This window comes from Corynebacterium sp. BF-R-2 (assembly GCF_024586525.1).
In the GTDB taxonomy this organism is placed as follows: Bacteria; Actinomycetota; Actinomycetes; order Mycobacteriales; family Mycobacteriaceae; genus Corynebacterium; species Corynebacterium singulare.
The window spans coordinates 57,672-113,170 of the sequence record NZ_JAMFTP010000006.1; the positions used below are offsets into that span (position 1 = coordinate 57,672).

At 61.6% G+C, this 55,499-nt stretch carries 58 protein-coding genes (2 of these 58 cut by a window edge); 36 read left to right on the forward strand and 22 right to left on the reverse strand.

Annotated elements, in window-relative coordinates:
- The 13 genes in view from dacB to M5J09_RS05340 are tightly spaced (at most 48 nt apart) and all read left to right on the forward strand, a layout consistent with a single transcriptional unit that may run on beyond the window.
- A protein-coding gene (gene dacB, locus M5J09_RS05280) for a D-alanyl-D-alanine carboxypeptidase/D-alanyl-D-alanine-endopeptidase (RefSeq protein ID WP_257157212.1) crosses the window boundary here: on the forward strand, nt 1–618 show its 3' portion. It extends 669 nt beyond the left edge of the window; the window shows 618 of its 1,287 coding nt (coding positions 670–1,287); its start codon lies off the left edge, out of view; it ends in the stop codon at nt 616–618.
- Complete coding sequence (gene tilS / locus M5J09_RS05285; protein ID WP_257157213.1) at nt 608–1,591, forward strand: tRNA lysidine(34) synthetase TilS; 984 nt, start codon at nt 608–610, stop codon at nt 1,589–1,591. Before dacB ends, tilS begins: the two co-directional genes overlap by 11 nt.
- Complete coding sequence (gene hpt / locus M5J09_RS05290) at nt 1,575–2,162, forward strand: hypoxanthine phosphoribosyltransferase (protein WP_042532369.1); 588 nt, start codon at nt 1,575–1,577, stop codon at nt 2,160–2,162. Before tilS ends, hpt begins: the two co-directional genes overlap by 17 nt.
- 48 nt (nt 2,163–2,210) lie before the next feature.
- Nucleotides 2,211–4,781, forward strand: coding sequence for an ATP-dependent zinc metalloprotease FtsH (ftsH, locus tag M5J09_RS05295; RefSeq protein ID WP_257157214.1), 2,571 nt, complete (start codon nt 2,211–2,213; stop codon nt 4,779–4,781).
- A complete protein-coding gene (folE, locus tag M5J09_RS05300; RefSeq protein WP_042532365.1) occupies nt 4,771–5,361 on the forward strand; it encodes a GTP cyclohydrolase I FolE in 591 nt (196 codons plus the stop codon). The genes ftsH and folE overlap by 11 nt, the downstream gene beginning before the upstream one ends.
- A 6-nt stretch (nt 5,362–5,367) precedes the next feature.
- Nucleotides 5,368–6,297, forward strand: a complete 930-nt coding sequence (gene folP / locus M5J09_RS05305; protein ID WP_257157215.1) for a dihydropteroate synthase — start codon at nt 5,368–5,370, stop codon at nt 6,295–6,297.
- 2 nt (nt 6,298–6,299) lie between these two features.
- Nucleotides 6,300–6,671 carry a dihydroneopterin aldolase gene (gene folB, locus M5J09_RS05310; protein ID WP_257157216.1) on the forward strand — a complete coding sequence of 124 codons (372 nt, stop codon included), beginning with the start codon at nt 6,300–6,302 and terminating at the stop codon, nt 6,669–6,671.
- The gene (gene folK / locus M5J09_RS05315; RefSeq protein ID WP_257157217.1) at nt 6,671–7,141 is read left to right on the forward strand and encodes a 2-amino-4-hydroxy-6-hydroxymethyldihydropteridine diphosphokinase; all 471 of its coding nucleotides are present in this window, start codon (nt 6,671–6,673) and stop codon (nt 7,139–7,141) included. Before folB ends, folK begins: the two co-directional genes overlap by 1 nt.
- A gap of 3 nt (nt 7,142–7,144) precedes the next feature.
- On the forward strand, nt 7,145–7,618 hold the full coding sequence (locus tag M5J09_RS05320; RefSeq protein WP_257157218.1) for a DUF3180 domain-containing protein: 474 nt from the start codon (nt 7,145–7,147) through the stop codon (nt 7,616–7,618).
- A 5-nt stretch (nt 7,619–7,623) separates the two neighbouring features.
- Complete coding sequence (locus M5J09_RS05325; RefSeq protein ID WP_257157219.1) at nt 7,624–8,925, forward strand: DUF456 domain-containing protein; 1,302 nt, start codon at nt 7,624–7,626, stop codon at nt 8,923–8,925.
- Entirely contained in the window at nt 8,926–9,603 is a 678-nt protein-coding gene (locus M5J09_RS05330; protein WP_257157220.1) for a hypothetical protein, read from the forward strand.
- On the forward strand, nt 9,585–10,358 hold the full coding sequence (locus M5J09_RS05335; protein WP_257157221.1) for a pantoate--beta-alanine ligase: 774 nt from the start codon (nt 9,585–9,587) through the stop codon (nt 10,356–10,358). Before M5J09_RS05330 ends, M5J09_RS05335 begins: the two co-directional genes overlap by 19 nt.
- 40 nt (nt 10,359–10,398) lie before the next feature.
- Nucleotides 10,399–11,346: a 2-dehydropantoate 2-reductase gene (locus tag M5J09_RS05340; RefSeq protein ID WP_257157222.1), complete on the forward strand. Its 948-nt coding sequence runs from the start codon at nt 10,399–10,401 to the stop codon at nt 11,344–11,346.
- Nucleotides 11,347–11,360: 14 nt separating this feature from the next.
- Here M5J09_RS05340 and M5J09_RS05345 read toward each other — a convergent pair whose 3' ends face one another.
- The gene (locus M5J09_RS05345) at nt 11,361–13,463 is read right to left on the reverse strand and encodes a PhoX family phosphatase (RefSeq protein ID WP_257157223.1); all 2,103 of its coding nucleotides are present in this window, start codon (nt 13,461–13,463) and stop codon (nt 11,361–11,363) included.
- Between the two features lie 168 nt (nt 13,464–13,631).
- Between M5J09_RS05345 and lysS the strand changes: the two genes are divergently transcribed.
- Nucleotides 13,632–15,206: a lysine--tRNA ligase gene (lysS, locus tag M5J09_RS05350; protein ID WP_070537342.1), complete on the forward strand. Its 1,575-nt coding sequence runs from the start codon at nt 13,632–13,634 to the stop codon at nt 15,204–15,206.
- A gap of 251 nt (nt 15,207–15,457) precedes the next feature.
- On the forward strand, nt 15,458–16,393 hold the full coding sequence (locus M5J09_RS05355) for a hypothetical protein (RefSeq protein WP_257157224.1): 936 nt from the start codon (nt 15,458–15,460) through the stop codon (nt 16,391–16,393).
- Between the two features lie 4 nt (nt 16,394–16,397).
- On the opposite strand, the gene M5J09_RS05360 is transcribed toward M5J09_RS05355, so the two are convergent.
- Nucleotides 16,398–16,739 carry a hypothetical protein gene (locus M5J09_RS05360; protein WP_070537340.1) on the reverse strand — a complete coding sequence of 114 codons (342 nt, stop codon included), beginning with the start codon at nt 16,737–16,739 and terminating at the stop codon, nt 16,398–16,400.
- A gap of 203 nt (nt 16,740–16,942) precedes the next feature.
- Here M5J09_RS05360 and M5J09_RS05365 point away from each other — a divergent pair, with 203 nt between their 5' ends.
- Nucleotides 16,943–18,343 carry an MDR family MFS transporter gene (locus tag M5J09_RS05365; RefSeq protein WP_257157225.1) on the forward strand — a complete coding sequence of 467 codons (1,401 nt, stop codon included), beginning with the start codon at nt 16,943–16,945 and terminating at the stop codon, nt 18,341–18,343.
- A 23-nt stretch (nt 18,344–18,366) separates the two neighbouring features.
- Here M5J09_RS05365 and M5J09_RS05370 read toward each other — a convergent pair whose 3' ends face one another.
- The 4 genes from M5J09_RS05370 to M5J09_RS05385 all read right to left on the reverse strand — a co-directional run bounded on the left by M5J09_RS05370 (nt 18,367) and on the right by M5J09_RS05385 (nt 22,618).
- The gene (locus M5J09_RS05370; RefSeq protein WP_257157226.1) at nt 18,367–19,545 is read right to left on the reverse strand and encodes a serine/threonine protein kinase; all 1,179 of its coding nucleotides are present in this window, start codon (nt 19,543–19,545) and stop codon (nt 18,367–18,369) included.
- An 88-nt stretch (nt 19,546–19,633) separates the two neighbouring features.
- Complete coding sequence (locus tag M5J09_RS05375) at nt 19,634–21,154, reverse strand: serine/threonine-protein kinase (RefSeq protein ID WP_257157227.1); 1,521 nt, start codon at nt 21,152–21,154, stop codon at nt 19,634–19,636.
- A gap of 2 nt (nt 21,155–21,156) precedes the next feature.
- Nucleotides 21,157–21,816, reverse strand: coding sequence for a hypothetical protein (locus M5J09_RS05380; protein ID WP_144792247.1), 660 nt, complete (start codon nt 21,814–21,816; stop codon nt 21,157–21,159).
- A gap of 103 nt (nt 21,817–21,919) precedes the next feature.
- Nucleotides 21,920–22,618: a hypothetical protein gene (locus M5J09_RS05385; RefSeq protein WP_042532340.1), complete on the reverse strand. Its 699-nt coding sequence runs from the start codon at nt 22,616–22,618 to the stop codon at nt 21,920–21,922.
- Nucleotides 22,619–23,061: 443 nt separating this feature from the next.
- Between M5J09_RS05385 and M5J09_RS05390 the strand changes: the two genes are divergently transcribed.
- The gene (locus M5J09_RS05390; protein WP_257157228.1) at nt 23,062–25,824 is read left to right on the forward strand and encodes an ATP-dependent Clp protease ATP-binding subunit; all 2,763 of its coding nucleotides are present in this window, start codon (nt 23,062–23,064) and stop codon (nt 25,822–25,824) included.
- A gap of 137 nt (nt 25,825–25,961) precedes the next feature.
- Here the strand turns inward: M5J09_RS05390 and M5J09_RS05395 are convergent, their stop codons facing one another.
- The 3 genes from M5J09_RS05395 to M5J09_RS05405 all read right to left on the reverse strand — a co-directional run bounded on the left by M5J09_RS05395 (nt 25,962) and on the right by M5J09_RS05405 (nt 28,356).
- Entirely contained in the window at nt 25,962–26,852 is an 891-nt protein-coding gene (locus M5J09_RS05395; RefSeq protein ID WP_042532336.1) for a cation diffusion facilitator family transporter, read from the reverse strand.
- 80 nt (nt 26,853–26,932) lie between these two features.
- The gene (locus tag M5J09_RS05400; RefSeq protein ID WP_042532334.1) at nt 26,933–27,796 is read right to left on the reverse strand and encodes a hypothetical protein; all 864 of its coding nucleotides are present in this window, start codon (nt 27,794–27,796) and stop codon (nt 26,933–26,935) included.
- Complete coding sequence (locus tag M5J09_RS05405) at nt 27,796–28,356, reverse strand: hypothetical protein (RefSeq protein WP_042532332.1); 561 nt, start codon at nt 28,354–28,356, stop codon at nt 27,796–27,798. The genes M5J09_RS05400 and M5J09_RS05405 overlap by 1 nt, the downstream gene beginning before the upstream one ends.
- A gap of 133 nt (nt 28,357–28,489) precedes the next feature.
- Between M5J09_RS05405 and M5J09_RS05410 the strand changes: the two genes are divergently transcribed.
- Entirely contained in the window at nt 28,490–29,323 is an 834-nt protein-coding gene (locus M5J09_RS05410) for a DUF1266 domain-containing protein (RefSeq protein ID WP_042532330.1), read from the forward strand.
- A 123-nt stretch (nt 29,324–29,446) separates the two neighbouring features.
- On the opposite strand, the gene M5J09_RS05415 is transcribed toward M5J09_RS05410, so the two are convergent.
- On the reverse strand, nt 29,447–30,637 hold the full coding sequence (locus tag M5J09_RS05415) for a lipase family protein (RefSeq protein ID WP_236683975.1): 1,191 nt from the start codon (nt 30,635–30,637) through the stop codon (nt 29,447–29,449).
- Nucleotides 30,638–30,698: 61 nt separating this feature from the next.
- On the opposite strand from M5J09_RS05415, the gene M5J09_RS05420 reads away from it, so the two are divergent.
- Together M5J09_RS05420 and M5J09_RS05425 are read left to right on the forward strand one after the other, a co-directional pair.
- On the forward strand, nt 30,699–30,869 hold the full coding sequence (locus tag M5J09_RS05420; RefSeq protein ID WP_082013969.1) for a DUF4236 domain-containing protein: 171 nt from the start codon (nt 30,699–30,701) through the stop codon (nt 30,867–30,869).
- The gene (locus tag M5J09_RS05425; protein WP_257157229.1) at nt 30,869–32,194 is read left to right on the forward strand and encodes a threonine/serine exporter ThrE family protein; all 1,326 of its coding nucleotides are present in this window, start codon (nt 30,869–30,871) and stop codon (nt 32,192–32,194) included. The genes M5J09_RS05420 and M5J09_RS05425 overlap by 1 nt, the downstream gene beginning before the upstream one ends.
- Here the strand turns inward: M5J09_RS05425 and M5J09_RS05430 are convergent.
- Nucleotides 32,151–33,011, reverse strand: a complete 861-nt coding sequence (locus M5J09_RS05430; RefSeq protein ID WP_257157230.1) for an A/G-specific adenine glycosylase — start codon at nt 33,009–33,011, stop codon at nt 32,151–32,153. The genes M5J09_RS05425 and M5J09_RS05430 overlap by 44 nt on opposite strands.
- Nucleotides 33,012–33,052: 41 nt before the next feature.
- Here M5J09_RS05430 and M5J09_RS05435 point away from each other — a divergent pair, with 41 nt between their 5' ends.
- On the forward strand, nt 33,053–33,676 hold the full coding sequence (locus tag M5J09_RS05435) for a carbonic anhydrase (protein ID WP_257157231.1): 624 nt from the start codon (nt 33,053–33,055) through the stop codon (nt 33,674–33,676).
- A 90-nt stretch (nt 33,677–33,766) separates the two neighbouring features.
- Nucleotides 33,767–34,531 (forward strand): hypothetical protein, encoded by a 765-nt coding sequence (locus tag M5J09_RS05440; RefSeq protein ID WP_257157232.1) that lies wholly within the window; start codon nt 33,767–33,769, stop codon nt 34,529–34,531.
- 14 nt (nt 34,532–34,545) lie between these two features.
- Here the strand turns inward: M5J09_RS05440 and radA are convergent, their stop codons facing one another.
- Complete coding sequence (gene radA, locus M5J09_RS05445) at nt 34,546–35,919, reverse strand: DNA repair protein RadA (RefSeq protein ID WP_239181079.1); 1,374 nt, start codon at nt 35,917–35,919, stop codon at nt 34,546–34,548.
- A 213-nt stretch (nt 35,920–36,132) separates the two neighbouring features.
- Between radA and M5J09_RS05450 the strand changes: the two genes are divergently transcribed.
- Both M5J09_RS05450 and M5J09_RS05455 read left to right on the forward strand, forming a co-directional pair.
- Nucleotides 36,133–36,342, forward strand: coding sequence for a hypothetical protein (locus M5J09_RS05450; RefSeq protein WP_070537326.1), 210 nt, complete (start codon nt 36,133–36,135; stop codon nt 36,340–36,342).
- Between the two features lie 40 nt (nt 36,343–36,382).
- The gene (locus M5J09_RS05455) at nt 36,383–36,610 is read left to right on the forward strand and encodes a hypothetical protein (protein WP_070537325.1); all 228 of its coding nucleotides are present in this window, start codon (nt 36,383–36,385) and stop codon (nt 36,608–36,610) included.
- A 164-nt stretch (nt 36,611–36,774) separates the two neighbouring features.
- Here the strand turns inward: M5J09_RS05455 and M5J09_RS05460 are convergent, their stop codons facing one another.
- Nucleotides 36,775–37,350, reverse strand: coding sequence for a hypothetical protein (locus M5J09_RS05460; RefSeq protein WP_239181080.1), 576 nt, complete (start codon nt 37,348–37,350; stop codon nt 36,775–36,777).
- Between the two features lie 280 nt (nt 37,351–37,630).
- On the opposite strand from M5J09_RS05460, the gene M5J09_RS05465 reads away from it, so the two are divergent.
- The 11 genes from M5J09_RS05465 to M5J09_RS05515 all read left to right on the forward strand — a co-directional run bounded on the left by M5J09_RS05465 (nt 37,631) and on the right by M5J09_RS05515 (nt 46,231).
- Nucleotides 37,631–38,215: a CarD family transcriptional regulator gene (locus M5J09_RS05465; protein WP_070537323.1), complete on the forward strand. Its 585-nt coding sequence runs from the start codon at nt 37,631–37,633 to the stop codon at nt 38,213–38,215.
- Nucleotides 38,187–38,936 (forward strand): 2-C-methyl-D-erythritol 4-phosphate cytidylyltransferase, encoded by a 750-nt coding sequence (ispD, locus tag M5J09_RS05470; protein WP_239181081.1) that lies wholly within the window; start codon nt 38,187–38,189, stop codon nt 38,934–38,936. Before M5J09_RS05465 ends, ispD begins: the two co-directional genes overlap by 29 nt.
- Nucleotides 38,929–39,420 carry a 2-C-methyl-D-erythritol 2,4-cyclodiphosphate synthase gene (gene ispF, locus M5J09_RS05475; RefSeq protein ID WP_239181082.1) on the forward strand — a complete coding sequence of 164 codons (492 nt, stop codon included), beginning with the start codon at nt 38,929–38,931 and terminating at the stop codon, nt 39,418–39,420. Before ispD ends, ispF begins: the two co-directional genes overlap by 8 nt.
- 27 nt (nt 39,421–39,447) lie before the next feature.
- A complete protein-coding gene (locus M5J09_RS05480) occupies nt 39,448–39,648 on the forward strand; it encodes a hypothetical protein (protein WP_042532302.1) in 201 nt (66 codons plus the stop codon).
- Nucleotides 39,649–39,957 carry a hypothetical protein gene (locus tag M5J09_RS05485; RefSeq protein WP_257157233.1) on the forward strand — a complete coding sequence of 103 codons (309 nt, stop codon included), beginning with the start codon at nt 39,649–39,651 and terminating at the stop codon, nt 39,955–39,957.
- 33 nt (nt 39,958–39,990) lie between these two features.
- Nucleotides 39,991–41,397, forward strand: a complete 1,407-nt coding sequence (gene cysS / locus M5J09_RS05490) for a cysteine--tRNA ligase (RefSeq protein WP_257157234.1) — start codon at nt 39,991–39,993, stop codon at nt 41,395–41,397.
- A gap of 41 nt (nt 41,398–41,438) precedes the next feature.
- Complete coding sequence (gene rlmB / locus M5J09_RS05495; protein ID WP_257157235.1) at nt 41,439–42,386, forward strand: 23S rRNA (guanosine(2251)-2'-O)-methyltransferase RlmB; 948 nt, start codon at nt 41,439–41,441, stop codon at nt 42,384–42,386.
- A gap of 321 nt (nt 42,387–42,707) precedes the next feature.
- On the forward strand, nt 42,708–42,989 hold the full coding sequence (locus M5J09_RS05500; protein WP_186302166.1) for a lactococcin 972 family bacteriocin: 282 nt from the start codon (nt 42,708–42,710) through the stop codon (nt 42,987–42,989).
- 6 nt (nt 42,990–42,995) lie between these two features.
- Entirely contained in the window at nt 42,996–44,981 is a 1,986-nt protein-coding gene (locus M5J09_RS05505; RefSeq protein WP_257157236.1) for a hypothetical protein, read from the forward strand.
- Between the two features lie 3 nt (nt 44,982–44,984).
- A complete protein-coding gene (gene ccmA / locus M5J09_RS05510) occupies nt 44,985–45,611 on the forward strand; it encodes a heme ABC exporter ATP-binding protein CcmA (protein WP_042532294.1) in 627 nt (208 codons plus the stop codon).
- A 143-nt stretch (nt 45,612–45,754) separates the two neighbouring features.
- Complete coding sequence (locus tag M5J09_RS05515; protein WP_257157237.1) at nt 45,755–46,231, forward strand: hypothetical protein; 477 nt, start codon at nt 45,755–45,757, stop codon at nt 46,229–46,231.
- A 142-nt stretch (nt 46,232–46,373) separates the two neighbouring features.
- Here M5J09_RS05515 and M5J09_RS05520 read toward each other — a convergent pair whose 3' ends face one another.
- From M5J09_RS05520 to M5J09_RS05535, 4 genes are read right to left on the reverse strand one after another with little or no spacing between them, the layout of a single operon-like run.
- On the reverse strand, nt 46,374–47,174 hold the full coding sequence (locus tag M5J09_RS05520; RefSeq protein WP_257157238.1) for a PHB depolymerase family esterase: 801 nt from the start codon (nt 47,172–47,174) through the stop codon (nt 46,374–46,376).
- Nucleotides 47,175–47,185: 11 nt separating this feature from the next.
- Nucleotides 47,186–48,139 (reverse strand): metal ABC transporter permease, encoded by a 954-nt coding sequence (locus tag M5J09_RS05525; protein WP_257157239.1) that lies wholly within the window; start codon nt 48,137–48,139, stop codon nt 47,186–47,188.
- The gene (locus M5J09_RS05530) at nt 48,117–48,818 is read right to left on the reverse strand and encodes a metal ABC transporter ATP-binding protein (RefSeq protein WP_042532286.1); all 702 of its coding nucleotides are present in this window, start codon (nt 48,816–48,818) and stop codon (nt 48,117–48,119) included. Before M5J09_RS05530 ends, M5J09_RS05525 begins: the two co-directional genes overlap by 23 nt.
- Entirely contained in the window at nt 48,819–49,940 is a 1,122-nt protein-coding gene (locus M5J09_RS05535) for a metal ABC transporter solute-binding protein, Zn/Mn family (RefSeq protein ID WP_257157240.1), read from the reverse strand.
- A 73-nt stretch (nt 49,941–50,013) separates the two neighbouring features.
- Here M5J09_RS05535 and M5J09_RS05540 point away from each other — a divergent pair, with 73 nt between their 5' ends.
- On the forward strand, nt 50,014–51,138 hold the full coding sequence (locus M5J09_RS05540; RefSeq protein WP_144792278.1) for a LacI family DNA-binding transcriptional regulator: 1,125 nt from the start codon (nt 50,014–50,016) through the stop codon (nt 51,136–51,138).
- Here the strand turns inward: M5J09_RS05540 and otsB are convergent.
- The 5 genes in view from otsB to M5J09_RS05565 are tightly spaced (at most 50 nt apart) and all read right to left on the reverse strand, a layout consistent with a single transcriptional unit that may run on beyond the window.
- Complete coding sequence (gene otsB / locus M5J09_RS05545; protein WP_257157241.1) at nt 51,135–51,878, reverse strand: trehalose-phosphatase; 744 nt, start codon at nt 51,876–51,878, stop codon at nt 51,135–51,137. The genes M5J09_RS05540 and otsB overlap by 4 nt on opposite strands.
- 16 nt (nt 51,879–51,894) lie before the next feature.
- The gene (locus M5J09_RS05550) at nt 51,895–52,395 is read right to left on the reverse strand and encodes a hypothetical protein (RefSeq protein WP_042532278.1); all 501 of its coding nucleotides are present in this window, start codon (nt 52,393–52,395) and stop codon (nt 51,895–51,897) included.
- Nucleotides 52,395–53,807, reverse strand: coding sequence for a trehalose-6-phosphate synthase (locus M5J09_RS05555; RefSeq protein WP_257157242.1), 1,413 nt, complete (start codon nt 53,805–53,807; stop codon nt 52,395–52,397). The genes M5J09_RS05550 and M5J09_RS05555 overlap by 1 nt, the downstream gene beginning before the upstream one ends.
- Before the next feature lie 2 nt (nt 53,808–53,809).
- Complete coding sequence (locus M5J09_RS05560; RefSeq protein WP_257157243.1) at nt 53,810–54,169, reverse strand: hypothetical protein; 360 nt, start codon at nt 54,167–54,169, stop codon at nt 53,810–53,812.
- A 50-nt stretch (nt 54,170–54,219) separates the two neighbouring features.
- Nucleotides 54,220–55,499, reverse strand: the 3' portion of a protein-coding gene (locus M5J09_RS05565; protein WP_257157244.1) for a threonine/serine exporter family protein. Its footprint extends 397 nt past the window's final position; the window shows 1,280 of its 1,677 coding nt (coding positions 398–1,677); the start codon falls outside the window, past its right edge; its stop codon occupies nt 54,220–54,222.

Below are 55,499 nucleotides of genomic sequence, written 5' to 3' on the forward strand. Positions count from 1 at the left end.
GCCCTCGACGTCGCCCGTGCACTCGGCGCAAGATTGGGCACCGACAAAGCAGACATCGCGGCTGTTCCTGCCGGGGCGGAGGTCATCGCCAGCAGCGACTCTGAACCTTTAGCCCTGCGCGCCCAGCAAGCAATCAAGGATTCGGACAACGTGATGGCGGAAGCCATCGCCCGTGAACTCGCCAGCCACGAGCGTGCCGAAGCCAGCTTCGAGGGCGCGGCGAAAACCACGCTTGACGTGCTCGAACACAATGGCATTGACGTCAGTGGAGTTGTCCTGAAGGATGGTTCCGGCCTCTCGCGCGATAACCGCATCCCCGCCGGCGTGCTGGCTCACATTCTGGACAAGGCCGTAGCCGCCGAGGAGCTGCGCCCGCTGTTAGGCTACCTCCCGCTGGCGGGCGGCGAAGGAACCCTCTACCAGCGCTATCCCGAGTCACCTGCGCGCGGCTTCGTGCGTGCGAAGACCGGCACCCTGACCGAGACGTCTGCCCTCGCCGGCACGGCGCAAGGCCAGTCAGGCCACGTCTACGCTTTTGCTTTCCTCGTCAACGATGGTGAGGTCATGTCCGCTCGCCAAGCCCAAGACGCCCTCGCCGCCGCCCTCCATGACTTCTAACGACCCCTTCTGGCCCAGGCAGAGCCCCAACTTCTTGGCCTGCCGTGTCGCAGTCCGCTCTGTCGTGGGCGCGCGCCCACGACAGCTGGCCGTGGGGCTGTCGGGAGGGGCCGATTCTCTGGCGCTCACCGCAGCACTCGTTGCCGAAGGCCACGACGTCACCGCCCTCTGCGTTGACCACGGCCTGCAGGAGGGCTCAGCCGAGCAGGCGCGCCGGGCAGCCGACCAGGCCCAGGCCTGGGGAGCGGGGGCGGAGGTGATTCGGGTGGACGTCGACAAGCACGGCTCTGTTGAGGCCGCCGCCCGCACCGCGCGGTACCGTGCCTTCACGCCCTGGGGTGAGGTGGCGGTGGCGCACACGGCCGATGACCAGGCCGAAACGCTGCTCCTAGGGGCCCTGCGAGGGAAGGTGTCGGGCATGCTCGAGCGCGCCGAGGTGGAAGGCGCGCAGGTTCTGCGCCCGCTGCTGACCGTGCGTCGCGCCCACACCGAGGCCGCCTGCGCGGAGCTGGGCGTTGAGCCCTGGCAGGACCCGCACAACGTGGACCCCACCTTTCGCCGCGTGGCGCTGCGCCGAGACATTCTTCCGCGCCTGGCGGACATCGTCGGTGGTGACCCCATCCCGGCCCTGGCCCAGGCCGCCCAGGACGCCGCGCTTGACGATGCCTCCCTTCTCACCCCACCCACCAACTCCTGCGTCGAACTGGCCGCGATGCCGGAGCCTAAGCGCCGCCGAGCGATTGCCGCATGGCTGCGCGAGCAGGGCATAGAGGTCACCCGCGAGGCCATTCGCGGTGTCGATAACCTGTGCACGCAGTGGCATGGACAAGGCGGTGTTGCGGTGAGCGCCGCCGCCGGCCACGAGGGTAGGGGAGAAAAGGTGGGCACAAGGTTGGAAGTCTTTCGCGTTGGTGGCACACTGTCACTATTGCCTCGGTCATCAAAGGAGCGCTCACGTGCACGACAATCATGATTCAGCCGTCCCGGCTCACCCTTACGGAGAGGACATCGAGAACGTCCTCGTCGCCGAAGACTCCCTCCAGGAACGCATCCAGGAGATGGCGGATCGCGTCTCCGAAAAGTACAGCAACGCTGAGGATGACCTCATCCTCGTATGTGTGCTCAAAGGTGCGGTATTCTTCCTCACTGACTTCGCCCGCAAGCTGACTATCCCCTCCCAGCTGGAGTTTATGGCCGTGTCTTCCTACGGCAATTCGGCCTCGTCCTCCGGAGTGGTGCGGATCCTCAAGGACCTGGACCGCGACATTGAGGGGCGCGACGTGGTGATTGTGGAGGACATCATCGACTCCGGCCTGACTCTGTCTTGGCTCATCCGCAACCTGCGAGGCCGCCAGCCACGTTCTCTGGAAGTGGTGACGCTGCTGCGCAAGCCGGAGGTTGTGAAGGCAGAGCTCGATCTCTTTGATGTTGGCTTCGACATCCCCAACGAGTTCGTTGTGGGCTATGGTCTGGATTTTGCTGAGCGCTACCGCGACCTGCCTTATGTGGGCACGCTGCGTCCGGCGGTCTACAGCAACGATTAAGTCCTTTTTCTTGTCCGGCGTTCCAGCCGCAACTGTGCAAGGTAGTTAATGAAAAACAAGAACATCATCCGCTATGGCTCCATCGCGGGCCTCGTCCTCATCCTGCTGTACGCGTTCACGTTCTTTACTAATGACGCCCGCAGCTTCAAACAGGTGGACACCTCGGTGGCCATGACGCAGCTGACGGAGAAGAACGTCGAGGAAGCGCAGATTGACGACCGCGAGCAGCAGCTGCGCCTCAAGCTCAAGAAACCGGTGACGGTGGAAGAGCAGGAGGGCATCGAGGAGGTCATTGCCAAGTATCCGGCTCGCGCCTCCGAGCAGGTCTTCAACGCGGTGAAGGATTCCGGTGCGGAGAAGTACGAGACGAAGGTCACGCAGGATTCCTTCATCGGTTCGATGGTCAGCTTCCTGCTGCCGATGCTGCTGCTCTTCGCGCTGTTGTTCTGGATGATGTCCCGCATGCAGCAGGGCGCTGGCGGCATGTTCGGTATCGGCGGCTCCAAGGCCAAGGAGCTGACCAAGGATATGCCGACGAATACCTTCGCGGATGTCGCCGGCGCGGATGAGGCCGTGGACGAGCTGCAGGAAATCAAAGACTTCCTCGATGACCCAGAGCGCTATCACGCGCTTGGCGCCAAGATTCCGCGCGGTGTGCTGCTCTACGGCCCTCCGGGTACTGGTAAGACTTTGCTGGCTCGCGCCGTCGCGGGTGAGGCGGGCGTGCCTTTCTACTCCATCTCCGGTTCTGACTTCGTGGAGATGTTCGTTGGCGTGGGTGCCTCCCGCGTGCGTGACCTGTTCAAGCAGGCCAAGGAAAATAGCCCCTGCATCATTTTCGTCGATGAGATTGACGCCGTGGGCCGCCAGCGTGGCTCCGGCACAGGCGGTGGCCACGACGAGCGCGAGCAGACCCTGAACCAGCTGCTCGTGGAGATGGACGGTTTCGGTGACCGCGAGGGCGTTATCCTCATCGCTGCCACCAACCGCCCGGACATCCTGGACCCGGCGCTGCTGCGCCCAGGCCGCTTTGACCGCCAGATTCCGGTGACCAACCCGGACTTGGCCGGCCGCGAGCAGATCCTGCGCGTGCATGCGAAGGACAAGCCGCTGGCCAAGGAAGTGGATGTGGCGCAGCTGGCTAAGCGTACTGCTGGTATGTCCGGCGCGGATTTGGCTAACGTGCTCAATGAGGCTGCCCTGCTCACCGCGCGTATCGGCGGCAACGTCATTACCTATGATGCGCTGGAGGAGGCCACCGACCGCGTCGTGGGCGGTCCGCGCCGCCAGGGCAAGATCATCTCCGAGCATGAGAAGAAGGTCACCGCCTATCACGAGGGCGGCCACACCTTGGCCGCGTGGGCGCTCAAGGATATTGAGCGCGTGTACAAGGTCACCATCCTGGCCCGCGGCCGCACCGGTGGCCACGCCATGACCTCGCAGGAAGATGACAAGGGCATGTACACCCGCGATGAGCTGTTCTCCCGCCTCGTCTTCGCCATGGGCGGCCGCGCGGCCGAGGAGCTCGTCTTCGGCGCGCCGACCACCGGTGCCTCCTCCGATATCGAGCACGCAACCAAGATTGCGCGTTCTATGCTGACGGAGTACGGCTTCTCCCCGGACCTGGGCACCGTCAAGTACGGCCAGGAGCAAGGCGATCCGTTCAGCCACTTGGGTGGCGGCGGGTCCATCGATTACTCCGATGCCGTGGCCGCCAAGATTGATGAGCAGATGGCCTACCTCCTCGACAGTGCGCACCGTCAGGCCTATGACATCCTGGCCGCGAACCGCGACTATCTGGACACGTTGGCTGAGATGCTCCTGGAGAAGGAGACTCTGCGCCGTCCGGACCTCGAGGGCATTTTCGAGGGCATTGAGCCGCGCGAGGCCTTCGAGGTTTTCCCGAACGAGGATGAGCGCTTCCCGCGCCAGGCCGGCCGTGAGCCGGTGAAGACTCCGGTGGAGTTGGCCAAGGAGCGCGGTGAGGAGCTTCCGAAGCGCATGACGCTTCTCGACGCCTCCCGTGCCGCCCGCGAGCGCCGCCTCGCCGCCCAGGAGAACGGTCAGCCCGCACCAAACACCACCTCGGAGGAAATTGGTTTCAGCTTTGGCCAGCATGCGGGTGACCTGGTGGACCCAGAGAAGGGCAACACCTTCTTCGGCGACCCTGACAGCGCTGCTAGCTCCCACACTGCAACCGCCTCCGGCAGCGCAGCTCACCCTGAGACCGAGACTGTCACGGACCCAGCCGGCCGCGAGCAGGAGGTCCCTGAGGAGGAGCTCCGTGAGCAGCGCCGCGAGCACGCTAGGGGCTCCGGAAGCTCCCAGAGTGGCTTCAGCAACGACGAGACCCGTGTCATCCCGCGCGTGACGAAGGGCACCGAGTCGCGTCAGCCGCAGGCCGAGCCTGTGCGCCGCGGACGCCACGCCAAGCCCGAAGCCCAGGCAGGGCAGGCAGCCCAGGCAGGGCAGGCAGCCCAGGCAGGGCAGGCAGGCCAGGAAGCCCAGGCTGACAAAAACACAAGCGGCTGGGACGCTTCCGGTTGGGGAGCACCTGGCTGGGGCGAGCAGGAACACCGCAACAACCCGTACAAGGACGGTCGGAACAATGAGCGATAACATCCCAGCCACGCGCGACTTCGACCACGAGCGTGCCGAAGCGGCCGTGCGTGAACTGCTCATCGCCGTGGGCGAGGACCCTGACCGCGAGGGTCTGCGGGAGACCCCGGGCCGAGTGGCCCGCGCCTATGCTGAGGTCTTTGCAGGTCTGCACGAGGACCCCACAGAGGTTCTCCACAAGACCTTCGCGGAGGAGCACCAGGAGCTGGTTCTCGTGCGCGATATCCCTATTTACTCCACGTGCGAGCACCACCTCGTGCCCTTCTACGGCAAGGCACACATTGGTTATATCCCGGGCCCCGACGGCCACGTCACCGGCCTGTCCAAGCTGGCCCGCCTGGCGGACATGTACGCCAAGCGCCCGCAGGTCCAGGAGCGCCTCACCAGCCAGATCGCAGATGCCCTCGTGGAGGTGCTCCACGCCCAGTCCGTCATCGTGGTTATCGAGTGCGAGCACCTCTGCATGGCCATGCGCGGAATCCGCAAGCCGGGTGCGACCACGACGACGTCCGCGGTCCGCGGTGGATTCAAAAAGAACGCAGCCTCCCGCGCGGAGGTCATGAGCCTGATCAGGAGTTAACCCGCAATGGCAGTCAGTAACCTCACTGTCCCCGGCCGCACGGTGGTCATGGGAATCCTCAACGTCACGGAGGATTCCTTCTCTGACGGCGGGCGTTGGATCAACGTCGACGATGCCTTAAACCATGCTCACCACCTTGTGGCGTCGGGGGCGGACATGATCGATGTTGGTGGCGAGTCCACCCGCCCAGGCGCGGTGCGCGTGGCTGCTGAGGAGGAGGAGCGTCGCGTGGTTCCCGTCATCAAGGCGCTGCACGAGGAGGGGATTAAAACCTCGGTGGATACGATGCGGGCGTCGGTAGCCGCGGCGGCAGCCGAGGCCGGGGTGGACATGATCAATGATGTCTCCGGTGGCGCGGCTGACCCTGAGATGTACCACACCATGGCGGCCACGGGCCTGCCGGTCTGCCTCATGCACTGGCGCACCGTCCAGTTCGGCAGTGCAGCCGGCGTGGCCGACCATGGCGGGGATGTCGTGCGCGATGTCCATGAGTCCTTGGCCGCGCTTGCCGACGCCGCCCTCACCGCCGGCGTCAGCCACGACAACATCGTCGTCGACCCGGGGCTTGGTTTTGCCAAGTCTCCGCAGGATAACTGGGCGCTGCTCAAGGCCCTGCCAGAGTTCCTGCAGGGCGAGTTCCCGCTGCTCGTGGGCGCGTCCCGCAAGCGTTTCCTCGCCGCTATTAGGGAGGACCGCGGCGCTGAATCCAGCCCGCTCCTGGCAGACCCCGCCACCGCAGCCGTCACCGCCATCTCCGCGCAGATGGGCGCCTGGGGCGTGCGCGTGCACGAGGTGGATGTCTCGCGTGATGCTGTGGACGTGGCGGCCGCCTGGAACGCGGGCGCGGCCTATGCCGGTGGCGCGCATGCCTCCGGCAGCTACGCCAACGGTGCTGATGGTGGCACCGTGGTGTCGACATCCTTGGGGAGGGTTTAAAAGTGGCGGACCGCATCGAGCTCACCGGGTTGGAATGCTTTGGCTACCACGGCGTCTTCGAGGAAGAAAAGAAGACCGGCCAGCCCTTCATCGTGGACGTGACCTGCTGGTTGGACACCGCGGGCATCGAGGACGACCTGAACCGCACGGTGAATTACGCCGAGCTTGCCGACGTCACCGCACGCATCGTCGAAGGACCCTCCCGCGATCTCATCGAGACCGTGGCGGCCGAAGTCGCCGAGACCGCGATGCAGCGTTTCGAGATACTCCACGCCATTGAGGTGACCATCCACAAGCCGAAGGCGCCCATTCCGCGCACTTTTGCGGATGTGGCTGTGGTGGCACGCCGTTCCCGGAAACGGATGGCCGGCTAATGCGCGCGGTCCTGTCCATCGGCTCCAACATGGAGGATCGCCGCGCGCTCCTCCAGACCGTCTTCGACGAGTTCGCAGCAGAGACCGTGGCCGCCTCTCCGGTCTATGCCACCCCACCGTGGGGAGTGACAGACCAGGGAGATTTCCTCAACGCGGTGCTCATTGTGGACGTGGACTGCACTCCGCTTGAACTGCTGCGCCGCGGGCAGAAGTTAGAGGAGGCAGCCGAGCGCGTGCGTGTGCGGCGCTGGGGGCCGCGCACGTTGGACGTGGACATCGTGCAGATAGACGGCGTGACATCCGACGACCCGGAACTTACCCTGCCGCATCCTTATGCGCACCAGCGCGCCTTCGTGCTCGTGCCCTGGCTGGCCGCGGACCCGGAGGCAGAACTCAACGGCACCCCGGTGTGTGAACTCGTGGCTAACCTTGACAGCGATGACGTGGCCGCGGTGAAGGAAATGGAGTAGGGGATGACGAGGACGTCGATAAGCGCGCTCGTCGGTACGGCCCTGTTCGTGGCCGCAGCCGCCGCCATCCTCACGACCCGCTTTTATGGCTCCATGCTGGCCATTCCAGCCACCGTCTCGATTTCCTTGTGGGCCATGGCGGTGGTGTGCGTGCTATTGACCCTCAAGGTACGCAGCGCCAAGGACGATGATCACGGCATCGGACTGGATAACTCGCAGCTTAACCCCATGACCATTGCGCAGTTCCTGCTCGTGGGCAAAGCCTCCGCGTGGACCGGCGCGATTGTGGGCGGAGCCTACGCGGGAATGGCGGTCTATGTGGTGCCGCGCGCCGGCGAGCTCGTTGCGGCGGCCGGTGACCTGGCTGGGGTGGTGAGCTCTGCATTGGGTGGTGCGGCGATGTGCGTTGCCGGAGTGGTGTTGGAGCGACACTGCGAGGTGCCACCTCCAACTGACGGTGCACAGGCGGTAAGTTAGTGGGCATGACGAGCCCGCAGCATTCCCCCGAGCCCCCGCACGAGCCGGCCCCGGATAATCGCCCGACGTCCCAGTTTTCTGCGCAGCCGGACTCTCAGCCGCCCACGCCGGCGACGTCATCCCAGACCGAATCGAAGACGGATGCTGGGTCGATTGGTCTTATCGTTTTGGTCATCCTTGCGGTCATTGCCAGCCTGATCATGCTGATTTCGGGTTCGGCGAATGCTCTGAAGATCGCCTTGCTTGCCTCTCTCTGGGCGGCAGTCGTGGGCTTCTTCCTCGTGGTGCGCTACCGCCGCCAGGCCCAGGAGGCCACGGAGCTTCTGGCGGTCGAGCGCGCCCATACCGCCTCCACGCTGACAGCCTCTGGTTCTGCCACCGCTGATAACAGCGAGGTTCTCGCAGAAATCCGCTCTGAGCTCGAAGCCATCCGCACCCAGATTGAGGAGATCTCAGGCCGCGAGTGGGTCTACGAGCCCGCAGCCCTGTATGCGGAGGCTCGCCGCATCCAGGAGTTGGAGCGCAAGGCTGGTGGCGCCGGTGTAGACGAGCGCGGCGATGCATCTCAGGTGAACTTCACACAGAAGTCTGGCGGCGCGCCGTCTGCCGACGCCGTCGCGGGCCGCCTCGGCTCCCAGCCCACCCACCCAGTGAGCAACCCGCTGGACAACCTGCTGGCGGATAACGCGCGAAGCAATGCTCAGCAGCCTGCTCCGAAACCAGCCGCGAAGCCCGCTCCGAAACCCACTCCGAAGCCAGCCGAGCAGCCTGCCGCGAAGCCGGCCGGCCAGCAGGACACCCGCCCGGCCCCGTCTTCCTTCGGTGCACCGCACCCCTCTCAGGGGCGTCCCCCGGCTTTCCGTCCCGTGGGCGAGCCGCAGCCGAAACCGCAACCGAAACCGCAGGCTGCCCCGCACTCGCAGCCCAAGGCCGACAAGCCACAGGCGCGTACCGAGCAGAAGCCGCCGCAGCAGCCCCAGCCGAAACCACAGCCCAAGCCCCAGCCGAATGCGGTACCTCAGCCACAGCAGAAGGCACCGGAGTTCAAGACCGATAGCTTCCAGGCTGTGCGCTGGAACCAGGGTGCCGCAGGTACACAGCACATCAAGGAGGATGCGGGCCTCGCACAACAGCACCACCGCCACCGCAAGCCGGAAGCGCCCGCGCAACAGAGTCAGCTGGCGGAATCGAGCAGCCGCGGCCGCCGCCGCAGTGATGAGAAGCGGGAAGGCGCGGTCTCCGTTGCTGAGCTCATGGCGCGCAGCAAGCGCCGTGAGGAGCAGCAGAACACGGGCGACAAGAAGTAAATGCAGGCACCACGCATGCGGGTGGCGGTCTGGGGTAACTCCCGGGCTGGCCTTAATTTCGCGCGACGTTTGGAGTGGGCGGACCATACCATCGAACGCCTCGAGGACCCCACCCAGCTCTACCGCTTCGATGCGCTGATTCTCGCCGCGACGGCGAGGGAGCTGGAGGGGGCGGTCAGGGACGTCGCCAAGCACGTGCGGCCCAGGCAGATTGTTATCCACACCTCATTGCTGGCTGGTGTGGAGGCGCTCGATGATCTGGAAACGCGCGGGTGCCTGACGATTGCCGCAGCTCCCCTGGGTGACTCCTATGCGGTGGGCGCCCTCGATGAAGTTGCAGAGACCGTCATTGGGCTGCTGCTCTCGGAAATTCACCAGACTGCAGAAACGGTGCCAGAGGAACAGCGCGCCGAACGCGCGGCGCGGTTGTACTACGCGGAGATGCTCGGTGCGCTCTGTGCCTGGGCATCGATTAAGGCAAAGGTCATCGAAGACTTCGGGCATAGCGCCTTTGATCTTGATGCCGGCGACATCATTGCGGCCTATCCCGCCGCCGTGGAACTCGGTATGGCGCGCAACTACCGTGACGTTGCCCGCATGGTGGGCGAGCAGGAGAAGATTGAAGAACTGGAACTGTGGGCACTAGGAAAGGAAGCGCCGTGGCAGAACAACTCCTAGTGGAGGACATCGAGCGCATCCGCATGGTCGGCAGCGCCTACCGCAAGACGGGCAAGCGCGTGGTGCTCGTGCCTTTGGGGCGCGACATTCATGCCGGGCACCTAGCCCTCGTGAAGGCCGCACAGCGCGTACGCGGTGGCGTGGTTGTCGTCGTCGTTGACGACGGTACGGACATTACCGCTCTCGACAGTGTCGACGTGGTGTGGCGCTATGGCAAGCAGAGCCAGCGCACGCGGGTGATTGCACCCGATCACGGCATGGAAGACGTGAGCGCCGAGCTGACCCGCATTGTAGCGCTGACCTGTGCTTTGGGTCCCAGTGATGTGTTCATGGGGGAGAAGGATTACGAGCTGCTCGTGGCTACCCAGCAGGCTTTTACTGACCTCAATATTGGTGCGCGTGTACAGGGCGTGCCCTCGGTGCGCATGCCAGATGGCGTGGTGATGAGCCTGCGCAACGCTGACGTCGCACCCGAAGCACGTGAGCAAGCCAGCGCCTTGTCCGCGGCACTGACCGCCGGTGCGTACGCGGCGGAGTCTGGGGCCGAGGACGTTGTCCGCGTGGCCCACGAGGTGCTCACCGCCGCCGGCGTGGAGCCCGAGTACGTGGAGCTGCGCGGACGAGACCTGGGTGAGGCACCTGCAGAGGGCGATGCCCGCCTCTTTATTGCCGCCACCGTTGGTGGTGTGCGGCTCATCGATAACGCGGGCGTGCCGTTGGGGATTGGGTTCCGCAATCTGGAGCAGCGCGGATAAAAACCTGTGGTGTGCGTTACAACCGGCTAGGTTGTAAGGCATGAAGATTGGAATTTTGGGAGCCGGTGCCATCGGTGGATACTTTGGCGGAAAACTGAAAGCAGCGGGCCACGATGTCGCCTTCGTTGCTCGTGGTGAGACCTTGCGGGTGCTGGAGGAGACGGGCGTGACGCTCGTCGACGCCCACGCAGAGCCCACCACCACCGAGGTCATTAAAGTCCCAGCCGCGCGCACCTTTGCCGAGGTCAAGGAGCTCTTGGGTGGACTAGACGTGGCGATTATCGCGTCGAAGGCGCTGCCGGGTAACGAGACCTTTGGCAGCGCTGAGGATCGGCAGGCCCTGCAGGGTATCCCGGTGGTGACTACACACAACTCGGTGGAGATTCCGTATTTGGCGGCCGAGGAGTTCGGGGAAGAGAATATTCTTGCTGGTGTGGCACGCGTGTACGCCACCCGCTTGGGTCCGGCCCGGATCAAGCGCAATCCAGGGCCACTATCTCTGGCCTTTGGGCCGCTGAGTGCGGAGGCGCCGGAGTCGCTGCGTGACACTGGCCAGGAGCTGGCGGCGGCGCTGAAGGAAGCAGGTGCCTCCAGTAAATTCCACGACGCAGCGCTTGTCGACGTCTGGTCGAAAGCCATGTTCGTGACCTCCACCGGTACCTTGGGTGCCTTGGTGGATAAACCGATTGGGTATCTCTGCCAAGAAATCCCCGGGCAGCTGGAGGCCTTCATGAAGGAAGTCGAGGCGGCTGGCCGTGGCATGGGCGTGGAGCTGCCAGAGGACGTCGTGCAGCAAACTATGGAGTTCGCTCGCCAGCAGCACCCGGACAATACGTCGTCGATGCAGCGCGACATCAAAGAAGGCCTACCAAATGAACTTGACGCCCAGGTCGGAGCAATACGACGCATGGGCGCCAAGGCTGGGGTCACAACCCCGTTGTGGGACTTCGCGCAGGATGTGCTCGAAGCCCAGCTGCGCTCGTCCTAAGACGAGCGGGTTCTTTACTTAGAACCGATCTTGCCGTCCTTCTTCCAGACCACAACGACGGCCGGACGCGGGGTGGAGTTGCCACCGTCAGGCCAGTGCGAGGTGGCCTTCTCGAAGGTGGCGTCATCGGCCTCACCCGGGTGCTGAACGTTGACCATGACGCGGTCATCATCAACGATCGGGCCACAGGTCTCTGCGCCCGCCGGGACGGTGAGGAAGCACTTGAGCTCGCCGCGGGTTTCGCCATCAACGGTTACGGCGTACAGACCATCATTGGAGTCCAGCGCGTTGCCGTCAGTGGAAATCCACAGGTTGCCATGGCTATCGAAGGCCAGGTTATCCGGGCAGGAAATCGGGGAGACCTTCTCCTTGTCGAAACCACCGAAGTAGGTGTTGGCTTCCTTCGGGTCACCGCAGACCAGCAGGAGGTTCCAGGTGAACTTCTCACCGGCGTGGTCGTCCTCGATCTCCATGACGAGGCCGTTCTTGTTCTCCTTGACCGGAGCGTACTCCATCGGGTCTTCCTGGTTCTTCTTGGCGTTCTCACCAGTAGCACCACGGTACTTGTTGTTGGTCAGAGCAACGTAGACCTTGTCGTTGGCCGGGCTGACCTCAACGTCTTCTGGACGGTCCATCTTGGTGGCGCCAACCTTGTCGGCAGCCTCACGGGTGAAGACAGCAACTTCCTCAGCGGACATGCCATCAACGTGGGAATCGAACTTGTTGTTTTCGGTGTCGGAGGTCAGCAGCTTGACCCACTCACCGGAACCGTCGAAAGCGCCGTCCTCCGGCAGGACACCGGAGCCGTCGATCTCCTTCTCCGGAGAGTTGCCTTCCATCTTGGCCACGTACAGGGTGCCGTGGTCCAGAATGGACATGTTGTGCTTCAGATCGCCTTCCTTGTACTTCTTGGAGGAGACGAACTTGTAGATGTACTCGAAGCGGGAGTCATCACCGGAGTAGCACACCACGGTGCCGTCCTTGGTGATGTGGATGTTGCCGGCCTCGTGCTTGTAGCGGCCCACAGCGGTGTGCTTGACCGGGGTGGACTCCGGATCCAGCGGGTTGATCTCTACCAGCCAGCCGAAGCGGTTCGGCTCGTTCGGCTCCTTGGTGACGTCGAAGCGGTCATCGTACTTTTCCCACTTACGCTCAGACGGTCCTTCCTTGATGCCGAAACGCTTGAGGGACTCAGCAGCCTTCTCATCCTTGACGTCGCCACCAGCGAAGTACTGGTCGAAGTTCTCCTCGCCGGACAGCATGGTGTTCCACGGAGTCACGCCACCGGAGCAGTTGTTGAGGGTGCCGAGGACCTTCTCGCCCTTCTGGTCAGCGGAGGTCTTGACAAAGTCAGAGCCCTTCGCCGGACCAACCAAGGTAAACGGGGTGGTGGCGGTAATGCGACGGTTGAGCGGGCCGAACTCGCGCTTGAGCTCACCGGTGTCACCTACCTTGGAAACCTCGAGGATGGTGTGGCCGTGGCCAGCCCAACCAATCTTGACCTGCTCTTCGGTCGGGTTCTCCGGGTCATAATCTGGGAACATCATCGGCTCGGTGGTGTACTCGTGGGAGCACATGTAGATGAGGCGGTTCTTGTCATTCGGGTGCTCGATAAGACCAGCGAAGTCATTGTTGAAGCCGAACTGCTTCTCAGCGTCAGCAGCGGTCTGATTGTTGACGTCGAACTCCGGTGCGCCCTCGATAACCGGGTCGCCCCAAGCGATAAGAACGGACTGCTCGTAGCCCTTCGGGATGACAACTTCATCCTTCTCGTTCGGCTCGACCTTCTCGAAGTGCATGCCTTCGGCAGAGGTCAGCTTGATTTCGGACTCCTTGACCTCGGAGGTCTTGCCAGCGGTGCTGCTGCCAGCAGCAGCGGAATCTTCTTCACCCGGTGCAGCACATGCAGCCAGAGCAGAGGAGCCGCCAACGGCTACGACGGCAAGGCCACCGGCACGCAGTGCGGTACGGCGGGAGAACTGGTCACCGAAGTACGGGTTGTCGGAGGTGTTCTCGCACTCACCGAAGCAAGCGTTACCGCACTTGTAGGTGCAGGTAAGGGAGGAACGAGAAGAAGTGAACATGTTGGTCAAAAGGTTGCGGCCTTGCAGTGCCATGGTGTGCTCCAGAGGTCGTAAATATTGAGATGCGCAGAGATGTCGCGTCGGACGTCCTGAGTTAATCCTGTAAAGGTGGCTGTTTGCTTGACCTCGTATGACCATTGGGTGAACTCTCGATGAACCAGGATCGCGCCCCCTTGCGGGGATCGGCTACCCTAGACATTCGTGAGCGAGAAGAAGAATACTGAAGTTAACGACGTCCCAGAGCAGCTGCGCATTCGCCGCGAAAAGCGTGCCCGTTTACTGGAGTCCGGCACCGATGCCTACCCGGTGACCGTTGACCGCACGATCTCCATGAAGGAGCTACGTGAGAAGTACCAGGTGGTTGCCGAAGGCGAAGAACCCGCCGGTGCCGAAGGCGTGACCTATCTCAATGCTGGCGAGGAGACCGACGTTGAGGTTGCCATCGCTGGCCGCCTAATCTTTATGCGCAACACCGGCAAGCTGTGCTTTGCCACTTTGCAGGACGGAGATGGCACTCAGGTGCAGGCGATGCTCTCCCTGGCTGAGGTTGGTGAGGAGCGCCTTGCTGCCTGGAAGTCCGATGTTGACTTGGGTGACTTCATCTCCGTGCGCGGACGCGTCATTGCGTCTCGCCGCGGCGAGCTTTCGGTCATGGCATCGCAGTGGACCATGGCTGCTAAGTCCCTGCGCCCTCTGCCGGTGTCTTTCGCGGACATGAACGAGGAAACGCGCGTTCGCCAGCGCTACAACGATCTCATTGTGCGAGAGGAAGCTCGCAAGAACGCCATGACCCGCGTGAAGGTTATGCGTGCCCTGCGTAATTACCTGGAAGGCGAAGGCTTCGTGGAGATCGAAACCCCGATGCTGCAGACCATCCACGGTGGTGCCGCTGCCCGCCCGTTTGTGACGCACTCCAATGCTCTGGACATTGACTTGTACTTGCGCATCGCACCGGAGCTGTTCCTCAAGCGCGCCGTTGTCGGCGGCATCGACCGCGTTTTTGAGATCAACCGCAACTTCCGCAACGAGGGCGTCGACCGTTCGCACTCCCCGGAGTTCGCCATGCTGGAGACCTACGCGGCATGGGGCGATTACAACGACTGTGCTCGCACCACCCGCGAGTCCATCCAGGCCGTTGCTCGCGCCGTCTTTGGATCCACCACCGTCACCTTGGCCGACGGCACTGAGTACGACTTCGGCGGCGAAGAGTGGCCGGAGATTGAGATGTACCCCTCCCTCAATGAGGCTCTGCAGCGCAAGTTCCCGGGCCAGCCTGAGGTCACCATCGATACCGATGTGGACACGCTTAAGGGCATCGCAGACGTCATTGGTCTCGACGTTCCGAAGAACGGTGGCTGGGGCCACGGCAAGCTGGTTGAGGAAATTTGGGAGGTTCTCTGCGAGGACCAGCTCGAAGGCCCGATCTTTGTGAAGAACTTCCCGGTTGAAACCTCCCCGCTGACCCGTCAACACCGCTCTGAGCCGGGCGTGACTGAGAAGTGGGACCTCTACGTCCGTGGCTTCGAGCTGGCCACCGGCTACTCAGAGTTGGTTGACCCGGTCATCCAGCGCGAGCGCTTCGAGGATCAGGCTCGCCTGGCGGCCGGTGGCGATGAGGAAGCCATGGTTTTGGATGAGGACTTCCTCGCCGCCATGGAGCAGGGCATGCCGCCGACGGCCGGCACCGGCATGGGCGTTGACCGTCTGCTCATGGCCCTGACCGGCCTGGGTATCCGTGAGACCGTTCTCTTCCCGATTGTGAAGCCGGAAGCCTAAACCCACTCGATCAACACAGCCCGCGCACGCCGCCATCCTGGCTGCGCGGGATTTCTCATGCCCACGGCCTGTGGTTTCGGGTGCTTCATGTGGTGAGAGTCTGGGGCTATATTTGTTCCGATCAACGAAGACCTCACAGCAGCCGCCGGTTGTCAGACCTGATTTGTCAGGTATGTACATCCCGGCAGCCCAGGACAGGGAAAATGCGTCGATGTGCTGCATGGAGGCCGGAATCGTGGAACGATTCAGGTATGAAGAAGTTTCTCCCTATCCTCTCCATTGCGATGATCGCCTGCACGGCGGCGTCCTGCTCTTCTCCTGACGACACTGCCAGCGATGAGCCCCAATTCCACCAGACCTCCACTGCAGCCTCCCCGTCCTCCGACGCCACTGAGTCGTCGGAGGAGAGTCCGTCACCGACGACCTCTCAGGAAAAAGAGAAAGAAGACCCAGGGCTGCAGGAGCGAGACAAAGAAGCGTTCATTGCGACCAACCTGGGTCATGCGACCTCAAAAGTCTATGGAATCAGTAGTCCGGATGACCGCGTTGCCTGCACGGTTACTGAAGCTGGGGGAATGCTCGGGTGTAACGTTCTGTTTGCTGATCCGCCTTTGTACCCAGCAACCGGCCAGCCAGGCTGGCTGTCCAACGCCGTCAACTTCGATGAAGACAAAGGCTTCTATCCCACCATGACGCTGGGCGGTGATAACGCTGCTCCCACAACGCTTGAGGTGGGTAGCACAGTCACCATGAGTGGTGTGACCTTTGAAGCCACGAGCGCCGATGAGTTCACGGTGAAGATGGACGGTCATTACTTCACGGTTAAGGACCAGGGCCAGTATTACTCGGATACGTTTCCACCGGAGCCGGATTCGGCAGGTCGCTCTATCACCGGAACCATCTGTGGTGATGTAGGCAATGGCGAGTACGTCTATGCACAAGAGCACGGTACGGACTGTAAGAGGGCGATGGAAGTTGTTGATTACTACAAGAATTATGATTTCGCACCGATGGAAGGCGGCAGCCGCGGTTACCTCATGGAAGACGACTTCAGCTGCTCGTATAACGCGGATTCCGGCTGGCCCGACAAGCCAGAATACCGCTGGCTGCACTGCAGCATTGAGGATGCCGGTTCGGTCGTAGTCCTCGATTCGAATGCGCGCGAACTAATCTCAGCGCGGAGTTAAACAACTAAAACTGGCTGCGCGTCACCGTGAGTTCGTAGGAACCACTGGGCGTCGTAAAGCACAGCATCGAGGTGCCTTCAGGGATGGCGGCGGTGCTGTGCGGAACGAGCCGAATTGGCCCATGGGTGCGGATACACGGTGACGAGAGCTCCGCCGCGAGGAAGCTGCCCACGTTGCTCACCATCCAATTGTCCTCCTGCTGCCAGAAGCGGAGGAAATGGCGGTGCATGGCGGCATCATCGGGAGCGAGAGGAAAGTCGCCCGCACGGCCCGCCACGAGCTGCTCGCCTGGACGCACGACCGTACTGTCGCCGGCAGGGCTGGTGAGGAGGAGCTCCCGCTGCATCCGATGGGCCTTTCTCTAGCGGGCACGATAGTGCCTACCCTGCCATCTCCTCCGTACTGCCCGCTGGGATGTTGGGGAGTGTCACCCGAAGCATAGGTTTAACTCCTCGTGTGGAAACGCTGCACGGTGAGGAGTACGCTGGCTCTCCTGCATGCTCGCCGCTCTGGCGAGCTTCGTGTTTGTGGAAAGGTGTTGCTGGCCGCATGTCCGCCGAGATCCCCGCCAAGGTCATCATTAATCTCAGCATCCTCGTTTTGGGTGCCATGGTCATGATTCTCAATGAGACGTCACTGTCGGTGGCGTTGCCAACGATCATGGCAGACTTCGGCATCCCCGCCACCAGCGCACAGTGGCTGCTCACCGGCTTTATGCTGACCATGGCTGTGGTGATTCCTACGACCGGTTTCCTCATCGAAAGGCTCAGCACACGCCAGATTTTCTTGGTCTCGACGGGACTTTTCCTCGCCGGAACGGTGGTGGCGGCGCTGGCACCGAATTTCCTCATCCTGTTAGGTGGCCGTGTGCTTCAGGCGGGTGGTACCGCGCTCATGATTCCCACGCTCATGACCGTGGCCATGACCCTGGTGCCGGCGCAGCGCCGCGGCACAGTGATGGGAATTATCTCCGTTGTGATCTCGGTGGCGCCAGCGCTGGGGCCCACGGTCGGTGGCGCGATTCTTAACCGCTTTACCTGGCATGTCATCTTCTGGGCCATGGTTCCCCTCATGGCGCTCATCCTGCTGGCAGGCCTGTGGCGCCTCACCAACGTAGGGGAGAGCCGGGACGTGCCGCTCGATGGGTTTTCAGTGGTCTTGTCGGCCTTTGCCTTCGGCGGCCTGGTTTACGGTCTGTCGTCGATTGAGAAGATGCTCACGGGTGGCGCATGGACCGAGATCCTCATAAGCCTTGTGGGCGTTGTGGCGCTCATCGTGTTTATTCGGCGCCAGCAGCGTCTCTCACTCGATGACCGTGCGCTTATGGATCTGCGTCCCTTCCGGATCCGCAACTTCACGCTGGCCGTTATCATCCTGCTTATTTCCTTCGGCCTCATGCTCGGTATGGTCACCGTCCTGCCGATATACCTGCAGACCACGCTGGGAGCCACGGCGTTCGCCACCGGGCTTGCGGTCATGCCAGGTGGCATCATTCAGGCCTTTTTGTCGCCGATTGTGGGCCGGGTCTTTGACTCCTATGGACCGCGTCCGCTCACGATTCCAGGCTCGCTGTTCATGGTGGTGAGCCTCTGGCTCATGGCGACGTTGGGAGAGTCCTCAACGCTGTGGATGGTCGTGGGCATGCACGTGCTCTTTTCCCTGGGCATGTGCCTGATGATGACCCCGCTTATGACGACCGCGTTGTCCTCGCTGCCGGAGAAACTCTACTCGCACGGTTCGGCCATCATGAACACCTTCCAGCAATTAGCCGGTGCGATGGGCACGGCCTTCCTCGTGGTCTTCCTTACTCGCGGCACGGTTGCGGGCGCGGAAGCCGGAATGAATGCCGCCGCTGCCACAGCCCAGGGAACGCACTGGGCCTTCCTCTTCGCTGGGATCGCAGGTATCGCAATTGCGGTGCTGTCCCCGCTGCTCAAGCGCGTGGATTAACCGCGTGAATTGATTGCGCGTGACTAACAGATAGGCAGGCGCAGTCGCGCCTCTTCGGCGTCCTCACCCCACACGAGGACGGCTGCGGCGGAGTCCTCAGCAGCCATGTAGAACAACGGCTCCTCGTCCGACACGTCATAGCTGTGGACGGAGCAACGCCCGTTGGAGAGCTCCTGTGCGCCCTGCGCAGGGCCGGCCGCATCGCGCTCAGCGGTACCGGCGTAGCCTGCTACCGAATACGTCACCCCGTCGCCCGAGCAGGTGATTTTGGCGGTCTGGGATTCTTCCGGTTCGCGCGATTCGCACGTTGTGTCTTCAACGCCGCTGCCACCAGGGCGAGGGCTGAGGAGGGCCGGGTGGGCGTCGACAAGCGCTTGCTCCTCCTCGGACCACGCGGCGCGGCCCGTGAAGAACCACGCGAGGCCTGCGATGATGACCAAGGCGGCAGCACCAGCGCCGAGGCCGAGGAGGAGCGTGGGGGAGGACTTCTTCTGCGGCGTATCAGAGTGCGGGACCACCTGCTGTACTGGTTCGGGTGCAGGTTGGGCTATAGGCTGCGCGATATCCTGCTGAGGTGCGGCGTTGTGGGTGCGCAGGGCCTCAACGATGGCCGTGGCAGTAGGGTAGGCCGCATCGGCGCGGAAGGCTGGGTAGGCGGCAGACAGCAGCTGGGCACAACGCGCGATGACCTCCTCCGCGGTCGTCCGCGAGCTTTCCTGCGCACCCGCCGGGCCGACCGTGGCGAAGAAAGCAGTGGAGCGGTGATCCGTCAGAATGATGCGCCGCGGGTTCAGCGCCCGCAGGGCATAAGCAGCACGGTTGCGGTGGATGAGGAAGTCCACGGCGTCCGCCAGCGGCGCGAAGATGGCCAGGGCCTCCTCCCGGGAGAGGTGGCGTGCACCAACCCCAGAGCCGGTGAAATCCGCCAGCAGCTCGCCCGGCAGACAGCGGCGCACGAAAAATTCCTGCCCATTGTTCATCGTGCCCGTACCCACGATGGGCGCGATGGCGCTGTGCTCAAGCTGACCGGCCACGCTGGCCTTACGCAGCACCCCTCGGTGCTCGGGAGAGAAGATCTCCACGAGCAGTTGCTCCTTGGAGGGATCCTCAACGAGGAAGAGCGTGGAACCAGCACCCTGGTCCAGGATGGCTAGTTCACGAAGCTGGTGCTGGGATGTAAAAAACTCGGGAAGCGTGGTCACGGTGGGAGAGATTCCTTTGGCGTTGAGGTGGACTGGTCATCAGTTTAAGGGACACCGCCTCCTATCACGTCGCCCCCAAGCACGTCATTTAGCAGAGGGGGAGACTGAGGCGGTCTTCCTTGGCATTCGCGCCTGCGATGACGAAGGCGAAGCGTGCGGACACCCCGGTGGGGTACACGCCCCACGTTCCGGGCTGCCCGGGGATTTCGGCGGAGGTGACGGTGCAGGCTTCGCTGGTGAGTTCCTCCACGGTCCCCGGCACAATGGTGTCGCGGTCGTCCTCGGTGCCAAAGTCAGCGCCGACAAGAGTGAGGTCCTCGCTCTCACAGATGATGCGGGCGCGCTGGCCGGCCTCAGGCTCGGCGGAGTAGCAGTCGAGGTTGCGCCAAGGTGCACGGCCGGGATTCTCGGGGAAGATGAGGGGGAATTCTCGAGCGAGGACGTCTTCTTCGGCGTCCCACCCGGCGCCGCGCAGTGCGAGGCTACCGACCACGCTAAGGACCATGAGCACTCCGGCCAGGACCGCAGCGAGGATGATGTGGTTGCGGCGTAGAGACCAGCGAGGAGACTCGTCGCGAGCATCCGGGGCGGGGGAGGCAACGTCTTTCGAAGGATCGATAGCAGGCGGCGTATCCGCGGAGCCCGGCACGGTGACTTCGTGAGGGGCTGGAGCATTCTCCTGTGATGGCGCGAGTTCGGCGGTTCCTGCCACGGTGGCGAGAGCGTCGAGCATCTCGGTGGAGCTGGCAAAACGCTTCTGTGGCTCGGGGTGCAGCGCGGTGGCGAAGAAGGAGTTGAGGCTGGGTGCGAGGGGCCCGTCACTTGGCGCAAGGTTGTCCGGAGTCAAGTCCGGAATGACGCGGCTATGCGCCCACTGTTGCGGGCTCGTGGTGCGGCGCAGGTTAACCAAGGTGAGCATTTCCAACGCAATGAGCGCGAGCGAATAGCGGTCACTTGCTGCGGTGGGCTGCGGGGGTGACTGGGCCAGCTGCGTGGGGTAGAGCTCCGGCGCCATGTAGGCGTCCGTGCCTACCCGAAGGCCCTCCCGGGTCATGCGGGTGGTGTCCTCATTAATGGCGATGCCGAAATCCGCAAGCATGACATCGCCGGGCTCCTCGCAATCATCCGCGATGATGTTGGCGGGCTTAATATCGCGGTGAATGACCGGGGAGGGCAGCTGTGCCAAATAATCGAGGGCCTGCGCAATAGGGGTCAGCAGCCGCACTGTCTGCTCCACCGTGAACTTGGAGCCTTCCATAATGCGGCGGTTAATGTGCGCTTCCAAACTGGGGCCACGCAGGAACTTCATGACGAAGTAGGGCACGCCGCCGGGGGTGACATCGCCATCATAAATCGGCACGATGGCCGGATGGTCCAGCGCCGCAACGGTGCGCATCTCCGACATGAACCGCCCTACTTCCTCATCATCCCCGGCGGCGTGCTGGGCAATGACTTTGATGGCCACCTCACGGTCAAGGCTCTCCTTGCGGGCAAAAACAATGGTGCCCATTCCGCCCGCACCGATTTGATGAAACTGCGAATAACCTTTGGCGGTGAGTTCAGGCTCAAGGTCCAGAGGCAGGCCGGAGGCTGTGGGCTGCGAGTTCATGTCTAGGCCGCCACGATGATGGGCTGGCGGATGATGAAAGGCTCATAGCCGGCCTGGCGGATGGTGATCTCCGCGGTGAATTCTCCCGGCTCCAGCAGGGAAGCGGCCAAGGTGCATACGCCGAAATTGCAGCTCAATGTGCTTTGCGTGGACTCATCGAGGTGGTTGTGTCCCTCGCTGTCAAGGAGAGCAACGTGCCATTCGGCGTTGTTTTCCAAGTCTGCTTCATTATTGCTGAGATTCATTGCCTGTGCGTTGAGCACGAAGACACCGCCGACTGCCCACTGCAGCACGCCGGTCGGCGCTGAACCGCTCACCGCGCCGTCGTATCCGGTGTTGTCCACCTCCGCGCGCAGCGAGCGGTAGCCGAACTCTTCCAGTTCGGAGTAGTTCGCAACGATTTCGTCCACGGGCCCTGGGCCGGGTGTCTTGGGGGTGATGAGGTAGGAACCATTGTCTTGGCGCAGGTGGAGCCCGGTAGGCTCTGCGCTTTCCGACGCCTCCCCCGCCACCGTCAGCACCGCCTCTGAACGTTGCGTGGTGCCATTCACCGTGAATTTCGGAGCGTCCTCAGCAGCGTCCTTGCTCGCCGAGCACGCAGAGAGCGTGATGAGCGCGAGACCCAGTGCGGCGAGAGCGCGCAGGGAGAACGAGGCGAGCATAGGGCGGATAAATCCTTGCAGAGTCGAGGAAAATAGAATCAGACAAAGAGTATCAGCCCCATACAGGGGGCTAGGGCGTAATTAAGAAGATAGAGATGAATTGTTATGAAAGGTGTGCATAATACTGGGGGTGGGCCGCAGCAAACTGGGCCAACACGATGCGCCACGAAATCTTCTGCCCCGGCTGGAACTGGGGAACGCCGAGCTTCTGCAAGGTTTCAGCCAATGTTTGAATTTTGCGCTCGACCTTTTTCTCTGTCCACTCGAGAGCCTCAGCCAGTTCGCGCTGGGTTCCCACGACAACGCGTGGCTCGGCCGCTGGGTTGTCCACGAGAGGCTGGGCTAAAGCCTTCAGAAGGAGGCACTGCTCCTCATTGGGTTCGAAGACATGCGTGGTGAACGGGCCATCCGGCGGCAGGCTGGGTTCTGGGCTGCGCAGCGGCTGCATCACGGTGAGCTCGCACTCATAGCTCATCGTTGCGGTGGAGAAGTACACCGTGGAGGTGCCCGGATGCAACACCTCTATACTGCCCGGGCTCAGCACCGTGCGGCCATAACCGCAGGCAGCCGGCGGTTGAATGGTGGCGGCGATGAAACTGCCAACGTTTTTCAGGAACCACTGTGAGCCGTTGGACCACACCTGCAAGAACGTGCGGTGCATAGCTGGGTCATCGGAGGCGAGCAGGATATCGCCTTGGCGGCCCAGTGTGGCGGACTCGCTGACAGTAAGAAGCTGCGAGTGGCCAATCAAATCGTCGACAAGCAAGGAGCCGTGCTGCGGCTGTGGCTGAGGCTGTGGCATGGCTCCTCCCTTCACGTGTGAACAGTGATAACTAGGACTGTAGTTTACTGCACTGAGTGGGAGGCGTCGCAGACGTCCACGAGAGAGTTCCTTATGCGAAAAGAAACAAACGGTGAAGACTCGGTCGAGGGAAAGGGGCGACGCCGTGAGTGATAGGGCGTGAGTGATAAGGAAAGAGGAACGGGAAACAAGCTCCACACCGCTTCCCGAACCAGCATCGACGATAGTAGCAAGCTCGCGGGCGATTCTCCTAGCTCTAGGGAGAAATCCCCCGGAAGGCCTCTCTGTGAGGCGATGCCCTTTCACTCCTGTTCGCTACCGGCGTACAGTGCCGTGAGCTGGGAAAATGAGGGTTGGGGTGGGATGTTGCCGAAAATCGTGAATGGAGTGTCGGCCCCGCGCGTTAGAGTGGATGACACATTAACAGCGAAAGGTAAGAGGTCATGTTCGAGAGGTTTACTGACCGTGCTCGCCGCGTCATCGTGTTGGCGCAGGAAGAAGCACGCATGCTCAACCACAATTACATCGGCACCGAGCACATCCTCCTGGGGCTTATCCATGAGGGTGAGGGCGTTGCTGCCAAGGCCCTGGAGTCCATGGGCATCTCGCTGGAGGACGTCCGCCGTGAGGTGGAAGAGATCATCGGCCAGGGTTCCCAGCCGCACACTGGTCACATCCCGTTTACCCCGCGCGCCAAGAAGGTCCTTGAGCTCTCCTTGCGTGAGGGTCTGCAGATGGGGCACAAGTACATTGGCACCGAGTTCCTGCTTCTCGGCCTCATCCGTGAGGGCGATGGCGTGGCCGCCCAGGTCCTGACCAAGCTGGGCGCTGACCTGCCGCGCGTGCGTCAGCAGGTTATCCAGCTGCTCTCCGGTTATGAGGGTGGTGAAGGCGAAGGCGGTGGCCAGTCCCAGGGCGGCCCCGGCCCGGTGGGAGCCGGTGCTGGTGCTGGCGCTGGACAGGGTGGCCGCGGTGGTTCTGGTGGCTCCGGCGAGCGTTCCAATTCGCTGGTTCTGGACCAGTTCGGTCGCAATCTCACCCAGGCTGCCAAGGATGGCAAGCTGGACCCGGTGGTCGGCCGTGATTCCGAGATTGAGCGCATCATGCAGGTGCTTTCCCGTCGCACCAAGAACAACCCGGTGCTCATCGGTGAGCCTGGTGTGGGTAAGACCGCCGTGGTTGAGGGCTTGGCTCTCGACATTGTTAATGGCAAGGTCCCGGAGACCCTCAAGGACAAGCAGCTGTACTCGCTTGACCTGGGTTCCCTCGTCGCCGGCTCCCGCTACCGAGGTGACTTTGAGGAGCGCCTGAAGAAGGTGCTCAAGGAGATCAACCAGCGCGGAGACATCATCCTCTTCATCGATGAGATCCACACCCTCGTGGGTGCTGGTGCTGCCGAGGGCGCTATCGATGCCGCTTCGCTGTTGAAGCCGAAGCTTGCCCGCGGTGAGCTGCAGACCATCGGTGCCACCACCCTGGATGAGTACCGCAAGCACATTGAGAAGGATGCCGCCCTCGAGCGCCGTTTCCAGCCGGTCAAGGTTGATGAACCTTCCCTCGATGACACCATCCTGATCCTCAAGGGCCTGCGCGATAAGTACGAGGCACATCACCGCGTCTCCTACACTGATGAAGCCCTCAAGGCAGCGGCATCCTTGTCGGACCGCTACATCAACGATCGCTTCCTGCCGGACAAGGCCGTGGACCTCCTCGATGAGGCCGGTGCCCGCATGCGTATTAAGCGCATGACTGCTCCTGAGGGTCTGCGTGAGGTCGATGACCGCATTGCTGAGGTCCGCAAGGAAAAGGAAGCCGCGATCGACGCTCAGGACTTCGAGAAGGCCGCTGGCCTTCGCGATCAGGAACGCAAGCTCGGCGAAGAGCGCGCGGAGAAGGAAAAGCAGTGGCGCTCCGGTGACCTTGAGGAAATCGCCGAGGTTGGTGAAGAGCAGATCGCTGAGGTCCTGGCACACTGGACCGGCATCCCGGTGCTCAAACTCACCGAGAAGGAATCCAACCGCCTCCTCAACATGGAGGAAGAGCTGCACAAGCGCATCATTGGTCAGGACGAGGCCGTCAAGGCCGTATCCCGCGCTATCCGCCGCACCCGTGCAGGTTTGAAGGATCCGCGCCGCCCGTCTGGTTCCTTCATCTTTGCCGGCCCGTCCGGTGTGGGTAAGACGGAGCTGTCGAAGTCTCTGGCTAACTTCCTCTTCGGTTCGGATGATGACCTCATCCAGATCGATATGGGTGAGTTCCATGATCGCTTCACCGCCTCCCGTCTCTTCGGTGCTCCTCCGGGATACGTTGGCTATGAAGAGGGCGGTCAGCTGACTGAGAAGGTCCGCCGTAAGCCGTTCTCCGTCGTCCTGTTCGACGAGATTGAGAAGGCCCACAAGGAGATTTACAACACCCTTCTGCAGGTCCTTGAGGATGGCCGCCTGACCGATGGTCAGGGCCGCAACGTGGACTTCAAGAACACGGTGCTTATCTTCACCTCGAACCTGGGTACCCAGGACATTTCGAAGGCCGTGGGCTTGGGCTTTAGTGGCTCTTCCGAGACCGATTCGGATGCGCAGTACGAGCGCATGAAGAACAAGGTTAACGATGAGCTGAAGAAGCACTTCCGTCCTGAGTTCCTCAACCGTATCGATGAGATCGTGGTCTTCCACCAGCTCACTCAGGAGCAGATTGTGGAGATGGTTGAGCTGCTCATCGGCCGTGTGGAAAAGCAGCTGTCTGACCGTGACATGGGAATCGAGCTCACGCAGAAGGCTAAGGATCTGCTGGCCAAGCGTGGCTTCGACCCAGTCCTCGGTGCACGTCCGCTGCGCCGCACCATTCAGCGCGAGATTGAGGATCAGCTCTCTGAGAAGATCCTCTACGGCGAAATCGGTGCCGGTGAAATCATCACCGTGGACGTTGAGGGCTGGGACGGCGAGTCCAAGGACAACTCTGCGGCGACGTTCACCTTCACCCCGCGCCCGCGTCCGCTGCCGGAAGGCACCTTCGATGAGGAGCTCGAGGACCTGGAGGACACCGTCGTGCGTGAGGCTGATGAGGAAGCCTCCTCGGATGAGCCGGATACCATCAGCCCGGATGTCCTCGGGGAGTCTGGCAGCGATTCCGCTGACGAGTCCCACAACGATGATGGCGATGACGGCAACCCGCCGCCGGCAGGCGCCGGTGCTGGCCAGCCGCTCTAAGCGCTGACTCCGGCCCAGCCACTGGGCCCATGAGGACTAGCCCCGAACCGCATGCGTGTGAAACCACGTGCGGTTCGGGGCTTGCTGTGCGTGACCTTCACGGAGCGGCACGCCCCCAGTCCACTACTAGAACTGAATCAGCACACCGTCTCGTGAGATTCGTGCTCCGGGTGCTCAATCTGGATGGTGGAGTGCTCGATTCCAAGTTCGCGCAGGGCGTGCTGGGCGGCGTCCAACAGTGGGCCGGTGTCGACGGTGCCGTCACGCACGATGTGCACGGTCGTGAGCACGCTTACGCCATCCAGGCTCCACAGGTGTAGGTCGTGGATGTCGGCAACGCCCTCGACCTGCCGCAGCGCGGGCTCGATCGCGCTGGCGTCGAAGCCCGCCGGAACCTGCTCGAGCAGCACGCTCGCCGACAGCCGCATGAGTTGCCATGCGCGCGGCAGCACCATCGCCGCAATGACCAGCGAGGCGATCACGTCCGCAGCCACGAACCCGGTGGTCAGCACCACGATGCCCGCCACGATCACTGCCACCGAGCCGAGCATATCGACCAGCACGTGTAAGAACGCGCCCTCCACGTTGATCGAGGATTCGCGGTGGCGGTGCAGCACCCACGCCGATAGAGCATTCGCCACCAGGCCGATCACCGCGATGATCAGCATCGTTTTTCCCTGTACTTCGGCCGGGCTCTGCAGTCGGCGAACCGCCTCGACGACAATCCACACCGAGATCACCAGCACCATTACCGCGTTCGCCAGCGCCGCCAGCACCTCCACCCGCCGGTAGCCGTAGGTGGCCTGGGCTGATGCGTGGCGGCGCCCCACCAACACCGCTAGTACCGCAATGATTAATCCAGCGGCGTCAGAAAGCATGTGCATAGCATCCGCCATCAACGCCATTGAGCCCGCCAACCAGCCGCCGATGAGCTCCGCGAAGAAGACGGTGCCGGTAATGCTGAGCGCAATGAGGAGCGCGCGCAGCGGCGTGCTGGAGTGATCGTGATCGTGGTGCTCGTGTGCCATGCACTCAGCCTATCGCCACTGATGCTTATTGACAAGAAAATGAAAAAGGATGGCGGCTGGTAAAAGCGCGCGTTCTAGCCCTACTTGGCCACGCCGAGGTCTACCAGTGATTTCTTTGCCACCTCAGGGTCATCACTCTTGATCATGTACTCAACGATTCCCTTATCCTCAGGGAGGATTTCCTGAACAGTGAAGATGGCTTCCAATCGCTGTGCCTTGAATGTGGAACCGCGCGTTGATTCTGCTGAAATTTCAGCGGCGTCCAAGACGGGCTTACCGTCACGGACAGCGGCGGTGGCGGCTGGGTCATCGGTGAAGACTACGTAACCAACCTCAGGTGCTTTCGTAGTATCTACGGAACAGTTGGTGCCCTTCGCTTCTGGGGCAGGGGAGTTATCCGCGCCGTAGTAGCTGAACACAACTTCATAATCCATGCAGGCACGCACGAAGTCAGCAATCGGCTCGGGTGCTTGGTCGGCGGAGGTGAGGTCGCTTTGAGCGTCGCCAGCAGTATCGCCACCGGCCGTGTCGGCGGTGTCACCGTTGGCAGCCCCAGAATCGGCAGGTGCTTCAGCGGCGGGCTGCGCAGGAGCGGCTGAATCCTCAGATTTGTCACCAAAGAGGGCGTCCTTTGCTGCCACGTACCCAATCGCTACCACCACGATGACCGCGATCACGAGCGGAAGGAGCAACAGCTGCTTCTTTACACTGAGGCCTTGCTTTGAGTCATTGGAGTGGGTGCCTGTGGTTCCCGCGGTGGGGTTCGACGAGGGTGAGGCGGTGCCCGATGTATTTTGCGAAGCCGCGCCTGGGTCTAATAGAGAGCCATGCTTAATGAAATGGCGGTAGCCATCATCCGCAATTAACTGGCCCTCTTCGATGTGTGAGGTGTCTTCTACCCCGTTAAAGTGGTCGGGCGAACCCGGGTATGCAAGTCGGCTCATTATTCAGTCCACCACCGTGGATCAATATCGGAATACAGGGAACGCATCGACTCAACATGCTCTTCCAAGCTGGTGTGCTTGATGCGGTGCTTATTGTCTTTCCATCGTTGAAAAAGTTCCTCCGATGACACCGCGCGCGAGGCCTCCGTCCGTGCTTCACGGCCCGCGGTCAGAGCCCATTGAGCGGCAAAGCGCATGCGTTGCGCGGCCTTTTCCGTGAACCCGCTCCATACTTTGTACGTGTTATAGAGTTGAGCTACGAGGGCCCAGCCACCCTTGTAGGGCAGAACGATGACGTTACCGAGGTTGTCGAGCTCTAGGAACTCAAAATGAGAGGGATCCTTTTTGTTGGCGGTCACGAGGATCCTGCGGTTGGTGATAAACGCGGCGCCATCCACCCCACTTGCTTTCGTAGCGGCGGCTTCCAGCACAATCTCGTCGACACCAAGGCCTTCTACGACGGCTACGGCGGCAGCGTGCACAATCTCGGAATCGCCAGCACGTTTAAGTGCAGCGCCGAGATCTGGCCGGTCTGTCAATGCAATTTGGGGTCCTGTCATGCACACGAGACTAACAACACATCAAAAAAGATGACTGTGTGTGACGTCATATGACGCTAGTCACTCCCCAATATTGGGGTGAGGGACGGGGTGCCGCGGAACCACGTTAGGAAGCTCGGTACTTTGTGAGGGTATGAGCTCAACGTTCACGCCAGCAAAGTTTGATGATACTTGGATCTACCGCCTTACAAAGTTCCCGTGGCCGGAACCGGCGCCGAGCAAAGATGAAGTGCGCCGCCACTCTTGGGGAATGACGTACAAGAGCAATAAGGCGTTTGCGACCCCGCTAGGGGTTGAGGACATCAACGCAAGGGCGGCCAAGTACTACAAAGCATCTCTCGAGGAAAACTGGGGGGTCACTGGTGCACAGGAAGCGCACCAGGCTATTGACGTCTTGCTCGAAGGCAGTCAGCACGTGGAAAATGACCTTATTTTACCGCTCGCATACGCCGTGAAGGATGTTCCAGAGCAGGAACTTGCTGCAGCAATTGAGGAAAGGGTCGAGTTTCTCAAAGACTTCTTTGTTGCCCAAGGCGTGGATCCGCGTCGGGGAGAACATAAGTTCCGTTACCTCGTACGGATGTTGCGCTCCGAAAGCTTTGCCAAGACAGCGGCCCCAGCATTGCCCACCACCACTCGCGCATGGGACATTATCCGGATTCATAACGTCGGTGGACCGGCAACGGAGCTGGGATGGATCTCTCCAGAAGAGTTCCTTCAGATTTCAGATAAGGCCGTGGCGGCCCTGCAGCGCTACTTTGTGTCGTGGGCTGACGTAGCCGCAAGTTTCTGGTGGGGGCGAATGATCTGGGCAAGTGACGGTGAACCCGACGTTGCCGCTGCGATGAAGGACCAATCGCAACGGCTCACTGAGCTGCTCGCACACAGTGATTCGCCTTGGGTGCGCGTGCCTTTGCATGACATCGTGGCTGAAGAGCCTTTCTCGTCCTTGGACGGTCTACATTAGCCAGCTGCTGTCATTGTCCGAGCGACTGTGGCAGCCGCGGGAGAGAGGCGCGAACGGAGCCGAGAGCCGCCTTCACGTTCTGGGACCTTTTGTGATTGACGTGTACTTTTACAGAACTAGGGCTTAGGAAATCTGGCAGTTCGTTGGTGCGGGGACGTCCTTGAAGCGATCGATGAGGTAATTCGTGCCGTGCAGAAGCGAACGAACCGTTGGCGCGGCGTGGTTAGTGCCGGAACCAGGACGCACGTTGACGGCGCGGGCATTCTCAAACTGGACGGTGCCGCCAGCCGCACAAAAATCGCGGGCCATGGTTCGTGCCTGCTGGTAGGGAATGATGTCATCGGTGGGGGAATTCATGACCAGCATCGGGGCGTTGAGTGCATGTTGGCCCAAGCGTTGCTCGCGCATCATGCGTGAGGCCGCCGGCTTGCGGCGCAGCAGTTCAGCGAAAGTTTCGCCGCTTTCCGTGAGTTCGCTGGTGCGGATATTTCCCCAGGTGGACATGGACTCGCGGATGCAGAAGGTCTCGGCATCAGTGAGGAACTCACGGCCGCGTGGGTTTAACTCGTCGATGATCTCGTGGGAAAAGGCTGTGCTGCGTGCTGCAAAACCGTTGATGGCATAGCCCAAGACGTGGACAAGGGCAGAGCCATCGACGGCATTCATCACCTCGAAGAGGTCTGCTGGCGGCGCGCCCGCGAACGAGCCCTTGACGTTGAGCTCGGGGGCGTAGGTGGCCGCGTACTCGCCGGCGGCCGCCGCTGCGCCGCCGCCTTGGGAATAACCGGCGAAGCCGACAGGTGCGGAGGCAGGTGCGCCGGCGAGCTTGAGACCTGCGCGGGCGGCGTCAAGAACGGCGTGGGCCTCTTCAACGTTGTTGACATAGGAGTGGTGGCCCGGGGTGCCGAGCCCGATGTAATCCGTAACCACAACGCGTACGCCCTGGGTCGTGGCGTACTCGTACACGCGCCCGGCCGCGGCCTCGTAGCCCTGGTCAAAGCGGCTACCGTCGGTGCCGGCGCGCACACGTGACGGCGCGCAGTGGTCACCAGCACCGCGGGTGCCTGGCGCATACACGACGGTGGGGCGTTCACCCGGCCCATTCCACGGAGCCTTCGGCTCAAGAACCATACCGGTGACCGTGGTAGGGGAGCCGTTCATGAGAGTGGAGGCATAGGAGATCGTCGTTGCGGTGACGCCCGGTAGCTCTTCCGTAGCGTCCGCGTGTACGCTGCCCGGTGGAGCCGCCTGGGCTGCAGGGGCGGCGATAGCGATGCTAGCGGCGGTGAACACAACCGCCATCAAGGATTTCATTCTCACGAGGTTGAGAGTAACCCTTACGGCGATGCTGCGCATCCGCGCTATGCTATGCGGCATGGGAATTTACTATCGCAAGCGGAAGAAGACCGGCAAGAATAGCTGGATTAATGTCTCTGGCTCTGGTGCTTCGATGTCGACGAAAGTCGGTCCAGTGACGTTTAACTCCCGCGGCGGCATGTGGGTCAACCTTCCCGGCGGCCTCAACTTCCGGGGGCGTTGGCGCTAATGAGTTCTCGCCCCAGCACCGACTATATCCGGATGGGGTATGAGGCTGACGTTGTCCTGCGTTTGGGCATGATGCTGATGGGCGCAGGTACGTCGGGCTACCGTGTGCTGCGCGGCATGAAACGTGCTGCCCGCGCGCTGGGCTTCGACCGGCTCGATGCTGACGTTGGCGTCACCCAGATCACCTGTACCTTTCACCGCGGCCGCGACTTTCGTACCGTGGTGGCTCAGCAGCACTCCCCGGCTGTCGATGCCTCACGCATCGAGGCCCTTGAGGACCTTACGCACAACCGCCTGTATTCAGGGATTACTGCTGAAGAGCTCAGCGCAATGCTGGATGCCATCGAGTCCACCGTGATCAAACGGTGGAACCGCTGGTTGCTAGCCTGCGCGGCGGCAGTTGCCTGTGCATCCTTTGCCGTGCTCAATTACTTCACCGTCTATGCGGTTTTCCTCGTCGCCCTAGCGGCCTTCTGTGGTCAGTTGACCCGCGCCTCACTGCACCACAAACACGTGCACCAGCTGGGCTGCATTGTGGCGGGCGGAACGGTAGCGAGCCTCGTATATTTCTTCACCACCAAGGCGGTTGCCGCCACGGACATCGCGAACCCCGCCGATTTTTCCTCCGGTTATGTGGCTGCGGTGCTGTTCCTCATTCCCGGCTTCCCACTGTTCTCTGCGCTCATTGACCTCGCACGCTTCGATTTCGGTGCAGGCTTGACCCGCCTGGCCTATGCGTTAACCGTCATTACAGCTGCTACTTTCACCGTGGCGCTGGTGAGCTGGACAACGGAACTGACCCCAGAACCGGGAATCCCAAGCCCTGATCCCGAGTGGTATGTTGCCGCAGCCGTGGCAAGTTTCCTGGGTATTTCGGGCTTCGCCTTCTTGTTTAACTCCTCGCGGCGAATGGTGCTGGTGGCGGCGTCGGTGGGCACGGTGGCCAACATCGTGCGCCTGCTCCTCACCAGTTGGGGAGCGACCAACTACGTGGGCGCCTTCATCGGTGGCCTCATCGTAGGCCTATTGGGTGCGGTGGCCTCCAAGAGCGCACACTTGCCGCGCATCACCACGACGGTGCCAGCATCCGTCATCATGATCCCGGGGACAGCCATGTTCCGCACCGTCTATCACCTCAATGTGGGCAACATAGACCAGGCTCTGAATAACCTCGCCGTCGCCTCGATGGCCGTCGCGGCGATTGGCTGTGGCCTTGTCCTCGCCCGCATGCTCACCGACCGCGACTGGACTATGGGCCGACTCATCGACTTTTCTCATGGCCCTAGCGCGGTAGGTGGAACAGCCCCTCCTCGTTCTGCTCCATAAGGCCATCTTCTAACAGAGAGCCAAGCGCACGGGCACGCTGGGCCGCGTCCTCCCACACCGCGTCCAAATCGGACTGGGGAACGGGGGTGGGTGAGGCGCGGAGGACGTCGAGAAGCAGCCCTCGCACCTGACGGTCCGTACCGGTGAACTTTTGTACGCGCTTTTTAGCCCGCGCGGCTTCTTCCTCGCTGGGTTCTGGACAGCCCGCTAGCTGCCATGCGCAGGTCGCCTTGATGGGGCATGCGGCGCACTCCGGGTTCTTGGCTGTGCACACCAAGGCGCCGAGCTCCATGAGCGCGGCCGAAAAATGCGGCCCATTCTCCTCCGGAAGAAGCGCCTCCACCTGCTTCAACTCGCGTTTCGACGGCGCTGGCGCCAAGAATCGTCCATCCACAGCGCGGGCATAGACGCGCCGCACATTGGTGTCCACCACCGGCACATTGCGCCCAAAATGGAAACATGCGACGGCCCGCGCAGTGTACTCACCGATGCCCGGCAGGGCCAAGAGCTTGTCGACGTCCCCCGGAACCTCCCCCGCGCCAATCTCCTTCGCGCATTCCCACAGCCGCAACGCGCGCCGCGGATAGCCCAGCTTGCCCCACGCGCGCAGGACCTCCGCTTTGGAGGCCCCAGCCAAGTCCTGAGGCGTGGGCCAGCGCTCCATCCACTCCTTCCACTGCGGGGCCACGCGCGCGACCGGGGTTTGCTGGCTCATGACCTCGCTGAGCAGCACGCCCCACGCCGAGGTTCCGGGCTCACGCCAGGGCAGGGGGCGCTCAACGGCGTCGAACCACTCCAGTACAGCTTGGGTATCCATAAGCACCTCAGTGTAGGGGCGATGGGACTAGAGTGTGAATCATGCCTCTAGTTCATGTACCCCACGAACCACAGAAGGTCTGGGAGGCCCTCCAGGAGGGTAACCAGCGCCTTGTGACCGGAAACCTCATCGCCGTCAACCAGGATGCCAAGCTGCGCGCCGGGCTGACCCAGGGACAGGATCCGCGCGTTATCGTGCTGGCCTGCTCGGATTCCCGTGCGCCCATTGAGCACGTGTTTAACATCGGTTTTGGTGATGCTTTTGTCATCCGCACCGCCGGTCACATCCTGGACAGCGCGGTGATGGCCTCCCTGGATTATGCCCTGGAGAACCTCAATGCGAACCTGCTCGTGGTTATGGGCCACCAGTCGTGCGGTGCCGTAGGTGCTGCGTCGGAGTTCCTGGCCGGTGGTGACCTGCCGACGGGCCTGCAGCGCCCCATCATCGAACAGGTAGCCACTGCGTCCCTGGTGGCTCAGCGCGATGGCCGCGAGGAGCGCGCGGACTTTGAGCGCGAGAACACCGCGCAGACGGTATCGCAGATTATCTCCGACATCCCAGCGGCGCGCGAGCTTCTCGACGCTGGCACGCTCGGCGTCGTCGGCCTTCGCTACCTCCTCGAGGATTCCAGCGTGGAGACGGTGGTTCTCCACGGCGTCGAGTAGCCTGAATCTACGCCGCGTGGTGGGGGAATAACGAGACACGCGGCCTTATGCTGGCCCGGGTTGGCGCTCAGTCCCCTTAAACTGAGAGCTGTGACTGAGCCTACCCATACCCCGAAGCCGCTGCCGCGCGAGATTTACGTCCGCCGCCGCCTCGCCGCGCTGGTGGCGATTTTGGTGCTCGTCGTCATCCTCATTTGGGCAGCCACTGCGCTTTTTGGTGGCTCCTCGGAGGAGAAGGAGGAGGGCTCGCAGCCGGCGGCAGCCTCAAGTAGCTTGGCGCAGCCGGCTGAGCAGCCGACGACCGCGCAGGCCGAAGAAACTGGCACGGAGACTGAAGAAGCAACGTCTGAGACCGCGGACGAGAAGCCCGCGAAGGAAGGCTCGGACAATGCTGACGATGCTGACGATGCTGCGAAGTCCGAGGAATCCCAGCCCACCGAGCTAGCCGTGGATCCCTCCAAGACGGAATGCTCTCTCGAAGACCTCATGGTGATGGCTAAGACCAACGAGGACAGCGTCCCCGGCGGCAAGATGCCGACGTTCTACATGGAGGTCTTCAACCCCACCACGAAGGATTGCTCCATCAATTTGGATGAGCAGCAGCTGCGCTTCGAGGTCTACAAGATGGGCTCCAACGAGCGCGTGTGGTCTGATACTGACTGCTATGCCTCGGTGGAGACCGGCACGCAGACCTTCAAGTCTGGTGAGACGCGTTTCTTCCAAGCTGATTGGTCCCGCAAGCGCTCCGAGCCGGGCAAGTGCACCGACCGCCCTGAGGCTGATTCCGGCGCCTACTTCCTTCACACTGTGATTGGTGAAAACTACTCGGCTGCCCTGCCGTTTAATCTGCTCTAGCCGCCCGCTGCGGCCTAGTTGAGTGCGGCGATGGCTTCGCTCAGAGTCGCAGCGTGGCGTACTCGGATTCCACTGACCTCGACGTCTCCCGGCGGGACGATGGCGTGGCGATAACCCAACCGGGCGGCCTCTGCCAGCCGGCGGTCGAGGTTAGGTACGCGGCGCACTTCACCCGCGAGTCCCACCTCACCGATGACGACGGTCTTGGGCGGCAGCGGCCGCTCGTGCAGCGAGGACCACGTAGCCAGCGCCACCGCCAAGTCTGTCGCCGGTTCCTGAATCTTCATGCCACCCACGGTGGCCACGTACGCGTCTTTGTCATTGGTGCGCTCACCCGCGCGGGCCTGCAAGACCGCGAGCACCATCGGTACCCGGTTGGCATCGAGTCCGGTGACCACGCGCCGTGGGTTCTTGGCCACTGGGTCCACTGTGAGCGCCTGTACTTCCGCGAGGATGGGGCGCACGCCGTCCATCGCTACCGTTACCGCGGAGCCGTCCGGCGTACTGCCGCGGTGGGAAAGGAACAGCCCTGAAGGATCGGTCACCTCCCGGATACCCGCTGCGGTTTGTTCAAAGCAGCCCATTTCATCGGTCGCGCCGAAACGGTTTTTCAGACCGCGCAGCAAACGCAGGGAAGACTGACGGTCGCCCTCGAAGTTCAAGACCACGTCTACGAGGTGCTCCAGCACGCGCGGGCCCGCGACATTGCCATCTTTCGTCACGTGTCCCACCAGCAGGACTGGAATTCCGGTGGTCTTCGCCAGAGTGGTGAGCGCCGCGGTGACCGCGCGGGATTGGGCCACGCCGCCGGCCACTCCCTCGACGCCGGCCGCATGCATGGTCTGCACCGAGTCCACGATGATGAGGCTGGGCTTGAGCTGCTCGACATGCCCAAAGACGGCATCGAGGTTGGACTCCGCTGCCAAATAGAGCGTCTCATGCAGCGCACCGGTGCGCTCAGCGCGGGCACGTACCTGGCCGGCGGATTCCTCCGCGGTGGCATACAGTGCGGTGCGGCCCAATTGTGCCCAGCGTGACGCTACCTCGAGCAGAAGAGTGGATTTACCCACACCCGGTTCGCCCGCCATGAGCACGACTGAACCAGGAACGATGCCGCGCCCGAGCACGCGGTCCAGCTCCCCAATCCCGGTGTTGAGCGCCTTGGTCTGAGATGCTCCCACTTTGGTAATCGGTAGCGCCGGGCTCGTCGGAGTCAACCCTTTCGGCATGCGTCCCGTGACCGCTGCCTGGGCGGCACTGCTCTCCTGAGCAACTGCTGTTTCTTGCAGTGTTCCCCAGGAACCGCACTCTGGGCACCGCCCCAACCACTTGGGGGAGACGAAGCCACATTCGGAGCAGGTGTGGACGGGACGAACCTTTTTAGCCATGCCCCACACTCTAGTAAGCCACTCCGACACCGACGATTTTGTTGGCCTATCAGCAAAAAGCTTGGCTACCCCCATATGGAAACTTTTTCTACGAACGAAGGCGCCTGTATCACTTCCCCCTTAAAGTATTTGGCAGGTAACAGGCAAGACTCTTCGAGTGTTGCGTGAAGCCGTCCCCCGAGAACATATCCCCGAAGACCCTAAGGTGATTTCATGAAGATCCGTCGTACCCTCGTTGCCGCTGGCGCCGCCGTTGCCATCGCCTTGGCCGGCACCCCTGCCGCCTCCGCTGCCCAGGCTCCGCAGCCGCTGGCTGATGTTTTGACCCAGATCACGAACGTTGCTGGCTACGATGCGCAGAACGTCATTCTTGTTCCGGCAGCCCTGTCGTCCTTGGGCTTCTTCCTGAACGTTCTGACCTAGTAAGCACATCCCCATTCACAGAATCATTCAAGGAGAAACAATGAAGAAGATCCGTCGTTCCCTCGTTGCACTTGCCGCTGCATCCGCCATCGCTGTGGCTGGTACCCCGGCCGCTTCCGCTGCGACTTACCCGGAGCCGCTGAACCAGGTTATGGACAAGATGGTTGAGTACGGTGGCCCACAGGCCCCGAACCTCCTGCTGGTTCCGGCTACGCTGTCCACCATCGGCTGGCTGCAGGCAATCATCGCTAGCTCCTCCGTGCGCTAAAAGCCGGAAAAGCCAACCTCACTGTCACCGCCGCGCGCCTTTGTGCGTGGCGGTCTTGGTGATCGTGCCACCTGTGCGGCGGGAGCTGTAGAGATGCTAAACCGCCCTCACTAACTGAAATTCAATCAGTGAGGGCGGTTTTGGCCGAGCGAAAAGGCTGCAGGCTACTTGGCCTCGGTGTAGCCCTCTTCGGACTGGGAATCACGGTCGAACTCGCCGGACTGCAGCGGGGAGGCGGACACGGTGGCATCGACCTCGATGGTGCCGGTGTTGAAGGTGAACGTGACTGGACGGGAGCCGCCGAAGGCGAAGCCATCGTTCTCCAGGGAGGTGGTCACGTAGGTGACGTTGTTGTCCTTCTCATCCTTCGGAAGGTTCTCCAGGTTGGTGGCGGAGTCACCGTACAGGGCCTGATCGCGAGCGATCGGGGTGGCGCCTTCGAGGACAACGTCCTGGCCATCGACGGTGACGGAATCGAGGGTGACCTCTTCTACCTTGTAGCCCTCGTTCACAGCGATGAATTTCAGGGAGGTCTCACCGGAATCCGGCTCAACCTGAATGGTGACGTCACGTACGGTCACCTTGCCATCTTCGGTGCTGGCAGCTGCACCGTCGACAGCTGCAACCTTCTCTGCGGTCTGCGCAATATGGCCGGCAGAGCAGGACGCCAGCGCCAGCGCGGAGAGGGCGGTAACTGACATGATGGCACCGCAGCGAGCGGCGGACTTCAGGGACTGCACTGTGAGTGTCCTCCATTGAATTGCGATCACAAAGCTTATCAACGCCTTAGCCTAGTACCTATCCGGGAAAAGCACACAGTTTCCAGCAAACACCTTGGGTAAACCGGGGGTAGCCGTGCTTCACGGCATCCTCGTCGTGGTGTATGGCCTACTCCTGGTTGCCTCAGCGGGCGGGGGTGAAAACCCGCGTGCTAGAATTGACTCCCTGTATATGCGGCCCATCGAGCGCATGTCGCGCGCACGACTGGGCACCGTCTCAAAGGCTTCACAAGGAGTGGCAATGGAATTTAAGGTCGGAGAGGTCGTCGTCTACCCGCACCACGGCGCCGCCAAGATTACGGCGATTGAAACGCGTGAGATGGGTGGCGAGACCCTCGAGTACCTCGTCCTCCAAATCAACCAATCCGACCTGGTTGTGCGCGTTCCCTCCAAGAACGTTGAGATGGTCGGCGTCCGTGATGTTGTGGGTAAGGAAGGCCTGGAGAAGGTCTTTTCCGTGCTGCGTGAGGTGGATGTCGAAGAAGCCGGCAACTGGTCCCGCCGCTACAAGGCCAACCAGGAGCGTCTTGCGTCCGGTGACATCAACAAGGTGGCCGAGGTTGTTCGTGACCTGTGGCGCCGCGATCAGGACCGCGGTCTGTCCGCCGGTGAGAAGCGCATGCTGGCCAAGGCGCGTCAGATTCTCGTCGGTGAGCTGTCCCTGGCCACTCCGGTTGATGACAAGAAGGCCGACACCATGATGGAGGAAATCGACGCCACCATCGAGCGTCACCGCGCTGCTGGCCTGGTGGATGACAAGTCCATCACCACCGACGTCGATAGCGACATCGATCTTGATGACCTCTCCTTCGACGACGAAGACTAAACCCCGCGTCATTGCGCTCGTCGCCGCCGCGGGCAAAGGCACGCGCCTCGGCGCGGATGTGCCTAAAGCGTATGTCGAGCTGCGTGGGCGCACCCTGGTGGAGCGCTCCGTTCAGGCCATGGTGACCTCCGGCATCGTCGATGAGGTTATCGTGCTGGTCAGTCCGGCGATGGAAGACTTCGCTGCACGCATCCTCGAGCGCGTTGCCGCCGATATCCCCCTCCGGCTCGTCCATGGCGGTGGCGAGCGCGCTGATTCCGTCTGGGCCGGCCTCCAAGCAATCCCGGACGAGGACGCCGTGGTCCTCATCCACGATGCCGCCCGGGCATTGACGCCTCCGGGAATGATCGCGCGCGTTGTCAAGCGCGTGCTCGATGGGGCCGTCGCCGTTGTCCCAGTTGTGCCCGTGGCGGACACCATCAAAGAAGTCGAGGGGGAGACTGTCCTGTCCACCCCGGATCGCTCGCGGCTGCGTGCGGTGCAGACGCCACAGGGCTTTAACCTCGCCGCGCTGCGCCGCGCGAACCTTGATTATTGGGAACAGAACCCGGATTTCATCGCCACGGATGATGCCAGCCTCATGGAATGGCACGGCGCGCGCGTGGAGACCGTGCAGGGTGATACCTTCGCTTTTAAAATCACCACTCCCATCGATCTCGTCCTGGCCACAGCCGTGACGGATGAGGCCGAACCGACCATCTTTGAGGTGCCTAGTGACTAACCCCATCATCCCGCGCGTTGGCATCGCCACCGACGCCCACCAGATCGAACCCGGCAAGGAGTGCTGGATTGCCGGCCTGCTTTTCGAAGGCGCAGATGGCTGCGAGGGCCACTCCGATGGAGACGTGGTGGCGCATGCGCTTGTCGACGCACTACTGTCCGCCTCCCACCTCGGTGACCTCGGATCCTTCGTGGGCGTGGGCCGTCCCGAATATGACGGTGTGTCCGGTGCGAAGCTGCTGCGCGAGTGCCGCGAGCTGCTGGAGAAGGAAGGTTTCGCTATCGGCAATGCGTCTGCACAGCTCATCGGCCAAACCCCGAAGATGGGTCCGCGCCGCGAAGAAGCCGAATCGGTGCTGAGTGAGATTCTTGGCGCACCGGTCTCCATTTCTGCGACCACGACTGACCGCCTCGGCTTCACCGGGCGCGAGGAGGGCCGCGCTGCCGTGGCCACCGCCGTGGTCTGGCGCGCCACCGAGTCCTAACGTAAAGTCGAGGGAGAGGAGGCTGCCGTGGCATTGACAATGCGAATTATAAATACCGAGGCCCTGCGGGCTCGGTATGGGGAACTCCTGCATGCCTTAGAAGTAGCCATTGGGGCGAACCTTAGTTCTGAAGATCTGCGCATGCTCGCAGAATCCGGCCGTTTTTCCACGGAAGAGCGCGACCTTTATGACGAACTCCGTCGCGTAGAGCTGATGCTTGAACGCTAAATGACGGTGCGCATGGGGGGACTAGGGCAACATCTGACAGCAGAATTCTTTAACTGGGTGCATGCCGTGCATCTGAAGGTGTTGCCCCTCAACGAAGATTCCGACATTCAGGTGTGGACAGACCTCAATCCGGACGATGGTACAGCGTTGTTGGAATTACACGCACCATTGGTTTATGGGGTAGGAAGCCAGAGAAGTCAGCGCGTTTCCTACAGTGACCTCTTCGAATCCGTTGTTCGTTTGGGATATAACGTTGAAAAGACGAGTACGCCAGTTGATACTGACGCGCGGGAGCATCGGCCGTGGTGAATTCCTAACTCAGGGTCAATTAGACTAGGCCGAGTGAGTACTTTGCGCATTTTTGACACCGCCACCCGCACCCAACGTGACTTTGAGCCGGTTCGCCCCGGCCACGCGTCGATTTATCTGTGTGGTGCCACCCCGCAATCCCAGCCGCACATTGGCCACCTGCGCTCCGGCGTGGCTTTTGACATCCTGCGTCGCTGGCTTATCGCGCAGGGCTATGACGTGGCACTGGTGCGCAACGTCACCGACATCGATGACAAGATTCTCACCAAGGCTGCGGAGAATAACCGCCCGTGGTGGGAGTGGGTATCCACCTACGAGCGCGAATTCACCAAGGCCTACAACACCCTCGGCGTGCTTCCGCCGTCGGTGGAGCCGCGCGCGACGGGCTTTGTCACGCAGATGGTGGAGTACATGCAGCGGCTTATCGACGCCGGATTCGCTTACGCTGTGCCCGGCGAGGGTGATGCTGGTTCCGTCTATTTCGACGTCGCCGCGTGGAATGCCGCCGAAGGCTCTGACTATGGTGCGTTGTCCGGAAACCGTGTCGAGGAGATGGAGCAGGGCGAGTCGGAGGCCGAAGGCAAGCGTAGCCCGCAGGATTTTGCGCTGTGGAAGGCCGCCAAGCCGGGCGAGCCGTCCTGGCCCACCCCGTGGGGTAGGGGCCGCCCCGGCTGGCACCTGGAGTGCTCGGCGATGTCCACCTACTACTTGGGCAGCGAGTTTGATATTCACTGTGGTGGTTTGGACCTGCAGTTCCCGCACCACGAGAACGAGATTGCGCAGTCCCATGCGGCGGGCGATAAGTTTGCCAACTACTGGATGCACAATCACTGGGTGACCATGTCCGGTGAGAAAATGTCGAAGTCCCTGGGCAACGTGCTCTCCATCGCCAACATGCTGGAGATTGTTCGCCCAGTAGAGCTGCGCTACTACTTGGGCTCCGCGCACTACCGCTCCGTACTCGAGTACTCTGAGTCAGCTCTGACCGAGGCCGCCGCGGGCTACCGCCGCATTGAGGAATTCGTGGCCAAGTTCGAGGGCGTCGAGAAGGGAGAGTGGACCCCGGCTTTTGAGGAAGCCATGAATGATGACATCGCCGTGCCGAAAGCGCTGGCAGAAATTCACACCTCGGTGCGTGCGGGCAACAAGGCGCTTGCTGAAGGTCGCCGTGACGACGCTGAGCGCCTCGCCCGCGCCGTGCGTGCCATGGCCGCGGTTCTTGGCTTTGATCCGTGCGATGAACAGTGGAAAGATAGTGGCGAAACACGCGGCGCTGATGCGGCACTGGACGTTCTGGTCCAGGCTGAGCTGGAACGCCGTACCACCGCCCGCGCAGAGAAGGACTGGGCTACTGCGGACGCTGTGCGCGACCGCCTGACCGCCGCGGGTATTACTATCACTGACACCGCTGACGGCCCCACCTGGTCCATGGCGGACTAACCGTCCTTGGGCTAGGCCAAGGACAACAAAGGAGAAGAACCATGGCACGCACCCACGGCCGCGGCGGCGCGGGCGCCCGCAAGTCCAATAAGAAGGGCGCTACGAAGGGCTCGGGCGGTCAGCGCCGCAAGGGCCTGGCTGGAAAGGGCCCCACGCCCAAGGCGGAGGACCGCATCTATCACGCCAAGCACAAGGCAAAACTGGAGCGCGAGCGTCGTAACTCGGGCCGCCACCAGAAGGAAACCGCAGAGATGGTTGTGGGCCGCAACCCGGTCATCGAGTGCCTCCACGCCAAGGTGCCGGCCACCTCGCTCTACATCGTGCAAGGCACGCGCAACGACGCCCGCCTGTCGGAGGCCGTGGCCATGTGCAATACCCGCAACATCCCTATCCTTGAGGTGCAGCGCCACGAGATGGATCGCATGACCGGCAACGGCATGCACCAGGGCATTGGCCTGCAGATTCCGCCCTACAAGTATGCCGAGGTCCACGACCTCATGGACCGTGTCCGCGATGCCCAAGAACCGGGCATGTTTGTCATCCTCGACAACATCACCGACCCGCGCAACCTCGGCGCGGTTATCCGCTCCGTCGCTGCTTTCGGCGGCCACGGCGTCATCATCCCGGAGCGCCGTTCGGCCTCCGTGACGGCGGTGGCGTGGCGCACCTCGGCCGGTACTGCGGCTCGTTTGCCGGTGGCTCGCGTGACCAACGTGACCCGCACGGTGCAGGATTTCCAGAAGGCCGGTTACCAGGTCGTGGGCCTCGACGCGGGCGGCGAGCACACGCTCGACACCTACACCGGTGGCACTGACCCCGTCGTTATCGTTATTGGCTCTGAGGGCAAGGGCATCTCGCGCCTCGTCCGCGAGAACTGCGATGCCATCATGTCCATCCCCATGACCGACTGGGTTGAATCCCTCAACGCCTCTGTGGCGGCAGGTGCGGTCCTTTCGGAGTTCGCCCGCCAGCGTCGCGCTGCGAAGTAACAAGTAATTTGGAAGGCGTCGCGTTGTGTGGCGCCTTTTTGTTTGCCTCCAATGTGTCTGCTGGGCAGCTCCCGCCGTCCTGGTCGCAAATGTCCAGGGCTGGAAACCCAGACCACCTGTTCGCATTTTCACGCGCTTGCCGACGCCCTGCAATCCACCAGAGAGCTGCGGATTGAGGCCTGGATATTTGCGCGGAGTTGATGAATCTGCGAAAGGTAACTTTTGACACTTGAATGCGGTTTAGGGGCAGCGTATATCATTCAGTAGCGCGCGCTATAAGTTCGGATTCTTCTCAAGAAAGGAATGCTTATGAAAGTGAGCATGTCTAAGCGAGCAGTTTCAGTAACTCTCGCAGGTTTGTTGGCGTTGGGTGGTACAGGTGTTGCTGGGGCCACGATTGTAAATATCGATGGCGGCACGTGGGACTACGGTACGGGTAGTGGCCAAGTTTGGTCGCACTACTTTCACAATGGGGTGCGGCACGGTTCAACTGCTGTTGGTACCTTCAAGTCGGATAGCGGTTGCGTCAACAAAAACACTTGGTCACGAGCAACAGCTCCCAAGAAGCCCTCTGGAAATAAGTCCTATTACCGACACTGCTAAGGCTCGATGAAAACTTCAGTCAGACTACTAACCGTAGGGATTTTGCTCTCTACGGTTATTAGCGCATTCATTGCCTTTGTCGGAGCCAGCCTCTTATCGACTCTGGATTATCGGCTTGGCAACGAGTTTGTCCAGATCGAAGACTTCAAACCTGACAGTCACACAGAAACACTGTTTCCTGAGCTTTCTGAATTTGCAGGGGACTCAGGATTTGACGTATCGATTTATTACTCCTCGCTAGCTGATTCGGATGGTGAGCTGCGAATCTACTCCTCGGCTCTGCCTTCAGGTGTAGCTAACTTTGAGTCTCAAAAGTTTCAGAGAGGCGAAAAGCTTGTTTGGTATCCATTGTCGGAAATTCCGACTAAGGAACCGCGCCAAGTTTTTATCATTAAAGGATCGGAAAACGACGCTCGAGACCTAACGACATGGTTGGAGGAGCGCGGGTATTCCGTGATAGGGCTCCAGAACTTGACTTGGAGTTTCGTCATGACTTCGTCGCTGCCTTTGTTGGTCGCGGCTGCTTTTCTACTCGCGCTCGTGTTGGGTGGCGGGCACTGCCTAGTGCGGGCTCGCGAAATCGGCATTCACAGACTTTTGGGGCTAAAGCTATCGCAGACGCTAAGGCTTGATGTAACGCGGCTTGCCAAGCAAACATGGCTACCATTTTTTCTTGCGATCATTTTTATTGCGGCGGCATTGTATCTTTACAACGACTGGGCAGAAGCGACGTTGTTTTGGGCCTTTTTCGGCGTTTCTGTGTTGCTCCAATGGGTCGGTTTGGCGCTGGGCTATGTGCTCGGGCAGTTATTGGTTCGAAATATTTCGATCCCGCAGGCCATCAAAGGCAAGGTTCGGGCGCGTCCAATTACCTACGCACTGTATGCTGTCCGGCTATTGGCACTCTTGACGAGCCTGACGGCACTTTCGCAGATGGTTGATACCGGTGCTGAGGTGTCCGCGCGAGAGGAATTGCAACCGTATTGGAGCGGACATGCCAATGAGCAAGAGTTTGCCCTGAGCTCGAATATCACTCCGGATGAAAAAGAACAGGCTGCAGCTGCAGCGCCCTTGCGTCAGGCGGACCGCGAAGGAAAGCTACTCTTAGCGGATCCTTTTTGGCTTACCTGGCCGACTCAACTGGAAGCCCCGGTTATTCTCAGCAACCATCGGTTCGCCGTTCAAGCTGGTGTTTCCCCTTCTGAAGAAGACGTAACCGTTTGTGCTCCCGTTGCCCTCAGTGAAGAATCCAAACAGACGATTATTGACTCCGTTGCATTTGAAGCCGAACTCGCGAAGAAGAAAGTTCCAGATTTTAACTGGAAAGAGGATTGTTCGCTTGGGCAAGTCTTTTCCTATGACGTTGAGCTGCGGCCAGTAATTAATGACCCCATTGTGGTCTCGTTACCAGTGGGGCTTGAAGCTATCGGTGACCGGAATTTACTCGCGAAAGCCTCGCAGAAAGTCCTCCTTGCCATCGAGCCAACTGTCGTTGGTGAGCTGAAAGATGGGACGGTGGGCAAGGTGCTTGCCACGGCACAACCGCATGCTGATTCCTGGCGATCGTCCCTTGAGGAAGCCAAAGATCAATTCAGCCTTTGGTCGTTAAATACGGTCGTAGCGATATTACTGGTTTCCTTGTTAATCGTCGCGGGGCTTTTCAGTTTCCAGGTGGCGTTCCGGCGAGAGCTCTATGTTTCCTTCATTTGTGGGCGCAGCCCGTGGAAGATGTGCAGGAAGATTCTGCTGGCCGAGCTATTCTTTTTCGTTACCACCATCGGCTGGGTTTTGTATCGTTTGCGCGAGCATAAGGAACAACTGGAATCGCACTATCCATCAACGTGGTCGATGGGGTTTGAAAACAGGTGGTCCACGGCAACCGTTCTTGCTGTCGTCGCATTTTCGATCGTGTGGATGTGTATTTCAATCGGTTTGACCTGGTGGATTAGTGCGCGAAATCAAATGCGCTGGACAGACAGCGAGGGAAATTAGGATATGGAAATTCAGGTTGAAGACCTTCACTACAGTGTGAAGGGAAAAATGATTCTTTCCGGCCTTACGCGGTCTTTTGCGGCTGGCCGGGTGACTGCATTAACCGGTGTCTCCGGAAGTGGGAAAACCACCCTGTTGAACCTCTTGGGCGGTCTGATCTCGCCGGACAAAGGCTCAATCATGTGGGATGGAAACAACATTGCATCGCTATCGGCAGGTCGACTGCGCAAGTATCGACGCGAATGCGTTGGGTATCTTTTTCAAGATTACGGCTTGGTTCCTGACCTCACCGTTGTCGACAACGTGAAGCTCGCAGCCAGTAACGTTTCGCGCCGTGCTTTCGACGAGGCGCTAGACAGCGCTTTGGCGCAGGTTGGTTTACGCGGCTATGAAAAGCGTGTGGTCAGCGGCTTGTCGGGCGGCGAACAACAACGAGTAGCCTTGGCGAGGATCCTCGTTTCCAAGCCCAAAATCGTATTGGCGGACGAGCCAACCGGTGCGCTTGACGAGGACAATGCTCAGCTGGTTGTTGAACACCTTCGTGCTTTCGCTGACCAAGGCGCCGTTGTCGTCGTCGCGACGCATTCCAAGCATGTAGCCGACCAAGCAGACTGCGAGGTAACGCTTTAGTGTGGCGATTGAAATACTCGGATATGCCGTGTCTGCTCGCTGGCATCCGAGACGATGAGCAACCGATACTCGATGAGCTAAGACGCTACTTCCTCTGGCCCCAGGTTGAATGTGCGTCCACTCAAAGGGAGCTGCTGAATGCATTGTCTCGCTCACAGGAGCAATTGCTGGTGTTGTGCGAGCGCAAAGACTCGGCGACCTGGGTATGGGATATACAAGAGTTAAAGAGCAGCGATTTCATTTACTTGGTGGATTATTCACAGCATTCGCGTGAGAAGCTTCAAAAGGCAATCAATTTGCGCGCGTCTGCATATTGTGTGGTTACCCGGGAAGCTCGCTCCGGCCATGGGGGCCTTAAATTAAGTTGTTGCTTCGATATAAACGGCGTAGCTGTTGGGACAATGCCTGAACCAGATATGCAGCGAAACCTCGAGCGACTATCCGCAATTCAGCTTCGAATTCTAAACGGAATTGTATGTGGGCACTCAAATAATGGCATCGCGGAAGAAACACATCTTTCTGTGCCGATGATCAAGAAAATAGTTTCCCAGCTGCTTGACATCTTTGCTGCAGAGAACAGAGTCCAGTTAGCCATCAAAACCTTACCCGCTATGGGTTGAGCTGCCAATCCTGTTGCAAATTCCCAGGGCAGGAAAACCAGACCTCCTGTTCGCATTTTCACGCGCTTGCCGACGCCCTGCAATCCACCAGAGAGCTGCATTTCCAGGGCTGGGTAGGTGGTGGGGGAGGCGAGCCGCGGGGCTAAAAGCCGAAGAAGTCCTCCACCACCTGGGCTGCGATGAAGCTATCGGTATTCGGGCCCAAGCGCGCGTCGAGCCCGTTGCCCGAGGGGATGACGTGGCCCACGCCTTCCATGGTCCACAGTTCGACGGGGTTGTCACCTTCCCAGGAGTGCAAAGACACATCAGAAAACGGGCGGGTTACCTTGGCCTTAGAGCAACCGTTCATCGTGGCGAAGCACTGCGCAGTCCACAACGCGGAAGTAACCTCGCCGCGGGAGCTATTCGCGAGGCCAGCTTGGCCGCCTTCATAAGGCGCTAGCGGGTCCGCAGTGCCGTGCATCATGAGAATTGGGGTGGGCTTATAGCCCTCGGGATTAGACGGCGCATGGTTAGCGCCGCTGCCCATCGTCGAGGCGAAGATGCAGGCGCCGTCGAGGAAGCCGGGGGCGTCGAAAAGCAGGCGTATTACCATCTGCCCACCGTTGGAATAACCGCAGGCGTAGGTGCGCTGCGTGCCGTATTCCTCCTGCACGGTGGCGGCGACGTGCTGGAGAAAGGCGACGTCGTCAATGCCAAGCTCACGGGCCTTGACCGGCAGTACCCCGCGGGCGTCGTTGAAGTGCCTATCCACACCGTCGGGGTAGACAACCACCGTGCCCGTGCGGGCGGCGAGCTCATCAAAAGTGCCGTTTGTAAAGCGCCGCATCACGCTGCCATTTTGCAGCGAACCGTGGAGGAAAAGCAGCTGGTTCGGGCCGGGATCTTCCGGCGCGACGACGGTGTATTTACGCTTGAATCCCTGAAATTCCACGATGGTCATGGAACAAAAGTTTAGTCGGGGTGGGCGCAGTGCTCGTCGTGGGTGCTGGTGTGGTGCTTTTCCGAATCGCTGCGGCCCTCGAAGTGAGCTTTGGTGACGCGGGCGGCGGCGATGTCGTCGCGAACCGCGCGGCGGTTGCGTAGCCAGCCGATTAGACGGCAAACCAGGTAAATGACAAAAGAAATAGTGGTCACGAAGACCGACACCGGCAGGCCCGGCGCTAGCGACAGAATAAACCCTCCCACGGCGGAGACCTCCGCGAAGATGGTTGCCCACACCACCGCGCGCAGCGGGGAGGAGGTAATCTGCACTGCCGCCGCGCCCGGCGTGATGAGCAAAGCCATGACGAGCAGCGAGCCGACGATCTGCACCGACTGCGCGGCGGTCAAACCGACGAGAACTGCGAAGACCACGGAGAGGGCTTTCACCGGCACGCCCGCTGCCTGCGCCATGACAGGGTCCGCGGAGGCAAAAAGAAGCGGGCGCCACAAAATAGTAACGGCTGCGACAATGATGATGGTCGTCGCCGCCAGCAGCCACACGGACGCCGAAGATACACCGACGATTTGTCCGGTCAGCAGTGTCATTGCGGTGTTGGCGTTGCCAGGGTAGAGGTGCAGGAATAACACCGACAAGCCTAGGCCAAAGCTCATGACCACGCCGATGGCGCTGTCCTGTTGGCCTTTGAGGCCGAGCACCGCCAGGATGATGGCGGCGACGATGGCGCCGGCAATTGCGCCGAAGCCGATGTTCAGTCCGAACAACAGCGCTGCGGCCGCACCCATGAGCGCGAGCTCCGAGGTGGCATGTACTGAAAAGGACATCTGGCGCAGCACAATTAAGGAGGTCATCACGCCAGAAAGGATGCCCAGGAGTGCGCAGGCGATGAGTGCATCCTGTACGAAATCGACGCCCAGCAGGTACTGGGTGTCCTCGAGGAACTTAGACAACGATGAGCCTCCCATCGACGTTGAGGACCTTCACGGACGAGCCGTACAGCTCCGAGAGCACCTCCGAGCGCATGACCTCATCCACCGTGCCGAACATGTGCCCGTTGGGCGCGAGGTAGAGCACCTTGTCCACCACACCCAGCACGGGATTGATGCCGTGGGTGACGAAGAGGATGGAGGTGCCGCGTTCGTGACGCCACGCATTGAGCTTCTCGACGGTCGCCTGCTGCCTTCCCGGGTCCAGCGACAGCAGCGGTTCATCGGCAAGGATGAGTTCTGGGTCGTTGGCGAGGGCTTGCGCCTGGCGGATGAGCTGCTGCTGGCCGCCGGAGAGCTGGCCCACGCGCCGATCCGCTATGCCCGTTGCGCCGACTTCCTCCAGCAGCGCGTCGACGCGGTGGTGGGGTGGGCGGCGGCGTCGGAAAGCGCCGTGCGCCAGCGACAGGGACACGAGGTCGCGGGCGCGCAGCGGGAGGTCAGCGGGGAACATGCGCTGTTGGGGGATGAAGCCCACGCGACAATCGACGTCTACCGTGCCCGTCGTGAGCTTCCGCGTTCCCAGGATGGTTCCGAGGAGCGTCGATTTCCCCACACCGTTGGGCCCCAAAACGGCGATGAACTCGCCGCGGTCCACGGCGAGATTCAGCTCCGACCACAGTGGTTCCACTGCGGCATTGTGAAAGGAGACAAGCACTTAAGCGGCCTCGAGAGCGCTGACGGCTTCCTCGTAGTAGTCAAGGAAGTTGGTGTTCTCCGGCGGGGTCTCTCCAATCTCGACGACCGGGATGTCCTTGTCCTCGGCGGCCTGTCGGATGCGCTGGGTCATGTCGGTTTCGGTTTGCGGGTTGAAGATGAGCAGGTCCACCTCGCCGTTGGTGATGGCCTCGAGGAAGCTCGCTAGGTCAGCGGCACTCGGCTCGCCCTCGGCAACGGTGGCCTTGCGGTAGCCCTCCGGGGTGACGTCGGTGCTGTCGGTGTACTTCATGATGTAGTCCGCAATCGGCTCGGTCTGCGCGTAGTTCTTCGTGGGCAGCTTCTCGACGCGCGCCTTAATCTTCTCCACCCTCTTCAGCAGCGGGTTCGCGGTGGCCTTGGCATCCGGGTTGGTCTTGTTGACCATGGCCGCGACCTCGGTGGCGACTTTCTCGATGGCGGCGGCGTCGTACCAGACGTGCTCATTGCCTTCGATGTTGGTGATCTTCTCCGGGTGCTCGGCGGCGATCTTCTTGGCCTCGTCCATGCTGACGTGCTCGTCGCTATGCGCGTGCTCGTGCTCATGGCCTTCTTCGTGCGCGTGTTCGTGGCCCTCGTGCTCGTGGCCTTCTTCGTGCGCGTGTTCGTGTTCGTGGCCTTCTTCGTGCGCGTGCTCATGATCATGACCCTCGTGGTCGTGGTCGTGGTTGTGCTCGGTCAGCGGAAGGGCGTGGATGATGTCGTCCTGGTTCTTCACCGCCTGGTAGAGCCAGGCGTCGTAGCCGCCGCCACCGGCGATGATGACATCGGCTTCGTTGGCCTTGGCGATGTCGGCAGCTGTTGGCTCGAAGTGGTGAGGGTCTACGCCGTTGCCGGTGACAATGGCCTCGACGTCGACATTGACGTCAGTCTTCGCGGTGTCCACCACTGCCTGAGCTACGTCAGCCCAGATGGAGGTCGAGGCGACGACGTGGATGGCGTCATTTTCAGCGTCTGCGCCATCAGAACCGTTGGCATTGTCGCTGCTGGAGGAACAGGCAGTCAGCGATGCGCAGCCAAGGGTGGCGGCGAAGAGGAGGGCGGTGGGGCGGCGCCAAGCGCGGCGTGAGAGGGGTGTAGTCATGTAGCCCATTCTAACGTGTTAGTGAAAAACGTTGTCAAATGATAATGAGTTGAAAAAGGGTAAGGTAACCGGCATGTCCACTCGCAGCACGACGCTGGCCTCCCTCGCCGCCGAACTCGGGGTCTCCCGCACCACGGTGTCTAACGCTTACAACCGCCCTGACCAACTGGCACCGGCCACCCGCGAGCGCATCCTCGCCGCGGCCGCTGCGCGCGGCTACACGGGTCCAGACCCCACCGCACGCAGCCTGCGCACACGCCGCCAGGGCTCGGTGGGGGTTCTGCTCACCGAGCACCTGTCCTACGCCTTCGAAGACATGGCTTCGGTGGATTTTCTCGCGGGCATGGCGGAGGCCTCCGCGGGCGCAAGCACCACGCTCACGCTCATCCCGGCAGGTCCCGACACGGTGGGCGCGCCTGACGACGCCCACGCGGCCCAGCTCGTTGGCTCAGCCGCGGTGGACGGGTTCGTGGTGTACTCCGTTGCTGCGGGTGATGCCTACCTTGAGGCCGTGCGGCGCCGCGGTCTGCCCGTCGTGGTGTGTGATCAGCCCACGGATTCCGGCTTGCCCTTCGTCGGCATCGATGACCGCGCCGCGATAGCACCGGCGGCGCGAGCACTTGTTCGCGCCTCCCATACCCGCATTGGCATCCTTGCCATCCGCCTGCACCGCGAGCGCCTCGACGGTGTGGTCTCGCCAGAGCAACTCGCAGAGGCTGATATGCACGTCCAGCGCTCGCGCGTGGTGGGAGCTCTCGACGTTTTTGCGGACGCGGGCCTGCCGCCGGAGTCGATTCCGGTGGTTACCCGCCACATCAATGATGCGCGCACGGCCTATGCGGCAGCGGAGGAATTGCTGAACGCGCACCCAGAGCTCACCGCGGTGTTGTGTACCACGGACTCGATGGCGCTCGGTGTCCTGGCCTATGCCCGTGACCATGGAATCGCAGTTCCCGAGCAGCTCTCCGTCACTGGCTTCGACGGCATTGCCCCAGCACTGGCCGTGGGCTTGAGCACCGTTGTGCAGCCCAATAAGGCGAAGGGCGCCGCAGCCGGACACATGCTGGCTGACCTCATCGACCGCGCCGCCAGTGAACCCGCTCCCCGCGCTGCCTCAGTCAAGAGCGAGGAGTCGCCGCGGAAGGTCCTGCGCACGAGCTTCCATGAGGGCCGCACGGTCGCGCCGCCGAACGTCTAGTGCAGTGCTCTGCCGCGGGCAGTGGCGAGCTGCTCGAGGAAATCCGACACCGCGGCGATGTCGGGCACGCGGTGTGCGGCCTGGGTTGCGCCTTCGCCGACCTTCACGCCGAGGTCCGGCGGCTGGTTGAGCACGGCAAAGCCATCTTCGTCGGTGGTGTCGTCCCCGAGGAACACCACCGACGTGGCGCCAACACGCTCCCGCAGGCCCGCAATCCACGTGCCTTTCGTCGCCTGCGTGGCGGAGAATTCGACGACACATTTGCCGGTTGTCTTGGGGTAACCATCCGCGCTCAACGCCGCGCCCTCCGCATAAGCAGCAGCCGCGGCGGCAGGGTCCTGTAGCTCCAAAGCACGCAGATGCAGCACGCGCTGGAAGGGCTTGACCTCCAGTTCCGCGCCGGGATGGCGGGCAATGATCTCCTTGATCTCCGCTTCCTTCCGTGCCAGGTGCGCTTCCATTTCTGGGGTGAGGGAGGAGTCCTCCCACGAAGATTCCGCGCCATGCGAGCCGCCCATGAGTACCGGCTCGCGCAGGGGGCACACACGCTTGAGGCCGTCCAGGTGGCGGCCGGACAACACCGCCACCGTGGTGTTCGGCAACTGTGCCAGGGCCGCGAGGGCGTCGAGGGAGCGCTGCTCCGGCGTTACGGCATAAGGGCTGCGAGCAAAACCCGCCAGCGTGCCATCGAAATCGGAGACCACCGCAAGGTGCTGTGTTGAGGCAAGAGCATCGATCATGCTCCCAACTCTAGTGCTACAGCGAGGCCATGCGGATGATGGGTGAATCCACCTTGTCTGTGCGCAACGTCAGCACGAGTTGATTGTTCTGGTTGAGTGTGAAATCAAACTCATGGCCTTGCGCGATGAGGCTGCGCAGCAGTTTGTCTGCCCACTGTGCTGAGCCCGTGCATTCCTCACCCGCGGCTACCGACTCATAGTCGACCTTCTCCACGAGCATGCCGTCGGCATCCCAAATCGTGGAATCCTTCTCACCCTCGGTGAAGGACACCTCAGCGGTAAACGGCACACAGCCCGTCGAGCCCACCACCGTGTGCTCGCCAAAGCTCATGTGCGGTACCTGCGCTGTGTCCGGCGCAATTGCTGAGCGTGCCTCCGGCGTGGTGTACAGGTTGGTGACCTGCCACTGCTTGCCCACGATGAGGTCGTCTCCCCGTGGGGCGGGAGCGTCATCGGAGGAGCACCCGGGGAGCGTGGCTAGGCACAGCACCGCTGCCATTACTGCCAACTTGCGCATTACGCCTCCTCCTCCAGCGCGCCGAGGAAGGACTCTGACCACAGCGCGATGTCATGTTCGTGCACCTGGCGGTGCATCGCCTGCATGTGTTCACGCATGAGCTCCGGGGACTCATCGAGAGCCTTGACCGCGGAGAGCAGAGCGCGCTTAATAGACTCGATATCGAAAGGATTACACAGGTTGGCCTGCGTCAGCTCCGCCGCAGCACCAGCAAACTCGGACAGCACCAGCGCGCCCGAGCCGTCGCCATGACTGGCCACATACTCCTTGGCCACGAGATTCATGCCGTCCTTAAACGGCGTCACCAGCATGACATCCGCCAGACGGTAGTAGCGGCGCAGTACGTCCTTCGGCACCGAGCGGTGCTGGTAGTGGACAACCGGCTGGCCCAGCTGGCTGAAGCGCCCATTGATGCGGCCCACGGCCTCTTCCACCTTGGACCGCGTGGCGCGGTAATGGTCGATGCGCTCGCGCGACGGTGTTGCCAGTTGCACCAGCGTTACCTCCGCCGGATCCAGCGCACCGGTCTCCAGCAGCTCCTCAAACGCGGTGAGGCGCTGCAGGATGCCCTTCGTATAATCCAGTCGGTCTACACCCAAAATGATGCGTTTGGGGTCGCCCAATTCGGCGCGGAGCTTCGCGACGTCCCCCTCATCACCCCCGTCATCCTCCGCCGCGATGGAAATGGGGAAGGCGCCTACGCCTACCGAATGTCCGTTGCTCGTCGTAATGCGGGCGGTGACCTTGCGGGTGCTGACCGCGCCCTCGACGCTCAGGCCCTGGGCGCGAGCGAGCTCGAGGAAGTTGCGGGCAGTGGATTCAAGGTGGAAGCCGATCAGGTTGGCGTCGAGAAGCCCGCGCACCAACTCCTCACGCCACGGCAACTGACGGAAAAGATCCGGGGAGGGAAAGGGAATGTGCAGAAAGAAGCCGATGGTGAGGTCCGGGCGCAGCTGGCGCAGGATGCCGGGAACGAGCTGGAGCTGGTAGTCCTGGACCCACACCGTGGCATTCTCTGCTGCTACGGCGGCGACCTCGTTGGCGAAGCGCAGGTTGACCTCGCGGTACGCATCCCACCAGTCGCGGTTATACACTGGCGTGACGATGAGGTCGTGGTAGAGCGGCCACAAGGTGGCATTGGAAAAGCCCTCGTAGAAGGCCTCGTAATCATCTTGGGTGAGGCGCACTGGGTGGAGCAAGACGCCGTTGTCGGTGGTGAAGGGCTCCGGGGCTTCGTTAGCCACGCCGGGCCAGCCCACCCAGCAGCCCTGGAGTTCTTCCAGAACCGGGGAGAGCGCAGTGACAAGGCCGCCGGGCGAGGCCTTCCACGTGCGGCTGCCATCCGGGTTCGTCTCCAGATCAACCGGCAGACGGTTGGCCACAACGACGAAGCTATTGGTGCGCCCAGGCATGTTTAGGCCTTCTTCGTTGCCTTTTTTGTAGACTTCTTCGTCGATTTCTTGGTCGACTTCTTGGAGGCCTTCTTCGTTGCCTTCTTAGTGGATTTCTTGGTCGACTTCTTTGAAGCCTTCTTCGTTGCCTTCTTAGAAGCCTTCTTGGTGGCCTTCTTTGGCGCGGCATCTTCCTGCTCGGCCAGAACCTTGCGGTGAACCAGGCCTTCGGGCTCGACGCCCAACATCGACATGAGCGTCACGCCGTCCAGGAAATCCTCGGCGTAGGTAGCAACTACGCGGCGCGCGGCGCGGGCGGTCTCTTCCTCGACGGCATGAGTCTGGTCAGCGGCAGGCTGAGTATCTGTGACCTTGGGTGGCACGGAGTCCTCCTGGGATGAAGTGTGAAAGCTTTCAGACGGGCTATTCTACGCTATTGCTCTTCTGAAGGGGTGGTCGGGGCATCCTTGCCCGGCACCGTGTAGGTGGGGCGCTGCGCAGGGAATTGAGTGGTGACCGGCCACTTGTCCGTGACCGCGTCGCCCTGCTGGAAGCGGGCCTGTTGGGCAGGCGTCGGCGGCTTGGGTCCGTACTGCGGCGGCGGTGCCGGCAGGTTGTGGCGCGGGGCAAAGGGCGACATCGGCACACGGGGAATGCGGGCACGGTGCGCCAGGCGGGTGGCGCGGGAGAAGGAGAAGGTACCCAGGCGTTTGAAGGCGGTGTAGGGGCGGAAGTACTTTGGGCGGCGCAGGCGGCGCGCCACGCGCTCACCAAAGACCACGCCGGCTGCCAGCGCACCGGAGATGGCCAGGGCATTAGCCAGGTTGGTTAGTCCGGTGATGATCTGTTCGTTGAGCATGGCGTACATGCCGCGATACAAGGTCAGGCCCGGCAGCATGGGGGTGTAGCCCACAATCATGGTGATGAGCGGCGGCATCATGTAGCGGCGGGAGAGCAAACCACCGGCCAGGCCTACGGCTACTGCCGAAATTCCCGAAGCCACCACCGTGCCTGCACCAAAGGGCACGACGACGGAGTAGTAGAAGACCATACCGGCGGCAGCCGTTAGCCCTGAGATGGCGACCTCTGACCGCGAGGCGCCCAGCGCCAGTGCAAAGCCCGCTGAGCCGATGCCACCGCACACCACGAGCAGCGGAATCTGGTGGTACACCGGTGGTGCCAGTGTGGCCAGTGGCGGGAGGCTGAAGCCCAGCCACCCGGCTATCTGGATGCCTAGGCCCACGCCGGCAATGATGGCGCCGGTGGACATGAGAGCCTCAAAGAACTTCGCGGAAGAAGTCACAGGCGCGCGCGTGATGCCGTCCACCAGGCACTGCACGAGTGTCAATCCCGCGACGAGGATGATGATGCCGGAACCAATGATTTGTGAGGGCAATATCTGGATGCCAAACCGCGCAAACACGTTGTACAAGATGGCAGCCGGAATAACGGCCATGAGACCGCCCACGAGGTTCTGGTAAAAGGGCGGCAGGCGGTACTGGGCCAGAAACATGTTTGTGCCCATAATCAGCGCCGAGATGAGGAACGTGACCACGCCGACGAGGAGGTCGCCGCCGAGCATCACCGCGATGAAGGCGCCCATGGCACCCCACGCGCTGACGATGGTCGCCGTGGAGTAAGGATTCTTCATCGCCTCAATGTCATCGAGAACTTTTTCCGCCATAGCGGGCGGGGTTGCGCCTGAGTGGATCG

Bases quoted from the DNA above. Each gene is read 5' to 3' on its own strand.
- M5J09_RS05425 (WP_257157229.1), top strand. From the start codon at position 30,869: ATGAGTTCTCGCCCCAGCACCGACTATATCCGGATGGGGTATGAGGCT.
- M5J09_RS05340 (WP_257157222.1), top strand. From the start codon at position 10,399: ATGAAGATTGGAATTTTGGGAGCCGGTGCCATCGGTGGATACTTTGGC.
- M5J09_RS05405 (WP_042532332.1), bottom strand. From the start codon at position 28,356: ATGACAGGACCCCAAATTGCATTGACAGACCGGCCAGATCTCGGCGCT.
- M5J09_RS05385 (WP_042532340.1), bottom strand. From the start codon at position 22,618: ATGCCACAGCCTCAGCCACAGCCGCAGCACGGCTCCTTGCTTGTCGAC.
- ftsH (WP_257157214.1), top strand. From the start codon at position 2,211: ATGAAAAACAAGAACATCATCCGCTATGGCTCCATCGCGGGCCTCGTC.
- M5J09_RS05395 (WP_042532336.1), bottom strand. From the start codon at position 26,852: ATGGCACACGAGCACCACGATCACGATCACTCCAGCACGCCGCTGCGC.
- M5J09_RS05465 (WP_070537323.1), top strand. From the start codon at position 37,631: ATGGAATTTAAGGTCGGAGAGGTCGTCGTCTACCCGCACCACGGCGCC.
- folP (WP_257157215.1), top strand. From the start codon at position 5,368: ATGGCAGTCAGTAACCTCACTGTCCCCGGCCGCACGGTGGTCATGGGA.
- M5J09_RS05540 (WP_144792278.1), top strand. From the start codon at position 50,014: ATGTCCACTCGCAGCACGACGCTGGCCTCCCTCGCCGCCGAACTCGGG.
- M5J09_RS05390 (WP_257157228.1), top strand. From the start codon at position 23,062: ATGTTCGAGAGGTTTACTGACCGTGCTCGCCGCGTCATCGTGTTGGCG.
- M5J09_RS05330 (WP_257157220.1), top strand. From the start codon at position 8,926: ATGCAGGCACCACGCATGCGGGTGGCGGTCTGGGGTAACTCCCGGGCT.
- M5J09_RS05400 (WP_042532334.1), bottom strand. From the start codon at position 27,796: ATGAGCCGACTTGCATACCCGGGTTCGCCCGACCACTTTAACGGGGTA.
- ispD (WP_239181081.1), top strand. From the start codon at position 38,187: ATGACCTCTCCTTCGACGACGAAGACTAAACCCCGCGTCATTGCGCTC.
- folK (WP_257157217.1), top strand. From the start codon at position 6,671: ATGCGCGCGGTCCTGTCCATCGGCTCCAACATGGAGGATCGCCGCGCG.
- M5J09_RS05355 (WP_257157224.1), top strand. From the start codon at position 15,458: ATGAAGAAGTTTCTCCCTATCCTCTCCATTGCGATGATCGCCTGCACG.
- M5J09_RS05320 (WP_257157218.1), top strand. From the start codon at position 7,145: ATGACGAGGACGTCGATAAGCGCGCTCGTCGGTACGGCCCTGTTCGTG.
- ccmA (WP_042532294.1), top strand. From the start codon at position 44,985: ATGGAAATTCAGGTTGAAGACCTTCACTACAGTGTGAAGGGAAAAATG.
- M5J09_RS05525 (WP_257157239.1), bottom strand. From the start codon at position 48,139: ATGGGAGGCTCATCGTTGTCTAAGTTCCTCGAGGACACCCAGTACCTG.
- M5J09_RS05435 (WP_257157231.1), top strand. From the start codon at position 33,053: ATGCCTCTAGTTCATGTACCCCACGAACCACAGAAGGTCTGGGAGGCC.
- M5J09_RS05485 (WP_257157233.1), top strand. From the start codon at position 39,649: ATGACGGTGCGCATGGGGGGACTAGGGCAACATCTGACAGCAGAATTC.
- M5J09_RS05345 (WP_257157223.1), bottom strand. From the start codon at position 13,463: ATGGCACTGCAAGGCCGCAACCTTTTGACCAACATGTTCACTTCTTCT.
- M5J09_RS05450 (WP_070537326.1), top strand. From the start codon at position 36,133: ATGAAGATCCGTCGTACCCTCGTTGCCGCTGGCGCCGCCGTTGCCATC.
- M5J09_RS05325 (WP_257157219.1), top strand. From the start codon at position 7,624: ATGACGAGCCCGCAGCATTCCCCCGAGCCCCCGCACGAGCCGGCCCCG.
- M5J09_RS05520 (WP_257157238.1), bottom strand. From the start codon at position 47,174: ATGACCATCGTGGAATTTCAGGGATTCAAGCGTAAATACACCGTCGTC.
- rlmB (WP_257157235.1), top strand. From the start codon at position 41,439: ATGGCACGCACCCACGGCCGCGGCGGCGCGGGCGCCCGCAAGTCCAAT.
- M5J09_RS05380 (WP_144792247.1), bottom strand. From the start codon at position 21,816: ATGCTCGCCTCGTTCTCCCTGCGCGCTCTCGCCGCACTGGGTCTCGCG.
- M5J09_RS05455 (WP_070537325.1), top strand. From the start codon at position 36,383: ATGAAGAAGATCCGTCGTTCCCTCGTTGCACTTGCCGCTGCATCCGCC.
- M5J09_RS05505 (WP_257157236.1), top strand. From the start codon at position 42,996: ATGAAAACTTCAGTCAGACTACTAACCGTAGGGATTTTGCTCTCTACG.
- M5J09_RS05365 (WP_257157225.1), top strand. From the start codon at position 16,943: ATGTCCGCCGAGATCCCCGCCAAGGTCATCATTAATCTCAGCATCCTC.
- M5J09_RS05410 (WP_042532330.1), top strand. From the start codon at position 28,490: ATGAGCTCAACGTTCACGCCAGCAAAGTTTGATGATACTTGGATCTAC.
- M5J09_RS05360 (WP_070537340.1), bottom strand. From the start codon at position 16,739: ATGCAGCGGGAGCTCCTCCTCACCAGCCCTGCCGGCGACAGTACGGTC.
- M5J09_RS05430 (WP_257157230.1), bottom strand. From the start codon at position 33,011: ATGGATACCCAAGCTGTACTGGAGTGGTTCGACGCCGTTGAGCGCCCC.
- M5J09_RS05500 (WP_186302166.1), top strand. From the start codon at position 42,708: ATGTCTAAGCGAGCAGTTTCAGTAACTCTCGCAGGTTTGTTGGCGTTG.
- M5J09_RS05550 (WP_042532278.1), bottom strand. From the start codon at position 52,395: ATGCGCAAGTTGGCAGTAATGGCAGCGGTGCTGTGCCTAGCCACGCTC.
- M5J09_RS05375 (WP_257157227.1), bottom strand. From the start codon at position 21,154: ATGAACTCGCAGCCCACAGCCTCCGGCCTGCCTCTGGACCTTGAGCCT.
- M5J09_RS05420 (WP_082013969.1), top strand. From the start codon at position 30,699: ATGGGAATTTACTATCGCAAGCGGAAGAAGACCGGCAAGAATAGCTGG.
- radA (WP_239181079.1), bottom strand. From the start codon at position 35,919: ATGGCTAAAAAGGTTCGTCCCGTCCACACCTGCTCCGAATGTGGCTTC.
- tilS (WP_257157213.1), top strand. From the start codon at position 608: ATGACTTCTAACGACCCCTTCTGGCCCAGGCAGAGCCCCAACTTCTTG.
- M5J09_RS05535 (WP_257157240.1), bottom strand. From the start codon at position 49,940: ATGACTACACCCCTCTCACGCCGCGCTTGGCGCCGCCCCACCGCCCTC.
- otsB (WP_257157241.1), bottom strand. From the start codon at position 51,878: ATGATCGATGCTCTTGCCTCAACACAGCACCTTGCGGTGGTCTCCGAT.
- folE (WP_042532365.1), top strand. From the start codon at position 4,771: ATGAGCGATAACATCCCAGCCACGCGCGACTTCGACCACGAGCGTGCC.
- M5J09_RS05555 (WP_257157242.1), bottom strand. From the start codon at position 53,807: ATGCCTGGGCGCACCAATAGCTTCGTCGTTGTGGCCAACCGTCTGCCG.
- M5J09_RS05415 (WP_236683975.1), bottom strand. From the start codon at position 30,637: ATGAAATCCTTGATGGCGGTTGTGTTCACCGCCGCTAGCATCGCTATC.